A 57,671-nucleotide genomic window follows, 5' to 3' on the forward strand; every position below is an offset into this window, starting at 1 on the left:
CACAGGAATTTGGACAATCACATTATTCATTCATCGTCTCTGTACATAGTTTATTTTTTGTTTCGTATATAGCAGAAGTTTTTTTCTTTCATAAAGGGTTGTCTGGGGCATGGCCGATTTTATTGCTGTTATTTGTCATTACACAAGCAGGGAGGATATGGGCATTAACCTCATTAGGTCCATATTGGAACACGAAGATTATTGTCTTGGCTGACGCAGAAATTATTAAAAAGGGTCCTTACCGTTTTTTGAAACACCCAAATTATATAATTGTTGCTGCAGAGTTTATTATTATTCCACTATTGTTTCAAGCTTATATAACAGCAGCAATTTTTACGATTTTAAATTTAATTATATTAGCGATTCGAATTCCTGCTGAAGAACAAGCATTAAATGAATTAGCTGATTATGAGGCAAGTTTTCCCCGAGCATTAAGCTTCTTAAAGATATTAAAAAAAGTATGACTTTTATCAATATGCTATTGAAAATGATTATCGTTGATGATAAAATTCTAATTGAATTTGAAAATTATTCTCATTAACAGAAAGGTGTTGTTACAAATGGTTGCAGTATTTATTGCGGGTACAGTAACAGCCTATGCATTTATTATGAAGCATGTTTTAAATCAAGTTGGGAAACCACATACAAGATAAATACGGATGAACTACATAACCAGGTGCAAACCTGGTTTTATTTTTTCTCGGAAAGTATACATAAAATATATAGTTCCATATTCTAATTATAGGCATTATCAAAAAAATGATTTAGAATAGAAGACAAAATGATTAAACAAGGAGATACGCATTCATGGCTCAAACGGTACTTCACCTAGATACTGTTGATTTAACAAAAAGAATTACTGCTTTATATGAATATTTTAATGAAAATCAGGATGCTCAAACAGCGGAAAGAGCGAAAGAACTTGCTTTAAAGCTTGATAAACAAGAGTATTCTATAGCATTTTGCGGACACTTTTCAGCTGGGAAATCCAGTATGATAAACAAAATTATTGGAGAAAATCTGCTGCCTTCAAGTCCAATCCCAACTAGCGCCAATTTAGTAAAAATTAAATCCGGCGAGGATTATGCAAAGGTGATCTTTAAAGAAGGTAATCCAAGACTGTATCCGGCACCATATGATTATAATAGGGTGAAATCGTATGCGAAGGATGGTGACCAAATTCATTCAATTGAAATAAGCTATTCTGATACAAGCTTACCGAGAAATGCGGTCATAATGGATACACCTGGGATTGATTCAACTGATGACGCACACAGAATTGCTACAGAGTCAGCTTTACACTTAGCGGACATCGTGTTTTATGTAATGGATTATAATCATGTTCAATCGGAATTAAACTTCTTATTTACAAAGGAGCTTGCAGAAGCAGGTAAGCAGGTTTATTTAATTATTAATATGATTGATAAACATCGAGAAGAAGAGCTAACCTTTGAGCAGTTTAAACAAAGCGTCAAGGATTCCTTTGCTTCTTGGGGTGTAGTACCAGAAAGAATATTCTTCACAACACTTAAAGATGAAACTCATAAAGAGAATGAATTCCAAGCTTTGCAGGAATTTATCAATGATAAAATTGCAAATCGTGAGACACTGCTGCCTATGTCAGTGTTTCATTCACTAAAAAAGCTTGCAAGTGAACATTCAATTTATTTAGAAGAAAAGAATTGGACTGAAATTGAAAAGCATGAAAAAAAATTAGAAGAACTTCCTGAAGAAGAAAGAGAATCCGTACATGAGAAAGTTCAGGAGCTGGAAGAAAAGCTTGAAGAGATACGATCACATTTAAGAAAAGCAGAAATTGATTTTAATAAGAAAGTTGACGAAATTTTAGATAATGCCTACTTAATGCCTTTCCAAACGCGTGAGCTTGCAGAAAGGTATATTGAATCATGTCAACCGAATTTTAAGGTAGGGCTCTTTTTCTCTCGCCAAAAAACAGAGCAGGAAAGGATGAATCGGTTAGAAAGTTTTTACAAGGATTTATCCGAAAAGGTTAATGCACAAATTGACTGGCATATTAAAGAGCTTTTAAATAAAGAATTAAAAGCTAATGAGCTTCATGATACTGATTTATTAGCAATGTCACAAAATTTTTATGTCGTTTTTCAGAAAGAACTTCTAGCAAGTATAGTGAAGGAAGGCGCGATGCTTTCAGGTGACTATGTACTTCAATATACAAATGATGTTGCTGATGCTATTAAAAAATTAGCCAAGAAGCATTTACTCGAATTTAAAGAGCTATTCATGAAAGCATTGTCACTAAAGAACGAAAAACATCAAAGCAAGATAGAAAGTGAGTGGCAGCAATATAAGCAATATTACGAAGAAATCCAAATGCTAATAGCGTTAAAAGAAAGCCTCCGTTCATCAAAGATAAAAATGGGAGAGCTATTGGAAGGTAAATTCCCGCAACAAGTTTATGAGGATAAGGTAAAGATATTATTATCAGTTCCGCCCGAGGAAGTAGAGATTGTCCAGGATTCAATAGAAGATGTAAAAGAAACAAAAGCAGAAGGTAAATTATTTAATGAAGCGGAAAATAATGTGGTTGAACTTGCTGTAAACAAAATAGAGGAAAAGACAGTGGACACTTTAGTTGAAAAATTACTTTTCACTGCGAAATCTGTTCAAAATGTCCCTGGATTTAAGAAAATGGCATCAGAGCTGATGCAAAAAGCAGAAAGACTTCAGGATAAGCAATTTACAGTAGCTCTATTTGGAGCATTTAGTGCAGGAAAATCTTCCTTTGCAAATGCGTTAATTGGCCATAAGCTTCTGCCGGTTTCACCAAATCCAACGACAGCAGCAATTAACAAAATCATGCCTGTAAATGAGCTAAATGGCCATGGAACAGTGCTAGTAAAGGTTAAAGCTTCTGATATTTTATTCGATGATGTCAACCGTTCATTGAAAGTCTTTAATCAAGTAGCAGCTGACTACGATGACGCAATTGTTAAAATCAAAAAGGTTATTTCAAGCACAACAGAGTTTGATCCGAATGAAAAGACACATTTCGCATTCTTAAATGCTTTCCTAAAAGGGTTTGACTCTTTCCGAGAAATACTTGGAACTATTGTTAAAACCGATTTAGAACAGTTTAGAGACTATGTCGCTATTGAAGAGAAATCCTGTTTTGTTGAAATGATTGAAGTATATTATGATTGTGAGCTTACACAAAAGGGAATTACACTCGTCGATACACCTGGAGCAGATTCCATTAATGCGCGTCACACAGGGGTAGCCTTTGATTATATTAAAAACTCAGATGCTATTCTGTTTGTTACGTATTATAACCATGCTTTCTCGAAAGCAGATCGTGAATTCCTTATTCAATTAGGACGTGTTAAGGACTCCTTTGAGCTTGATAAAATGTTCTTTGTTGTTAATGCGATTGATCTTGCGAATAGCGAAGAGGAAAAGGATTCAGTATTAGAATATGTTAGTGAACAGCTTGTCCAATATGGAATTCGCCGTCCAAATCTCTTCGGACTTTCAAGTCTGCAGGCAATAGTTGAAAAGCTTGAAAATCAAAAAGCAAAACAATCAAATATTGATCGATTTGAGGAAAGTTTTTATTCATTTATTTCAAATGAACTGATGGAAATCTCCATTACAGCTGCTGAAATGGCATGGAAGCGTGTATTAGATCAGCTTCGGACATTTATTAAGTCATCACATGAAAATAAGGAAATAAAGGTTCAAAGACGAACTCAGCTAGAACAAGAACTAAACACGATTCTTGATCTATTTAAAAATCAGGATTTAGCCATTTTTTCACAGAGGTTAGAACAAGAAGCAGATGAGCTTGTTTTCTATATAAAGCAAAGAGTATTTTTACGCTACAATGATTTTATTAAAGAAGCGTTTAATCCAGCTGTATTAAAAGATGACGGACGTAATTTAAAGAAAGCCCTTCAAGCAGCACTGGAAGATTTCCTGCAAAGCTTTGGCTTTGACTTCGCACAAGAATTAAGGGCGACTACCTTAAGATTAGAGACTTATATAGGAAAGCTATGTAATCAGGCTCAGGAAATGCTTTCTCAAAAGGCAGCGGAAATAAATAATGAATTGAGCTTCAGCTCCTATGAATCTAGAAATATGGCAGGAATAGATTTTGAAACAGCCTTTATCAATGAAGATCGAGCACAGTTTTCAAAAGCTCTTGCTTATTTCAAGAATCCTAAATCATTTTTTGAAAAGAATGAAAGAAAATATCTTAGTGATGAGTTAGAGCGCTTAATCCAAATGCCTACAGATAACTACTTGCAATCAGAAGGAAATAAACTAAAAAGTCATTATCATGCAGTATTAAATGAAGAATACTCACATTTGCTTATGATCTTAACGGAGCAAACGAATGAATACTATGATGGACTTCTAGCAGTTTTAAGAGATGACTTCCCGATCGAGGAGCTTGAGAGAACTGAAAAAGAAATCACTAATTTCTCTAATTAAGGAGTTCTAATGGAGAGTAAATCCTTTCATGCGTGTGCAACCTGCATTCATTTTCAGGCAGAAAAGATGGAAAGAGGAATCAAATATCACTGCAAGCGTCTAGGCTATGAAACAAAACCAAATTACCAATTTCAGTGCTGGACACCAAAAGAACATGTGAAAAAGCTGATGAAGAAAAGAATGGGGGAGTTAGAGGAATGAGCTTTGTTGTTGAAAAGGAATGGCTGAAAAGCCGTTTAGACATTGAAAATATTAGAATTGCTGATTGCCGCTTTAATCTTGGTTTATCAGAAGAAGGCTCGAATTTGTATGCAAAGGATCATATACCGGGAGCTGTTTATTTTCATCTTGGCAAAGATCTTTCTGGCCCTGTTTCAGCACATGGGGGCAGGCATCCCCTACCCGATATAGACGTATTTAAGCAAACCCTGCAAAATGCTGGAATTAGTAATGAAACAACTGTTATTGCATATGACGGTGGTGAGGGTTCGTATGAAGCACGACTTTGGTGGCTAATGAAATATGCCGGTCATGAAAATGTATATGTCTTAAATGGCGGTTACAAAGCGTGGTCTGAAGCTGGATATCCAATCGACAATTCCGTTCCTGAGTATGCAAAAACTGAATTTGAAATTACATTAAATAATGATATTTTTGCCTCCTATGATGAGGTGAAAAAGGCGGTTGAAGATAAATCTCAAGAAACCATTATTATTGATTCCCGAGAAAGAAAACGTTATTTAGGGGAAGTGGAGCCAATTGATAAAAAAGCGGGCCATATTCCAGGAGCAATCAATAAAGTTTGGTTAGAAGGCTATGAAAATGGTTCCTTCAAGTCAAATCATGAGCAATCAGAGAGGTTTTCCGATATTGCTCCGAACAAGCAAATTATTGTATACTGCGGATCTGGCGTAACAGCCACACCTAATTTCATGGCACTGAAAGCCGCTGGATATCCGAATGTAAAGCTATATGCGGGGAGCTTTAGTGATTGGATTTCTTATGACGACAATGAAATTGAAACAGGTGAATAAATTCACTGAGAAATAGCTCTCTTTTTGGAAGAGCTATTTCTTTTTTTCTGTCGTAATCTTGCATCATGCAAAAGTTAACAGACTCTATCAAGCTTTTCCCATGTTATAATAGATAGCATGAATAATGAATAGGAGAGAAGACATTGTTAAATGATAATAAGCCTTCATTACTGCTGGTAGATGGTATGGCCCTATTATTTAGAGCATTTTATGCTACAGCGGTTCATGGACAATTCATGGTCAACTCAAAAGGAATTCCAACTAACGGAGTCTATGGATTTGTAAAGCACTTTTTAACCGCCGTCTCCAATTTTAACCCTTCGCATGTGGCAGTATGCTGGGATATGGGAAGTAAAACGTTTAGAACAGAGATGTATGATGGCTATAAATCTAATCGTCCGGAAGCGCCTGTTGAACTTATTCCTCAATTTGATCTCGTAAAGGAAGTAGTAGAAGCCTTCGATGTTCCGAATATTGGATTACAGGGCTTTGAAGCGGATGACTGTATCGGGACTATTGCCAGTAATGTAAAGGAAGAGGCATTTGTCAATATTCTTACAGGTGATCAAGATATTCTTCAATTATTGGATGAACAAATTTCAGTTATCCTGCTGCAAAAAGGGTACGGGAACTATTTAGTCCATACGAAGGATACTTTCTTTGAACAAAAAGGAATACATCCAAGGCAAATGATTGATTTAAAAGCTTTCATGGGAGACACTAGTGATAATTATCCTGGAGTAAAAGGAATTGGTGAAAAAACAGCCTTGAAGCTTCTTCAGCAATTTGGCCATATTGAAGGAGTACTCGCTAACCTTGATCAGTTGTCAAAGGCACAAAGAACAAAAATAGAGCAAGATCTTGACATGCTTCATCTTAGCAGAGAGCTTGCTGAAATAAAATGCGATGTCCCGGTAGAATGCCGTTTAGACAATGCGATGTTCCGTTTTAATCGTGATAAAGTAAGTAATAAATTTGATGAAGTTGAATTTAGGGGTTTGCACCGTTTACTAGATTTAAAAGAGTATGCTTGATCTTTGGCTGTCCTAAAATGGACAGCCATTCATTTATTTTGTATTTTTCTTTTTTGCTGCGTTTTCTAGCTTACTTTTTGGTTCCTCAGTGAAATCAGCATCTTGGCCATAGCCTTGCGGATTGACTCCTGAAGCAGCCTTTCCCCTGTTTCGTTGACTTTTGGTCAATTTAATTGCACCTCCATTACTTCGATTCTTACCTAGTATTTCCGAAAAGAATAATTACACTCACCTTTCTTCACACTAGAACTAGAGGTGAGTTGAAATGAATAAAGGTGTATATATTGCGTTGTTTAGTATTGGCCTGGCACAAGGATTAAAAATTCCAATTCATTACTTTAGGAAAAAGGAGTTTCGGCCAGAGCTATTTTTTCAAACAGGCGGCATGCCTAGTTCTCATTCAGCGGGGGTTTCATCCTTAACTACTTTTATTGCTTTAAAAAGAGGAATACCTACGGTTGATTTTGCGCTTTCTCTCATATACGGGCTAATTGTCATGTATGATGCTCAAGGGATTAGGAGACAAACAGGAGAGTTAACATTAAAGGTGAATAGTATGAATGAATTGATTGAAAAAATTCATAAAGAGGAATCTCTTGAATTTGAACAAGAGAAAGCGCCAAAGAAGCTAAGGGAAATGCTCGGTCATCAGCCAGCAGAAGTTATTGGGGGCGCAATGCTTGGAGTTCTAACAGGTACAATTGGCTATTTATTTTCAAAAAAAAGATAGATAATTGTCGAAAATTAAGGTAAAATTTAGGGAGTTTGGGACAAAGGGGAAAGGGATGACATGTTCTTGAAGACAGTGGAAGATTATATAAAATTTTTACAAAGTAAAGGCTTTCAATTTCAAGAGGATGCTGTTGGATTTATTTACTTCGGAAAACAATATACAAATGCTTCAGATGAACTTACAAACACGGCAATTGAATTAACATTAAAAGCTCAGAAATCATTTGATGGCAGCTTTTATGTCTCCTTGCTGGAAATGCTAGTATCAAATAAGATAAAAACCCGCCTAGAAGCAATGCAGTTTGTAAAAGAGAAAGAGATCATTGCCATTTAAATAATTTGTATAAGGACGAACTAAATTTCTAATTCGTCCTTTTTATAATTTTCTTTCTAACTATTCTTACGAATGGCCGCCCTTGCTAATTCATCTGCTGTCTTGTTTTCTGAGCTAGGCACCCACTTCATGAAAAATAAATCCAGTTGCTTGCTTAGTTGTAAAGCTTGCTCTAATAATGGTGCATATACTTTATTTTTTGCAAATTCTTTTTCGATTGCACGATTAACTGCTTGAGAATCAGTTCGGAATGACACAACACGGTAGTCTTTTTCAATACAAACCTCAAGAGCTTTTATAAGCGCGCGGTATTCTGCCTCATGGTTTTCCATCATACCTAATGGAATTGAATATCTCTCCACATTTCCATTTGCTTTAATAAAAATTCCGGCACCGCTAGGGCCAGGATTGCCCGCACTTGCTCCATCAATATATACTTCAATCAATATCCTTCCTCCAAAACGAAATGAGATTTTTATTCCATCACACATCAGGGTAAGATAAAATTAGTGTACCAAGAAAGTGAAAGTTAAGGAAGGCTGAAAAAAGATGAAATATAAATTGGAATGGACATATAAATTAAAAGGGCATGATGGTGTTACCTTTCAATCAGATTGGTTAGAAGGAGAAATAGCTCTGGGAGTCGGGGAAGATATTGAGAAGAGCGGGAAAGGAAAAGAACTAATTTACCATGATGAAATGGGAACAACATGGACTACAAAAGAAATGCGAAAGCTCCTTGCTGAGATTGAAGAGGAACCATCAGATTTGACCGTTTATTTTGATGGGGGATTTAATAAAGCTGCATACCAGGCTGGTTTAGGTGCTGTTATTTACTATAAGCAAGGGAAGAAAAGATATCGTATACGTGCCAATGAACAGTTTGATGAAATTGATAATAATAATGAAGCGGAGTATGCAGCGATATATTTTGCATTAAATCTTCTGGAAGAGATGGGCGTTCATCATATGGTTTGTGAGTTTAAAGGAGACTCTCAAGGAGTTTTAATGCAGTTAAAAGGTGATTGGCCTTGTTATGAAGAGAATCTAAATCGCTGGCTCGATCGGATTGAAGAAAAAATTCAAAAGCTTTCTATTGAAGCAAGGTTTACACCTATTCCGAGAACAGAGAATAAAGAAGCGGATAAGCTTGCAACTCAAGCTCTAGAAGGAAAAATTATTAATAGTAAAATGCAAGTCCTCTAGGTATTGACGAAAGGTGGGTATAGAGGTGAATAGAAAGCAGCTGTATGATGAGGTAGAGGAATTGTTGAACACCTATTGTCAAGGGTGCTTATTGCATAAGCTTCATAAAGATGAGAAGGGACGCACATATGCCCACAAATTCTGCATAACAGATTGCACAGTCGGAGAAAAAATCAAGTTAATTGGTAGTAAGTTAACACAAAATAATGAATAAAGGCTGGCAAAATGCTTTGCCAGCCTGACTATTTATAAAATTATAGTTTTACAACGTTTGCAGCTTGAGGTCCGCGGTTTCCTTCAACGATTTCAAAAGAAACTTCTTGGCCTTCTTCTAAAGATTTGAAGCCGTCGCCTTGGATAGCAGTGAAGTGAACGAATACATCGTCTCCGCCTTCAACTTCGATAAAACCGAAACCTTTTTCATTGTTGAACCATTTTACTTTACCGTTTTGCATGTTAACATTTCCTCCTAAGCCTTTCAAGACACAGATAGTGTCCAAGATAAATATTACCATCCAACAAAATACAAAGCAGATATTTTTAGAAATAACGGAAATATATTCTGTTAAATGATGATTTTAATATACACGAATGTGCTGATTCAGTCAAGGAATTTAGGGATAATTTCACAAAAACTATCGAAAATTTTAAATTTTTCTAAAATCACTAAATATTCTTTATATCTAATTGGTTTTGAAATTTATTCTTGTATTTAATCCCATAAATCATCTTTTTATCATTTCATCATATTTATTATTATTACGTTATTTATTATAAGAGGGTGAGACAATGTACCGATTTTCGATAGATAAGGATGATTGGATATTAAGATTCTCTCCCCATATCCAAATGGAGTTAAGTATTAAACAAATTATTGTTAGTTCGATCATTCAATTAGGAAAAGAACTGCCTTCCTTTACGCACGGAGAGTCATTTATCATATTCAATGACCAAATTGGAATCATTGTGTTTAATGTAGAAAAAATTCCATCGTTAATTTTAACTGTTTCCAATATTGTTAGTAAAGACCGATGGTATGTACAAAAGAACTTAACGATAAGACCATATAAGTAACAAGTGTAAATCGGCGCACGCCGATTTTTTTATTTTCAGAAAAGTAATTGACAAAAGTTTAGTTACGGTTAAAATGTTGCATAAGGGAAACTTTTATAAATGGATGAAAAACAAATGAGGTAGTAAAAAAGTTTGCACTATTAGTAAGAAATGTGCATACACTCATAAAAGGAAAAAATATTAGAGGAGAGGTATTATGAAGAAATTATTCGTATCAATTTTGGCTGCTTTCACGGTATTCATTTTAGGAGCATGTTCAGATAATACAACTCAAAGTGAAAATACCAGTGATAAGCTCGTAGTCACGACAACAATCGGTCAAATAGCAGATGCTGTAAAAAATATCGGAGGGGATAAGGTAGAGGTGCTTAGCTTGATGGGAGCTGGTACAGATCCTCACCTATATAAAGCAACACAAGGAGATATTGCAAAATTGCAAAAAGCAGATGTAATTTTTTATAATGGCCTCCACCTTGAGGGGAAAATGCTCGATGTACTAGAAAAAATGAATAAGGAAAAGCCGACCTATGCGATTGGAGAATCGATTAAGAATAATGATTTGCGATCAAAAGCAGATGACAAAACGGCAATTGATCCACATATCTGGTTTGATATTGATATTTGGTCTACGGCTTTAAAGGAAGTTGAAACTGGCTTAATACAAGCAGACCCGAATAATAAAGATTACTACAAAAAAAATGCAAATGAATATTTTAATAAACTAAAAGAGTTAAATGATTATGCAACCGAAGAAATGAGTAAGATTCCTGTTGAGCAAAGAGTCCTTGTGACAGCTCATGATGCGTTTGGATATTTTGGGGCGGCATATGGGATGGAAGTTGAAGGTCTTCAAGGCTTAAGTACAGACTCGGAGTACGGACTTGGCGATGTTCAAAAAATAGTCGATTTATTGGTTACTAGAAATATTAAGGCCGTTTTTATTGAATCTAGTATTTCTGAACGCTCTATAAATGCTGTTATCGAAGGTGCAAAGAAAAAAGGGCATGACGTAAAAATTGGCGGAGAGCTTTTCTCTGACGCGATGGGTGAGGAAGGCACTGAGGAAGGTACCTATATTGGAATGTATAAACATAATGTAAATACGATTGTAAATTCATTGAAGTAGGTGAGAATAGTGAATCCGGTTAAAGTCGAAAACTTAACGGTTGCATATCAAAAGAAACCGGTTTTATCAGATGTTCGTTTTGAGGTGCCTGAAGGAAAGCTAATTGGAATAATTGGGCCTAATGGAGCAGGAAAATCCACTTTAATTAAAGCAATTTTAGGACTAATTCCGAAAGCAACCGGTGATGTGAAAATATACGGGAAGTCCTACAGTCCAAAAGACAAGATTGTAGGCTATGTTCCGCAACGTGGATCTGTTGACTGGGACTTTCCTACAAATGCACTTGATGTTGTTTTAATGGGCCGATATGGCCATATTGGCTGGTTTAAAAGGCCAAGTAAGAAAGATGTTGAATATGCAAGGGAATGTCTTCGAAAGGTTGGTATGGAGGCATTCGAGGACAGACAAATCAGTCAACTATCCGGCGGTCAGCAGCAAAGAGTTTTTCTAGCAAGAGCTCTTGCACAGGATGCTAAAGTATATTTCATGGATGAACCGTTTGTTGGGGTAGACGCAGCTACGGAAAGAGCCATTATAGAATTATTGAATGAGTTAAAAAGCCAAGGGAAAACGGTGCTGGTTGTTCACCATGATTTACAGACTGTGAGAGACTATTTTGATTATGTGATTCTATTAAATGTTAGGACCGTAGCTGCAGGACCAACAGATGAAACCTTTACGATAGATAACCTTCATAAAACTTATGGCGGGAAGCTTGCTTTTTTGGAGAAAGACAAATTGGCAGTGGAAAAGAAATGAGGGAAATCATATGATTGATAGTTTTAAACTTATGATGATGGATGCAAATACACAATGGGTTATACTTGGAACAATGCTTTTAGGCATAGCAAGCGGCGTTTTAGGGAGCATTGCCTTATTGAGAAAACAAAGCCTAATAGGAGATGCAGTTGCACATGCTGCATTACCTGGCATTTGTATTGCTTTTTTAATCATTGGAGAAAAATCGCTTATTGCACTATTAATAGGAGCGACGATAACAGGCCTTCTTGCAGCATATTGTATCCAATTTATTACGTCCAGTTCAATATTAAAAGAGGATGCCGCCATTTGTTTAGTTCTATCCGTGTTTTTTGGGTTTGGCATCGTCCTGTTAACGAAAATAGCGCAATCTCCAACCGGAAATAAAAGCGGGCTAAATGATTTTATTTTTGGGAAGGCAGCATCACTTGTTGGAAGTGACGTGAAGCTAATGGCGGGTACTGCAGTTGTCTTAATTTTAGCAACGGCACTGCTCTTTAAAGAATTAAAGGTACTCACATTTGATCCTGAATTTGCGAAAGGATTAGGGCTCCCATCCGGCTTTCTTAATTTACTGTTTCTGACACTGCTTGTGGCAGTAGTTGTTGTCGGTATTCAGGCTGTAGGAGTAATTTTGATGGCGGCTTTATTAATAACACCATCCATTGCAGCTCGTTATTGGACTGAATCACTTGGAAAAATGGTTATGATTTCAGGTGTTTTCGGAGCCGTCTCTGGAATGACAGGTACATTGATCAGTACTTTAAGAGAAGGATTAGCTACAGGACCATTTATTGTTGTCACTGCTACCGCATTGTTTTTAGTTTCAATGTTATTTGCTCCACAAAGAGGTTTGGTTACTAAATGGGTAAAAAGAACATTGCGAGATAAACAAATTAGGGAGCAGCAGATCCTACAGCAGCAAAAAGGAAGTGGGGTCTCATGACTTATGAAGGGTGGATTTTGCTAGTGGCTTCCTTGGCTGGGATTTCCTGTGGGATAACCGGTTGTTTTCTAATTTTGCGTAAACTGGCTATGCTTGCAGATGCAATTAGCCATACTGTTTTGCTTGGGATTGTTCTTGCATTTATTATTAGCCAGAGTATGAACGGGCTTTATATGTTAATTGGAGCTGCGATAGTTGGTTTATTAACCGCATTCCTTGTGCAGACCTTTCATAGTTCAGGCATTCAGGAAGATGCTTCTATAGGTGTCGTATTCACATTTCTATTCGCAGTCGGGGTCATATTAATAACTCTTTTTGCAGGAGATGTCCATTTAGATGTTGATCATGCGTTAATGGGTGAGATTACATTTGTCCCATGGGATCTAGTCAAATGGGGGCCATTGCCAGAACTGCCGAAAGCATTTTTAATGTTATCAATTGTCCTTGTTATTGATGTTGTTTTGATCCTATTATTTTATAAGGAATTTAAAATTACATCGTTCGACTCAAGCATGGCAGCAGCAATAGGCATCCCGGTCATGATTATCCATTATCTTCTAATGGGTATGGTTTCGATCACAACGGTTGCCTCTTTTGATAGTGTAGGTGCTATATTAGTTGTAGCTATGCTCATTGCACCTGGAGCATCTGCCTATTTATTAACGGATCGATTAAGTATTATGCTTATCTTAAGTGCAATATTGGGGGTAACAGCTGCGGTAATTGGGTATTATGGCGCAAGCTGGCTGGACGTATCTATATCCGGGAGTATGGCAACGATGAACGGCATTATTTTTGCTCTCGTCTTTGTTTTTTCTCCAACCAAAGGACTTATTTCAAAAAAAATCCACTACAAAAGTCTAAATTCGAACTGATTCAAAGCTCTTCTATTCAAGAAGGGCTTTTTGTTTTAATCATACTTGTTGATTGCTCATCTTATTTATCCAAAATGAAAATGTAGGTAAATACTCCTGAAAAAATTCATAAAAATTCAGTTAAGAAGAAACAATATGGTAGGCGGAAAAAATGAGATTCATAAATATCGCTGCATAATCATTTTAGGAGGAATAGCTATGACGAATGTAAAATTAGCAGTAATTTATTACAGCTCCGGAGGGACGAACTACCAGCTGGCAAGATGGGCAGATGAAGGTGCAAAGGAAGTTGGCGCTGAAGTTAAAGTATTAAAGGTACCTGAAACAGCTCCATTAGCTGCAATTGAATCAACTCCAGCATGGAAAGCACATTATGAAGCTACAAAGGATGTTCCTGAAGTAACGCTTGCTGATCTAGAATGGGCTGATGCCATTATTTTCAGTGCTCCTACACGCTTCGGAAGCAAGCCATCGCAATTACAGGCATTTTTAGATACTACGGGCGGTCTCTGGTTCCATGGAAAGCTGACAAATAAGGTAGTAAGTGCCATGAGCTCTGCACAAAATCCAAATGGGGGTCAAGAAGCGACTATTTTATCTCTTTATACATCCATGTTTCACTGGGGTGCAATAATTGCTGCTCCTGGCTTTACAGATCAAAGTGCATATGCCGCAGGAGGAAACCCATATGGGACAAGTGTAACAGTTAACCAAGAAGGGAAAATAGTAGAAGATGTTGAAGCTGCCGTAAAACATCAGGCAAAACGGACAGTGACTGTAGCAGAATGGGTTAAAAAAGGGAATCAATAAAAAATGATCGAGCTAATCAGTCATGAATCTGATTAGCTCTTTTAATTTTCGCAAATTTAGCTTTTACTGGTTATTTACTAATCTATTAAGTATCATTAAGGTATAGCTTAATTGTATTTTTAAAAACTGGAAGTGTGATTTAATGACGAAACTCATTATTGCAGAAAAACCTGATCAAGGATCAACATTAGCTTCTGTCTTTAAAATAAAGAAACATCAAGGCTATATCGAAATTTTGCCTAACGATGTCTTTCCTAAAGGAGCATATGTTACTTGGGCTGTCGGTCATCTTTGCCAGCTTTCTGCACCTGAGAAATATCAATCAGCGTGGAAGAAATGGTCACTGTCAACTCTGCCGATCATACCAGAACAATTCCAATATGAAGTAACTAAAGATAAAGCAAAACAGTTTCAAATAATAAAAAGTCTTCTATCCAACCCATCCCTGACAGAAGTGATTCATGCAGGGGATGCAGGGAGAGAGGGAGAGTTAATTATCCGCAACATTCTTCGCTTGACTAAATCAAAATTGCCTATGAAGCGCCTTTGGATTTCTTCATTAACACCAAAAGCTATTAAAGACGGATTTCTCTCCTTGCTAGATGAAACAGATACTAGGAACCTGTATTATGAAGCTTACACAAGGGCATGTGCCGATTGGCTTGTCGGGATGAACGCATCAAGGCTGTACAGTCTTTTACTTCAGCAGCAAGGCTTCTCTGATGTATTTTCCGTTGGCAGAGTCCAAACCCCGACTCTTGCTTTAATTGTAAAAAGAGAAAAAGAAATAGAAAATTTTGTTTCAGAGCCATTTTGGGAGGTTCAAGCAAAATTTAATATAAATGGAAAGACCTATTCAGGTAAATGGATTAAAGAAGGAGAAACGCGAATAAAAACAATAGATCTGGCAGAAAAAATTTCAGCTTTTTGTCAAGGAAAGCAAGCAGAGGTGCATAAAGTTCAAGCAGAAAAAAAGGAATTTCTTCCTCCGCTTTTATATAATTTATCAAGCTTGCAGGCAGATGCCAACAGCCGTTTCAAGTTTCCGCCCAAAAAAACATTGGATGTCCTGCAAAAGCTCTATCAAAGAGGGATTGTCTCATACCCTCGTTCTGATTCCAGGCATGTAACAAAAGGTGAAGCAGAGCTTTTCCCGGATATTCTAAAAAAGCTTGAGAATTTTAGTGATTATCACGAGATGTTTCCGTTGCCTGTTACTTCCCTTATTGATAATAAAAGATATGTCAATGACAAGAAAGTAACCGATCACTATGCTATTATTCCAACTGAGCAGGTTCCAAGAATGGATAAGCTTACACCTGATGAAAAAATACTGTATGACTTAATTGTTAGAAGCCTAATAGCAGCCCACTATGATAAAGCTGTAACTGAATATACGACTGTCAAAACTATTGTTGATGGAAGAGCCGAGTTTCAGTCCAAGGGAAAAGTCCAGCTTGAAGAAGGGTGGAGAAAAGTAATTCCATCATTTGAAAAAGATAATGAACCGGAGCTTCCACCACTGCAGCAAGGGGAACAGGGAGCTGTAAAAAAGGTAGAAGTGAAGGAAAGTAAAACCCAGCCTCCGAAACGATATACGGAAGGGCAGCTTATTACTCTAATGAAAACAGCTGGCAAGCATATAGAGGATAAAGAACTTGAAAAAATATTAATGAAAACTGAAGGCCTTGGTACGGAGGCTACACGAGCGGGCATCATTACAATGCTGAAGGATCGAAATTATATAGACATCAATAAAAATGTAGTATATGCAACACCAAAAGCAAATATATTAATTGAAGCCATCGGCTCAGAAATTCTCGCTTCTCCGGAAATGACAGCAAAATGGGAGCAGCGCCTAAAGGATATATCAAATGGAGAAGCCTCACCGCGACAATTTATGGATCAAACAAGTAAAATGGTCAAGCATTTAATTGATGCAACAGTAGAACACGCTAAAGGATGGGAATTTAAAGAGGAAGACAGGGATGGATTTACCCCTGGGAAATCTACACAAAAAAGAACAGTCACAATTGGGAAATGCAAATTATGTGATGGCAAAGTAATCGATAAGGGGAAATTTTATGGCTGTTCAAACTATAGTAAACAAAAATGTCCTTTTACGATTTCGAAGAAAATAATGGGCAAGGCCATTACCCAGAAATTGTTAAAGCAACTATTAAATGACGGTGTAACAGAATTAGTGGATGGTTTTAAAAGCAAGGACAAATTATTTACAGCAAAACTCCAATGGGAGCCTACAGAACAGCGAGTAAAATTCTTGTTTTCTAATCAATAGTAAATAATAAGTCTGTGAATGCCTTGTCTCTCTATGATGAATGTAGTAAACTTCAAAGAGGCCTTATGACATTAATATATAGTAACTAGAAGTATGGGTTTTAATATAGGTACTTTTAATGGTAATTTTCATATAATGTAATATTGTATTTAAAGGAAATAGATGTAAGGCAAGTTCATATTGGAGGGTATTAAATGCCAACACCTAGTATGGAAGATTATATTGAACAAATATATATATTAATTAACCAGAAAGGCTATGCTCGTGTCTCAGATATTGCAGAAGCCCTTTCGGTACACCCCTCCTCTGTAACGAAAATGGTTCAAAAGCTTGATAAAGACGAATATCTAGTTTATGAAAAATACAGAGGTCTCATTTTAACCCCCAAAGGAAATAAAATAGGAAAAAGACTTGTCTACAGGCATGATTTGCTTGAACAGCTGCTTCGTACAATTGGGGTTAAGGAAGAAAATATATATCACGATGTTGAAGGTATCGAACATCACTTAAGCTGGGATGCCATTGACAGAATTGGAGATCTCGTTCAATATTTCGAAGAGGATTCCAAAAGAGTTGAAGAATTAAAAGAGGTCCAAATTAAGAATGAAGAACAAGAATTGCAACAAGAGCAGCAGCTCAAAAAGGAAAAAGAATTAAAAGAGCAAAATCTCGTACAGGACGAACAAACAGAAATTCGAGAAGAATTAGAACAAGAACAATGAAAGGACCTGATTTTTACATAGGTCCTTTAATACATATTTGGCCATTCATTAAAGGATGTGGCAGTTTCGGGAACTAAGACGACAGACTGCCCATCAAGACTTTCTTCAATATTTACTCCAGTAATCATTCCTTCTTCAGCCTCTAGTAATGCTTTCTGATAGGAAATAATTCTGCCGGCAGATGTTTTAAAACTGATAATTTCCCCCAAATAGTTTCGATGGACAGCAACAAGCTGTTCTTCAAACATAATTATCACTCCTTTTAAACTATTTTCATTTTTTCTCAGTTTTCACTTTTTTAAACAAAGGATTCCAATTTGTAATAGAGAAATAATAATGAAGAGTCAGATTTCATTTTTTTAGGTGAAGGTGAGGGAAGGAAATGTTTGATTGGAGCAAGGAAGCTGAAAAACAATGGGACGAAAAATCCAGCAGCTGGAGTTCGAAAAGTAAAGAAATGTGGGAAAATGGGAGCAGAAAAGACATTGTGCCTTTTTTTGCCCAGTTCGTTCCTGAGGGCAGTTCTGTTTGTGATCTTGGATGTGGAGATGGCTTTGGGTCACTAAAGCTTTCAGATGCGGGCTATAAAGTAACAGGAATTGATGTTTCAGAGGAAATGATTGCAAGAGCAAAGTCAGTCAATAATAGCGACCAATTTATTAAGGGGGATATACTTAATCTTCCCTTTCCTGATGATAGCTTTGACGCTGTTATAGCCATCAACTCATTAGAATGGACAGAGGCTCCGTTGAAGGTATTAAATGAAATGCAAAGAGTCGTTAAGCGTGGAGGATTTGCATGCATTGGCATTCTCGGGCCAACAGCTGCTCCGCGGGTAAATAGCTATCTAAGACTATATGGTGAAAAGGTAATCTGCAATACAATGATGCCATGGGAATTTGAAAAACTCGCTGTAGAAAATCAATGGAAGAAAATTGACGATTTTGGTGTGTATAAACGAGGGACAGATGGGCTGCCTAAAGGGGCATTGTCATTAGAATTAAGACAATCTCTTTCATTTATATGGGTGTTTATGATGAAAAATAATAAAAAGGGGGATTTCAATTGAGCCGTTATTCAATAGGAGATTTTGTACAATCAACACAGCAGCAGGATAAAGGAGAAGGTTTATTTGAACTGGAAACCCAGAGAATATTAGAAATTAACCTGGCTAATCAAATATGGGCAAAAGCTGGGGCTATGATTTCTTATCGTGGAAAAATTAAATTCGAGCGTGAGGGCATTTTAGAACATGGAATTGGAAAAATGTTCAAAAAAGCACTAACAGGTGAAGGTACATCATTAATGAAAGCAACCGGTAATGGAAAACTATATTTAGCCGATCAAGGGAAGAAAATCTCTATTCTAAATCTTCAAGGTGATTCAATTTTTGTTAATGGCAATGATTTACTTGCATTTGAACCATCCATTAGCTGGGACATTAAATTAATGAGAAGAATAGCCGGTATGTTATCTGGCGGATTATTCAATGTCCGACTAGAAGGTACCGGGATGGTTGCAATAACATCACATTATGAGCCATTAACTTTGATAGTGACTCCTGATAGTCCAGTGTTTACTGACCCGAATGCGACTGTCGCCTGGTCAGGAACATTACAGCCGGAATTTGTGACGGATATATCCTTTAAAACCTTTCTTGGCAGAGGAAGCGGCGAATCCATTCAAATGAAGTTCTCTGGAAATGGTTTTGTTGTAGTCCAGCCATTTGAAGAGGTATATTTTTCACAGCAATCATAAATTAAAAAGCTCCGGCTGTGACCGGGGCTTTTTAACTCTAGTTCCACTCATACGGAGTTTCTTGGTATACATAATAATTCAGCCAGTTTGAAAATAATAGATGGGCATGGGAACGCCATCTGTTTAGAGGCTGCTTGGATGGGTCATCATTAGGAAAATAATGTTCTGGAACATGAATATCCAGTCCTTTTTGTACATCCCTTCGATATTCCTCAGCTAATGTATCTGCCTCGTATTCAAAATGCCCGGTGACCATAATTTGCTTCCCATCGTTCGCACTTAAAATGAAAGGACCCGCCTCTTCTGATGAAGACAGTAGCTTTAATGTAGGGTTTTTCTTAATCTCTTCAATAAAAACATCCGTATATCGAGAATGAGGAGCTAGAAAGGCATCATCAAATCCTCTAAGCAGCTTTTCAGAACGGTCGTTGATTTCATGTGTGTATACTCCTGAGCATTTACATGAAAGCTCGTATTTTTGAATGCCGAAATGATGAAATAATGCTGCTTGGGCCCCCCAGCAAATATGAAGAGTAGATGTTACGTTCCTTTTTGTCCAATCCATAATTTCAGACAACTCTTCCCAGTAATCGACCTTCTCAAATGGCAGCAATTCAATCGGGGCTCCCGTTATTATCATGCCATCAAATTTGCGATGCTTTACTTCTGAAAAGGTTGTATAAAATTGCTCAAGATGTCTTGGACTTGTGTTTTTGGATTCATGAGTAGCTGTACGAAGAAAAGAAATATTCACTTGCAGTGGCGTATTTCCTAATAGTCGTAAAATTTGAGTTTCTGTTTTTTCCTTTTCAGGCATTAAATTTAAGATGAGAATATTTAAAGGTCGAATATCCTGCGTTAATGCACGATCATCATCCATTATAAATATATTTTCTTCTTCTAATATTTCTCTTGCAGGAAGGAGCTTTGGAATCTTAATAGGCAAGTGATCATCCCCTTGTTAGAAAATTCAATTAAAATCTATTATAATAATGAAAAACCTATGTAGCAATCATTATTAAGAGTGAAAAAATAATTCTTCATTATTCACACTCTACTAAAAAATAAAAAAATGTTACAATGATGGGGTAGTAAACGTTTACATTATTGGAGTGCTTAGGGGGATAAAAAATGAATGTGAAACCAGTTGTAAAATCCGACATTGAAATCGCTCAACAATCACCAATGAAACCAATAACAGAAATTGCAGAAAAAATCGGTCTTCATGAAGACGATCTTGAACTTTTTGGTAAATATAAAGCTAAATTATCAACAGAGGCGCTTAAGAAGCTTGAAACAAATAAAAGCGGAAAGATTATCCTCGTTACTTCTATTAACCCAACTCCTGCCGGGGAAGGAAAGTCGACTGTGACAGTTGGACTTGGAGATGCTCTCACTAAGGTTGGGAAGAAAGCGATCATAGCAATGCGTGAGCCTTCATTAGGGCCAACAATGGGGGTAAAAGGCGGAGCTACTGGGGGAGGATACTCTCAAGTATTGCCAATGGAAGATATTAATCTCCACTTTACGGGTGACCTTCATGCTATTACGACGGCTAATAATGCACTAGCCGCATTTATTGATAATCATCTTCAGCAAGGAAATGAGCTGGGCATTGATCCTCGAAGAATCGTGTGGAAACGTGCTCTCGATATGAATGACCGTGCACTTAGAAAAGTAGTAATCGGCTTAGGTGGTCCGGTACAAGGTGTTCCGCGTGAAGATGGTTTTGATATTACTGTAGCATCAGAAATTATGGCTGTTTTATGCCTTTCTACAGATTTACAAAATCTGAAGGAAAGACTAGGCCGTATGGTTATTGCCTATAATTACGGCAAACAGCCGGTAACCGTTGCTGATCTAGGTGTTCAAGGTGCATTAACGATGCTTCTTAAGGAAGCGGTTAAACCTAACCTTGTCCAAACGATCGAGCATACACCTGCCTTTATTCATGGTGGACCGTTTGCAAATATTGCACATGGCTGCAATAGTGTAATTGCTACGAAGGCAGCTGCTAAATTAGGTGATTACGTCGTAACAGAAGGCGGATTTGGTGCGGATTTAGGAGCTGAGAAATTCCTTCATATTAAATCCCGCAGCGCCGGAATAAAGCCGGAAGCTGTTGTTATTGTTGCAACCATTAGAGCATTGAAAATGCACGGCGGTGTACCAAAAACAGATTTGGCACAAGAAAATGTACAAGCATTAACTAAAGGCTTTGCAAACTTAAAGAAGCATATTGAAACGATTGAAAGCTTTGGATTGCCATTTGTAGTAGCAGTAAATAAATTTATTACTGACACTGAAAGTGAAGTACAGACATTAATGGACCTTTGCTCACAAGCTAATATTCCAGTTTCATTAACTGAAGTATGGGAAAAAGGCGGTGCTGGCGGAGTTGATCTTGCTAGCAAGGTGCTAGAAGTAATCGAAAAGCAAGAGTCTAACTTCCATCCATTATATGACTTATCCGACACACTAGAAAATAAAATTCTTACTATTGCCCAAAAAGTATATGGTGCTGGCAAAGTTGAATTTTCATCAAAAGCGAAAAAACAATTACAGGATTTCGAAAGCTTTGGCTGGGGAAGTCTGCCAATTTGTATGGCAAAAACTCAATATTCTTTATCAGATGATCCATCAAAACTTGGCCGTCCAACAGGATTCTCGGTTACGATCAGAGAATTAAAACCATCTATTGGTGCAGGCTTCATTGTGGCACTTACCGGAGACGTTATGACAATGCCAGGTTTGCCAAAGCAGCCTGCAGCTCTTAAAATGGACGTTGATGAAAACGGTAACGCAATCGGCTTATTCTAATAGGTGAATCAATGTTTGATCCAACAGCGTTTGAAAATATGAAGGTTGTGATCGAGGGAGCACTCTACGATCTTGATTTATCAGGAGACATCTTTATCCTTGACCGTAATGATATCATTAATTCAGCCAAACTTTCCCGAAAGTATGAGATTACATTTACTAATGATAGGAAAAATCATGATCTGTGTAATTGCTCAATTATTATGGAGGCAGGGCTTGAAAATCTCGCAGCTGAGCTCCTGCAAGCAGTACAGTCAGAGCGGCTGTCTGGCTGCAAAGTCTTAATAAAATTTTCACTAAAGCACCCAGATGAACAGAGTATTTATCAAAAAATTGAAAAGAGACTTGAAGATATTTGGGGACAGGATCGGGCAATAGATCAAGCAGTTAGTAAGAATCCGCTCATAACCGAAAAAATGATAAGAAATGACATAACAATTAGCTTTAATCGATTGGTATATGAAGATCAGATGACAGATTTGATTGAAATGATTGATTATATGTTAGATAGCTTAGAAAAGTTAAGAAGAATAATATAAGTGTCTCTATATTATTTGCTCTGCCATTTAAAGGGCAGGGCTTTTTTGAGTCTATATTAAAGCTGAATGATTAGTGGGTATATGAATAGAGAAAGATTTCAAGTAAACTATGAGCAGAAGGCAAATAATAATTAAAATGAAATTTTTCTTTGACATGGATATGACCAAAGCTTATCCACAAATCTTCGCTTAATAGAATTCTCAGAAATAAAAGGAGAAAATATGAAAATTATTGATGCACATATACATTTTTCAAATATTAGATCATTTCATCAAACTGCCAATGAGCTCTCATTTGTCGATTATTCATATAACGGGTTCGAAAAAGAATATAATGAAGCCAATGTTGTTTTAAGCATTGCCATGGGTGTGACTGAAACTTCAAATATGGGGTTTCCGGATCAGTATTCAGAAACACCCATGGGACTTGATTTGGCTAATTCGATTCCAAGTCAAATAGTTTATTGCCCAGGGATAAACCCATATGACTTAGGAGAGAATGCTCTAGTTAGATTAGAGGATGAAATTCAAAAGCCTAATGTCGTAGGCATGAAAATTTATTTAGGATATTACCCGTTTTATGCATATGATGAAGTATATGAGCCAGTATATCGGCTAGCAGAAAAGTATAGCTTACCTGTAGTTTTCCATACGGGGGATACTTATTCCGAGAGAGGATTGCTAAAGTATGCCCATCCATTAACGATTGATGAAGTAGCAGTCAAGCATCGTAATGTTAAGTTCATGATGGCTCATTTTGGTGATCCTTGGACATTAACAGGGGCTGAACTTATCTATAAAAACTCAAATGTCTATGCAGATTTATCTGGTTTAATTGTAGGAACAGAAAAAGAATTGAAACGCCACAGTGAAGGAAGATTTTTAAATCATTTGAGACATGCGTTAGTTTTTGCGGATTCCTATGATAAATTGCTGTTTGGAACAGATTGGCCATTAGTACCAGTTCTTCCGTATATTGATTTCATTAAAAACTTGATACCGGAAGAATTTCATCAGGATGTTTTCTTTCATACAGCCACAAAGGTTTTTCCGAAAATAAAACCATTTTTGCCTTGATAAAAGGATGAAGGTAGGCATTCTGACTGTCCTTCATTTATACATAAATAGAGAATAAAGAAATAATTAAAAGGGGGAATTATTTTGACGAAAATAGCATGGGTAACAGATAGCACTGCTTTCTTGGAAGAGCAGCTTATTAATCATCCTGATGTATACACGATCCCAATCACTATATTATTGGACGAGGAGGAATATTTAGAGGTAGATTTAACGCCAGCCCAACTATATGGACGATTAAAAACACTTAAAACTCCTCCAAAAACATCTCAGCCTTCCATTGGAGCTTTTAAAGATTTATACGAAAAACTAGGGGAGACCTATGATGTCATTTTCTCAGTTCATATATCGGGTAAGCTGAGTGGAACGGCTTCTTCAAGTGAACAGGCTGCCCAGTTAGTTGATACAAAAGTAATCACAATTGACTCAAAAATACTGACCTACCCGTTAACCAGGATTGTTAAAAAGGGGATTGAATTAGCTCAGTCTGGCAATGGGATTGAAGAGATTAAGGCTAAGCTGGAAGAACTTCGAGGAACGAATGAAACGTATGTATTAATTGGGAGTCTAGAACAGCTCCACCGAAGCGGAAGAATGTCTGGCCTGCAATTTTTTCTCGGAAGCATGCTGAATGTCATTCCTATAATAGCAATTGAGGATGGTGCACTTAACGCAAAGGAAAAGGTTAGAAGTGAAAGAAAAGCGAAGGATAAAATTATTAAGCTTCTTAAACAAGCTCATGAAAAGAATGCTATTAAGGAAGCCTATTTATTGTATGGGTTTCACGAAACCGAAGCACTTCAATGGAAGGAAGAACTGAAAATCGAATTTCCGGAAATAGATTTTCAATCCTATCCTCTTGGAGCAGCCATTGGTGTCCATGCAGGAGAAAATACACTAGGCATAAGCTGGTTTAATGGGCTAGATTAATGGTTGAAATGTGAAAAAGCTGTCCGATTATGGACAGCTTTTTGCAGTTTAATATTTATTTACCTAAATTTTGTAAGAAAGTTAGATTGATCAACCCTTTAATATCATTGCTTGGAATATACCCAGCCTCTTTACTAATATCGGCCATTTCTTGAATAACTTGTTCATTCACATCTGTTGTCACTTGCAGCCTTTTAAATGCCGCTGCAGTTTCTTCTTTGCTAATTTCTTTACCTGTTAAACCTTTAATATGTTTGATCACTAAGTCCTGTGCTTCTTCAGGATGTTCCTGAATGTAAGCTACCGCTTTTTTATGCGCTGTTAAGTATGCTTGGACGAGCTTTTTATTGTTCAAAAATTCATCAGTTGCAGCAACAACTGTATTAGTAGATTCCTTGCCCCAAGCAAATTGATCCCAATCAAGCAAAAGCTTGCCATTAGCTTGTGTTTCTAAGAAATAGCCCCATGGTTCTTGAGTAGCTGCTGCATCAACAGATTTTTGAACGAAAAGAGTTGCCGTATCTGCTGGAGCAGCTGCAAATAGTTCAACTGTCCCGCCGTTCGTTGTAGCATTCAAGTTAACATCCTTCAGTGCTTTTCTTAACATCACATCTTGCGTGCTGCCGATAACGGGAATGGCTACTCTTTTGCCATCTAAATCCTCAAGCTTTTCAATCCCGCTGCCTTCATTTGCGACTAATACTGCACCTCCATTGACTGCACCTGAAATGATATGGAATTTTGGATTCTTAACATAAAAATTTAGCAAAGGACCTGGACCAACTGTTCCAACATCAATGGATTTAGTCGCCATTGCTTCCATAAATAATCCGCCATTGCTGAAAGTCTTCGTTTCTATTTTTACATCTTTTCCAAATGCTTCTGTGAAGTAATTCTTTTCAAGAGCAACGATCGTTGCAATATGTGTTAAGTTTGGAAAGTAGCCAATTTTAACATTTTGGCTTCCTGCTTTTTGCTCCGTTTTTTCACCCTGACCACAAGCACCTAACAATCCAATGATCAATAATGCTGCCAAAACTAATTTTACATTTTTAAACATCTAATATTCTCCTTTATTCATATAATAAAATTATTTATTCGTTCCCCATTTTGTTTCGATTGAGCGTTCTAACCGGACAAAAACGACATTATCCATAATTGTTCCGATAATAGCAATTACGATCATGACAGAAATAACGAGGTCCATCTGTCCTAGAGATCTTCCGGTTTCCAGCAGCTTGCCTAGTCCACCGCCTGCACCAAGCAGTTCTCCTGCCATTAAAGCTCTCCACGAAAAAGCCCAGGCGATTCGGAGTCCTGACAAAAGCTGAGGAATTGACGCAGGCATAATGACTGTTCGAACAAAATGGAAACCAGTTGACCCAAAGGTCCAGGCAACACGCTGATAAAGCTTTGGAACATTTTTAAATCCACTAGTTGCACTGACTGTCATTGTCCATGTTGCTCCGATTGTCACAATAAACAGAATAGCAAAATTATTAAGCCCGAACCAAATTATCGCAAGCGGAAACCAAACGATACTTGGAATAGATTGCAGTGCAGTGACTAAGAAACCGAGTGTATCTTCAACGAATTTGAACTTCCATATTAAGTAACCCATAATTGTTCCTAAAATGATGGCGATGGAAAAACCAATTAATATTCTGCCCAAGCTTACCCCAATGGCAGCAGTAATTTGCACATTTATAATCCCGGTAACAAATGTTTTTAAGATTTGTGATAACGGGGGAAACATAAATTCAGGAAGCCCTGAAAATCTAGATGTGACTTCCCAAATCACCGCTATGATCATGATGAAGCCGATCCGCCTTAAAGCTGTAGTCATCACCCATTTCCTCCTTCAGTACTTTCTCAATCTCTTCCTGTAGTATTGATAGAATTTTTTGCTCGGCATGCAGTGTAACACTATCAGGCATGAAACCATCTTTTGATGTTTGGACACTAATAATGTCTTTTATTTTTCCTGGACGAGTGGCAAAAACAATTACTTTTTCTGATAACAATACAGCTTCTCTAATATTGTGCGTGATAAATAGAATTGTCACTTTTGTTTTTCGCCAGATCTCAAGCAACTCTTTATGTAGGACCATTCTTGTTTGCTCATCAAGTGCAGAAAATGGCTCATCCATTAGTAAAATGTCTGGTTCCATGACTAGTGCACGGGCAATGGCAACCCTTTGCTTCATTCCTCCTGAAAGCTGATGGGGATATGAATTTGTATACCGGCTCAAATGAACCATTTTTAGTACTTCAAGAGCTTTTGCTTGTGCTTGTTTTTTCGGGATCTTTTTTAACAGGAGCCCATATGTTACATTTTCAAGTACTGTTAGCCATGGAAATAAGCCTGCCTCTTGGAAGACTACAACTCTATCTGGACCAGGCTGAGTTACCTTTTTCCCGTCAATTTTGATTTCACCTTTATCTGCCTTTTCCAGACCGGCGATTAAATACAGCATTGTCGACTTTCCGCAGCCAGACGGCCCTACGATCGAAACAAAGCTGCCTTTATCAATGTTTAAAGAAATATCATCTAAAACTTGAATTCTATTATTTCTTTCATTAATGAAGCTTTTTTCAATTCCATCAATTGATAAATACATATGTTCACCCCAAATCGTGGTTTATATTATAAACTATTCATATAAAAATACTTGGTTTTAATATAGAAAGTAAACAGGATGTGTACTACATCCTGTTATTCGTAATGAAATAGGTCACTTGATAAATATCGTTCCCCCGTATCCGGTGCTATACAAACAACGGCTTCTGAAGGGCTTAATCTTTCTGCAACCTTTAACGCTGAAAAAACTGAGGCTCCACCCGAAGGCCCGAGCAGAATTCCTTCTAATGAAGCAAGCTTTCTCACTGTTTCATATGCCTCTTCATCATTAATTTGAAAAATTTCGTCATAAACAGATGTATTTAAAATTGAAGGGATAAATCCAGGGCTTGTGCCAACGAGTTTATGCTTGCCGGGCTTTCCCCCTGAGAGCACTGGTGATCCTGCCGGTTCTACAACATGTACAGTTATAGATGGGTCATATTTCTTTAATTCCTCACCAGTTCCTGTGATTGTTCCTCCAGTTCCAGAAGTTCCTACAAAGGCAGCCAATTTTTTGCGGTTTTCCTCCATAGCCTGAATAATTTCAACAGCTGTTGTCTTACGATGGATATTAGGATTAGCTTCATTTTCAAATTGCATAGGAACAAAGCTATTAGGAATAGAGGAGGCTATTTCAAGAGCCTTCTTAATAGCACCAGGCATTTTCTCATCACTTGGAGTAAGAACGACTTCAGCACCGTAGGTCCTTAGGATATTTATTCTTTCTGCAGTTGAGGAATCAGGCATTACAATGATTGAGCGATATCCACGGGCAGCTGCGTTCATGGCAAGTCCGATTCCTGTATTCCCAGAAGTAGGTTCAATGATTGTTGCGCCTTTTTTAAGCTGACCTGAGTTTTCTGCTTCAACAATCATATTATAAGCAGCCCGATCCTTTACGCTCCTGCTTGGATTAAAGTATTCAAGCTTTACATACACTTCAGCTCCGTCTTTCGATGGAAGTCTGTTTAATCTGACTAGTGGGGTATCTCCGATTAATTCTGCAATATTATTAACGACCTTCACAGTCTCACCTACATTCTCTTTTTGAACTATACGTTTTTATTATATTAACAGATTAATATCATATTATCCATACCATTTTACTTGGTTTTTAACAAAATAGTTATTTTTTTATATTTTAACCGTTAAATATTAAAAAAATCGCATATGGATGTTATAAAGAGGTACGTGATTTTTTTTAAAACCTTTGCCTTCATGTTAAAATGGTTCTAGTGATAAAAGAAGGTGGAGAGCTATATGCATGATGTTATACAAAAGGCGGAAGACTTTGTACGAAATCTTCTTGGAAATGATTGTACAGGTCATGATTGGTATCATATTGAAAGAGTTCGCAGAAATGCTTTATATATTTGTGAAAAGGAAAACAAAGGGGACAGCTATATAATTGAATTAGCTGCATTGCTTCATGACGTTCCAGATGAAAAATTAAATGCTTCAAAGGAAGAAGGAGAGAGAAAATTATTTGATTTTCTTGATACTATAGAGCTAGAACAGCATGTACGTGATGAAGTCATTGATATTATCGGCTCAATTTCCTTTAAAGGCGGTAAGAAATCAGTCTTAAATAGTATAGAAGCAATGATTGTTCAAGATGCAGATCGGCTGGATGCTATCGGTGCGATTGGAATTGCGAGAGCCTTTGCTTTTGGAGGAAAGAAAGGACAGCCTATATATTCTCCAGAGGTTGGAGTAAGAGACAAGATGACGGAAGAAGAATACCGTAAAGGAAAATCATCATCCATTCATCATTTTTATGAAAAGCTATTGAAGCTGAAAGACTTGTTAAATACCGAAACAGCGAAGGAAATGGCAGAAAAGCGCCATGGATTAATGGAAAATTATTTAGAAGAATTTTTTAATGAATGGAATGGTCAAAAATGAAAATGATTTCAATTGAAAATGTTACGAAAACATATGGAGAGAAAGAGTTATTTAACGCCATATCCTTTACAATTGCGGAAAAAGATAGAGTAGGCTTAATTGGTGTGAACGGGACTGGGAAATCCTCTTTGCTAAAAATCGTGGCTGGATTGGACATTCCGGATTCAGGTGAAATGATCACTCCAAAAGATTATTCCATTTCTTATTCTGCTCAGGAGCCTGCTTTAGACCCTAATCTCACTATACTGAGTCAAGTATTTGCTGGAGATGCACCGGTCCTAGTCTTGCTTAGGGAATATGAGCAAACTTTAATAGATTTAAGGTCAGACCCTCATAATCAGGCTATTCAAGATAAGCTATTCGAACAGCAAAAGAAGATGGATGCATTAAACGCTTGGGAAGCCTCTACGAATGCGAAATCGATTCTAACTAAGCTTGGGATTGATGATTTTGATAAAAAAATAGCCCAGCTTTCAGGAGGCCAGAAGAAAAGGGTGGCACTTGCCCAAAGCTTAATTCAATCTCCTGATTTGCTCATCCTTGACGAGCCGACAAATCATCTTGACTATGAATCTGTAAAATGGCTGGAAGATTATTTGGGACGCTATCAGGGTGCACTCCTTCTTGTTACGCATGACCGTTATTTCCTAGATCGGGTGACAAATAGAATGTTTGAGCTAGAAGGCGGAAAGTTATACAGCTATAAAGGAAACTATGCTGCATTTTTAGAAGCCAAAGCAATTCGTGAAGAAAATGAAGAAGCGACGATCGAGAAGAAAAAGAACTTATTTCGAAGAGAGCTTGAATGGATAAGAAGAGGAGCAAAGGCAAGAACAACGAAACAGAAAGCCCGGATTCAACGTTTTGAAACGCTTGATAATCAGCTTGCATCTGTCAAAAGCTCGGAAAAACTGGATATGTCATTAAGCGGAAGCAGATTAGGAAAACAGGCTTTTGAGTTAAAGTCTGCTTCTAAGAGATTTGGCAATGATGTCATATTAAATTCTTTTGATTTGCTCGTTAAACCTGGTGATAGAATTGGTATCATTGGGAATAATGGAACAGGGAAATCGACATTACTCAATATATTAGCTGGAAAAATCCCGCTTGATTCTGGTGAAAGAATCATTGGACAAACTGTAAAAATCGCTTATTACACACAGGAAAGTGAAGATATGGATGAGAATAAGCGAATGATAGAATATTTAAAGGAAACGGCGCAGGTTGTTGAAACGTCAGATGGAAAAACGATTTCCGCAGCACAAATGCTTGAGAGATTTTTATTTCCTTCCTATTCACATGGAACTCCTATTCGAAAGCTGTCCGGTGGAGAAAAACGGAGACTTTATCTGCTGAAAATATTAATGTCAGAGCCAAATGTTCTTCTATTGGATGAGCCGACGAATAATCTGGATACCCAAACCTTAACTGTATTGGAAGACTATCTAGAAGATTTTCCAGGTGTTGTGATTACAGTATCCCATGACCGCTACTTCTTAGATAAGGTTGCCGATCAGCTGCTCGTTGTGAAGGGCCATGGAGAAATTAACACTTTTTATGGAAACTATACTGAATTCCTTGAAAAAGAAATAGAGAAACCAGCACCTCAAGCGAAACCTGCTCCCTCGGTTGAAAAAGAACGGGAAAAGCCTAAAAAGAAAAAATTGAGCTATAACGAACAAAGAGAATGGGATGGAATTGAAGATCATATTGCTTCAGTTGAAGCCCGCTTAGAGGAGATTGCTGCTGAAATGGCCGACACCGGCAGTGATTTTGAAAAAGCCCGTGCGCTAATGGAAGAAGAGGCCAAGTTAAATGGAGAGCTTGAACATTTAATCGAAAGATGGAGCTACTTATCCGAACTTGCCGAGAAATAAGCCTGTGCTTTTAGCCAGGCTTGTTTTTTCTTTAATTAGTTAGGCTGTTTTCTAAAGGATTGTTGCTTTTAACAACATTGGAGACGCAGAGTGGAATGGAGCGAAGGGTGCTTGACTCCTGTGGGTGATAGAGGAAAAGTCAAGACCCCACAGACGGAACGTCGAGGAGGCTTGACTTCCTCCCCACGGAAAGCAAGTGCCCGTAGCGGAAAGGAACGGTCCAGTTTTCATTATCAAACAACAAACTTTGCAAAACACCGATAGTTAAAAAGCACGAAATGTGATGCGCTGATTGTAATATGTTAAAATGGCAATAGAAAACAAGGTGAATTCAGTAAAAAAGGTGGAATGGCTGTGAATATAAAGGCGATTGAACCAACACCAAGTCCTAATACGATGAAGGTTATCCTAAATGAAGAGCTCCCAATGGGGAAAAGCAATAATTATAAAATAGAAAATAGTGAAGGGGCACCTAAGGTAATTCAAGATATTCTTGCGATTGAAGGGATAAAAGGTGTCTATCATGTTGCTGACTTTTTAGCGGTTGAAAGAAATGCAAAATTTGATTGGAAGGATATTTTGCCAAAAGTAAGACTCGCATTTGGTGAAGAGGCTGAAGCTGAAAATGATCATGGTACAAAAGTGAACGACCACTTCGGTGAAATAAAAGTATCTATTCAAAAATTTAAAGATATTCCGATGCAGGTCAAGCTGACAGACGGAACAGAAGAGCGGCGCTTCGGACTGCCGGAGATCTTTATGAATGCACTATCCGATGCACAGTCAAAAGATGATAATGTTGTATTGGCCAGGAAATGGGTGGAGTCAGGTGTTCGCTATGGTGATTTTGATCAGGTAGGGAAGGAAGTTGTTGAGGAATTATTGGCAGCTTACCCTGACACCCGATTAAAGCTCCTTGTGGAACAGGCGAAAAATCCTGAACTGAGCACTCAAAAGCAAGCACGCCAACGTTTAAAGGTGACTCTTGCTGATCTTGACAATCCTGATTGGCGCGTTCGCTATCAAATGCTAGAACAAATGGATGATCCAACCTTAAATGATTTACCAGTCTTAGAGATTGCACTTCAGGATGAAAAGGCATCTATTAGAAGATTAGCCACAGTTTATTTAGGAATGATAGAGGATAAGAAAGTACTTCCGCTTCTTTATAAAGCACTGAAGGACAAAACGGTTACGGTAAGAAGAACAGCTGGTGACTGTTTGTCAGATTTGGGATTTCAAGAAGCTATGCAGGAAATGATGAATGCATTAAAGGATAGCAGCAAGCTTGTTCGCTGGCGTGCAGCCATGTTTCTGTATGAAGAAGGAGATGAAACTGCTCTTCCTGCTCTCAAAGCGGCTGAAGATGATCCAGAATTTGAAGTAAGTATGCAAATTAAACTGGCGATTGAAAGAATCGAGCTTGGAGAAGAAGCAAAAGGATCAGTTTGGAAGCAAATGACGGAAGCAAGAAAGAAATAATTTTACCCTCTTTTGAAATGAGCATAAACTATAGTATGCTAACTGCATACAACAAGAAGAATAGGAGAAGTGATAAAGATGTCTATGGCATATGAAGAATATATGAAACAAATGGTTAAACCAATGAGACAAGAACTTGTTCAAGCTGGATTTAAAGAATTATTAACACCTGAAGAGGTAGAGCAATTTATCGAGAATGTTGAAGGAACTACACTTGTAGTAGTAAATTCTGTTTGTGGCTGTGCTGCTGGACTTGCCCGTCCTGCTGCAACTCAGGCAATTATGCGAAGTGAAAAGAAACCAGATCACTTAGTAACCGTATTTGCGGGTCAGGAAAAAGAAGCTACTGCCAAAATGCGGGAATACTTTGAAGGCTTAGAGCCATCGTCGCCATCTATGGCTATTTTAAAAGGCAAAGAGGTAGTTCATTTTATTCACCGTCATGACATTGAAGATCATTCAATGGAAGCAATCATGGAAAATCTTATCACTGCTTTTGAAGAAAATTGTTAATAAGAGAGGGAATAGGATGTCAGATGACGTCCTTTCTTTTTTAAATGTCTAGCTCCAGCGCCTACCCCCGACGTACAGGACGTACTAGTGTCGACAATGCGACAGGACGTCGCGGTTTTGTCGACCTCGAGGTCACAAGCCGTTCCTCCCAGAAAGGTAAAGAACACCTTTCCGTGAGGACCGTCTTGTGCTTGTCGGGGGTGAGCACAAAGGAAAGCTTCTGCGAATAATCCTCGCAGGAACAATTGTCCTTTAAATGTTCCGAAGGCGCTTGCGCTTTTCTAAGATAAAGGTGAATTCAATGATCATTACTACAGCTGGCCGAACAAACGAAGAAATGATTGAGCGAGCGTTAAAAATATCGGAAGAATTAAGCATTGAATATATAGAAAGAAAAAAACGTTCTGTCTTAGCTATTCAGGAGCTTAAAAAAGATGATTGTATCGTCGTCGGCAAAGAAAGACTGGAGCTCTACCCGATAGGAGAAAAAGAGCCATTCTTCTTTCATCCCAATTCGGCGATGTTCAGAGTGAAAAGGTTAATAAATGGTGAACGCGATCCATTTATTGAAGCGGCTAATTTATCCAAGGGAAAAACCATTCTTGATTGCACTTTAGGGCTAGCCTCAGATAGCATTGTTGCCAGCTTTGTCACCGCGGCTGAAGGTCGTGTTACAGGGATAGAGGGAAACCAATATTTAGCTTACTTAGTGAAAAATGGTCTGCAATCTTGGGAGTCTGGTATTTCGGAAATGAATCAAGCTATGAGAAAAATTGAAGTCATTGGCGGCCGTTCGCTTCATTTCCTAGAGACACTTCCCGATAGTAGCTATGATATCGTCTATTTTGATCCGATGTTTGAAGAGCGGATCCTGGAATCCGATGGGATTAAAGCACTGAGCAGATTTGCCGTTTATGAAGATATATCGAACAAATTAATAGACGAGGCTTTAAGGGTTGCGAAAGAACGAGTTCTATTAAAAGATCATTTTCGAAGCTCGAGATTCGATAAATATAATTTTGAAGTATCCATAAGAAAAACTTCAAAATTTCATTTCGGGGTTCTTAAAAAGAAATAGAAAAAACGGGAAAGGAGGCTATCTCCATTCCCGTTTTTCTAATCGGCGACTGCTAAATAAACGAAATAAGCGAGCAATAGGAAGGTAACAATGGTAGTAACGATTGTCCAATCCACAGATAAATCCCCTTTCAGAGTTTTTACTTTAAAATATATGGACTTTTCCCTATACTATTCCCATAAAAGCTACAATCTAACCTAAGAAATGGTAACATTATCTTTTATATTTATTTTTCTAAAAAGTGAAACCATTTTTCCTTTTGACCGTAAAAGAAAGTATAATAGAATCATAGTCGAGATACAGTAGATAGAGAGGGAACAAAATGAAATTTTCAATGGCAGATAGAATGAAATCTTTTCAGGAAAGTATCTTTTCTGAATTAGCTTACTATAAGAAATTAAAACTGGCAAAAGGGGAAGAAATGGTTGACTTGAGTGTTGGCAGTCCAGATACAGCCCCCCCTGCCATTGTGACCGGAACAATTTCTGAATTGGCAAAAAAACCGCAATCATATGGATATTCCATGAAGGGGACAGATGAATTTCACGAGGCAGTAAGTGTATATTATAATCGAAATTTTGGAGTTAATCTGGAGCCTAAAACTGAAGTTTCTCTTTTAATGGGTTCTCAGGATGGTTTAGTTCACTTTCCGATGGTTCTGTGTAACCCGGGTGATTATGTACTAGTGCCAGATCCAGGCTATACTGCATATGAAACTGGAGTAAGCATGGCAGGAGCTAAAATGTATCCGATGCCTTTAAAAAAGGAAAAAGGATTTCTTCCTGATTTTACTGAAATACCGGAAGAAATTAGTGAAAAAGCAAAATTAATGATTTTGAATTTTCCAGGTAATCCAGTTCCTGCTATGGGAAATAAGGATTTTTTCGAGGCTGCTATTGAGTATGCAAAGAAATATGAAATTGTTATTCTCCATGATTTCGCCTATTCTGAACTTTATTACGATGAAAAACCAATCAGCTTTCTTTCAGTACAAGGAGCAAAGGAAGTTGGCATCGAGATGAATTCATTATCTAAAAGCTTTAATATGGCAGGCTGTCGAATTGCTTATGCAGCAGGTAATCATGAAATAATTTCTATGCTAGCAAATTTCAAATCAAATATTGATTATGGTGTATTCTTTCCGATCCAAGCCGCTGCCGCTAACGTATTAACTGATGAATCAGATTTCTTATCTGAGCTTCGAGAAATGTATAAGAAGAGAAGAGATATACTAGTAGATGGATTACGTGAAATTGGCTGGAACGTTAGTAGTCCAAAGGCTTCCATGTTTCTTTGGGCAGAGGTCCCTTTTGCATTTACTTCTAAAGAATTTGCAATTGAGTTAATTAATCGTGCCAATGTCGTCGTTACCCCGGGAAATGCGTTCGGTTCATGGGGTGAAGGCTATGTAAGAATAGCTTTAGTGCAGACAGAAGAAATGCTTAAGAAAGCAATTCACAACATAAAGAATTCAGGGGTACTAGAAAAAGTAACTATTAAGTAGATGGGAGGGTGAATAGCTATGCCTAAATGGCTTCGTAAATCGTTCGTTGTTATGGTGACCATCTTGACTTTTGGTATGGTAACACCATCGCAAGCTTTCCTATATGATCATTCTAATGCAGAAAAAACGCCGAAAAATGATGCATTGGCTGAAGATAAAAATGGAATAAATCGCTCACTGATTCCCGAAAATATTGGGTATATTAGCAGAGAGGGCATTATTAAGCAAATGCTTAGTGAAGCAGAAGCTCAAAGCTATACGAAGTTTGGGTCAAGAATTAAACCAGTGATTGAAAATGAGTTTTCTGAGGTAATCTTCCCGAATATTGAAAAGGCGATACAAAAAGTTGCTAATCAATATCCTGATGAAGAACTAGCCTTTTTATCTGTCAGTGAAAATCCTGGAAAAGGACACTCTGAGAAAATATTTAATATTAGAAATGAAAAGACGAATGAAGATATTATCCGTTTTCATGTTCGCAGGGATCAGCCGCCTCAGCAAGGCTACTGGTTTAATTTCCATTACCATACTCACCATGATCAATTTCAGGCACATCATAACCTAGGAAGTATTTATTGGGATAAAAACACTCCACCTAAATGGATGAGTTAAATAAATTGAAAACCAATGAAACTTTTTTTAAAAACCAACGTAAATAATATGTACCCTATTAATCGGAGGTAGAAATATGGCAGTCAGTTTATCAAAAGGACAAAAAGTAGATTTAACTAAAACAAATCCAGGACTTGCAAAAGTAGTTGTTGGATTAGGATGGGATGTAAATAAATATGATGGTGGAAATGATTTTGACTTAGATTCTTCTGTGTTCCTCCTAGGTGACAACGGAAAAGTGCAATCTGATAGTGATTTCATTTTCTATAATAATACGACTGGTGGAAATGGCTCTGTTGTACATACAGGTGATAACCGTACAGGCGCAGGTGATGGCGATGATGAGCAGGTGAAAATTCATTTAACGAATGTTCCTGCCAATGTTCAGCGTATTGCCTTTACTATTACTATTCATGATGGTGAAGCCCGCAATCAAAACTTTGGACAGGTTTCTAATTCTTATGTTCGAATTTTAAATGAAGACACAGGAGAAGAGCTGATTCGCTATGATTTAGGTGAGGACTTCTCAATTGAAACAGCAATTGTTGTAGGTGAACTATACAGACATAATGGCGAATGGAAGTTTAGTGCAATTGGAAGCGGCTATCAAGGCGGCCTTGCAGCACTTGCTAGAGATTTCGGTTTGCAGGTTGGATAATTGGCAGTGACAAATGTATTTGAAAAAGGATATGCCCGTATATTCCTTTTCCAAAAAGGAATATACCGCATATCCTTTTGTAAGATAAATTAATTACAATAAAAAACTAGATTTATTCAGGAGGAACACTCGAGAATGACACTATTAGAAGGTATACTACATACCTATTCTCAATTTTTCAATTGGGAAATGTGGGTTGAGGTTTTATCAGATCCAGTAAGCTGGGGATTAATTGGAACACTAATAATTTTAGAAGGACTGTTGTCAGCTGATAATGCCCTGGTGCTTGCTGTTATGGTAAAACATCTGCCAGAGAAGCAGCGACGTAAAGCATTATTCTACGGTTTACTTGGTGCTTATGTATTCCGTTTTATTGCAATCGGAATTGGTGTTTTCTTAATAAAACTTTGGTGGGTAAAAATATTAGGTGCCGGCTATTTAGCTTGGTTATCAATCAAGTACTTTATCGATAAAAAGAAAGAAGCAGATGCAGACGAAGAAGATATTCAAGGAATGAACCAGAAAGGATTATTAATTAGACTCTTTGGTACATTTTGGGGTACGGTTGTAGCGGTAGAGTTAATGGATATTGCCTTCTCTGTTGATAGTGTATTAGCGGCATTCGGGGTAAGCCAAGAGATTTGGATATTATTATTAGGCGGTATGCTCGGCGTATTAATGATGCGTGGAATAGCTGGACTATTTCTAAAGCTTATTGACCGCGTACCAGAGCTTGAAACAGCGGCATATGTATTAATTTTGATCATTTCTACAAAAATGCTATTAGGTGTAGCTAATATTGAAATTGATCATATTTACTTCTTTATTATTTTACTAGTTACATTTGCAGTAACTTTCATTATTCATTTTATGAATAAAAAGAAGGCTGTTGGAGAATAATAGATTACTATAAAGAAATTACAAAGGGAACTGACGATTGTCCGCTCCCTTTCATTTTACCTTTTTTGTAATTGTAATTTAATTGGGAATGGAGTAATGGGATGAGATTATTTTCCAACCTTAGCGACGCTAACTATAATGAAATTTTCTATAAAGAACCACAAGTATTTTCGAAGCATTCACGAAAAGACATCTTATCTTATGCACTTGGTGCTACGCTTTATATGCCGGCAACTCGGCCGAATATTCACCAGGATTTACTATCAAAAAAACATTCCGGATTGACTTCAATGGTCATTTGCCTAGAGGATGCAATCGGTGATGATGAAGTAGATAAAGCGGAATCTATGCTTGTTCAGGAATTAAGCAATTTAATAGAGGATATGGACAAAGGGCTTTTAGTTGAAGATGATCTTCCATTAATGTTTATTCGAATTCGGGACTATGACCAGCTTTTACGCTTAACTGAGCAAATAGGAATTGAGCTTAATCTGTTAACTGGCATTGTTATCCCAAAGTTTTCTCCTAAAAAAGGAAAACCGATTCTAGAGAAAATTAAAGAATTAAATGACCAAGGATATCGCTTATTTGCCCTGCCAATCTTAGAAACGAAGAAAGTCATTGAGAAAGAAACAAGAATTGATGAATTAATTGCGATAAAGAACCTTGTTGACCAATATGAAGAGATGATTTTAAACATTCGTATTGGCGCAACTGATTTTTGCGGATTATATGGGATACGAAGAAATTCAGACACAACAGTTTACGATATTGCGGTTATTCGTGATTGTATTTCAGATATCATCAATATTTTCTTGCGCTCTGATCATCCCTATGTTATTTCAGGGCCGGTTTGGGAGTATTTTTCCTCTAAGGAAAGAATGCTAAAGCCGCAGTTAAGACAGACGCCATTTCGCGAGCGGTTTGGCCAAGATGGCATCCATTTCAGATCAGAATTAATTGATAAACAAATGGATGGGCTCATCAGGGAAATTCTGATGGATATTACAAATGGTTTAACAGGAAAAACAATTATCCATCCAACCCATATAATGCCTGTGCAGGCATTAAACACGATCACATATGAAGAATATTTGGATGCAAGAAGCATTATTGATAAGGCAGATGGAAAAATTGGCGTGATGAAAAGTAAATTCTCCAATAAAATGAATGAAATTAAGCCTCATTATTATTGGGCGCAAAAAATTCTATTAAAATCTGAAGTTTATGGGGTGCTAAATGAAGAATTCACATACATTGACTTACTCACCAACGAAGTTTACGCTTCCAATCCTCAACCGGTTAAGCGTTGAAGCTGAAATTACAGAAAATCCTTATGATATATCAATAGACGAGCTATTTATGATGGCTGCTAGAATTAATAAAAAGAGGTCCTTTCTATTTGTCAGCAAGGTTTTAGGAAAGCATATTCCGATAGAACCGAAAAAAGGGATATTAATAGGTGCAATGCTGGCAAATCGATATTCTGAAACTGTTCTTGGTGATAATACTGATATAAAGGATAAGCTTTTGTCTTCCTTTAATAACGGATCAAATGATTTTCCGGATTTTCCCTTTATTAGAGAACAAGAAAATCCGGTTATTATCGGATTTGCAGAGACTGCGACAGCTCTTGGACATGCATTTTTTCAATTTTTCCAAAGGGCAGATTTTTTTCATACAACGAGGGAACAGCTTGTCGGCATGGAGCCAGTTATTACATTTGAGGAGGAGCATTCCCATGCCACCTCTCACCGCTGCTATGTAGATGAAAAACTATTAAAGAATACACGAGAAATTATCCTTGTTGACGACGAAATGACAACTGGAAAAACGGCTATTAATATTATTCGGTCCATACAACAAAGGTATCCAAGGGAACGGTATACAGTCGTATCGATTCTTGATTGGCGCTCAGATGAAGACCTGCATGGGTATAAATTATTAGAAAAAGAACTTAACATTACGATAAGATCAGTCAGTTTGCTTAAAGGGAAGATGAAAGCTGTGGGCTCTCCAGAAATAGAGACAGGACTAGATGAAGCTTCATCAGACACTTCAAGCATCCAATCAGTGAATGTAATCATGCTTGACGCGATTTTTCCAGGTAAAATGACTGCGCTTCAATATTCGTCTATCTCATTAAAAGGTAAAATCAAGACAGTTTCTTATGTAAAAGAAACGGGCAGATTTGGTTTGAATTCATCAACAAATAAGACTTGGAATGAAACGATGAAGGATATAGGCAATTATTTAAAGGAACATAGAATAGGTGAAAATACATTGTGTCTAGGAACTGGCGAGTTTATGTACATGCCAATGAAGATCGCCTCCATTATGGGTGAGGGAGTAAAGTATCAGTCAACAACAAGGAGTCCTATTTACGTTGAAAATCGTGTCTCCTATGGAGCTGCATATGGCCTATCGTTCCCTAACCCGGAAGATTGGCAAATCAATCAGTTTGTTTATAATATTCCGCCCGAAGAATATGATGATCTGTTTATCTTTTTTGAAAGAGCAGTGTCTGATGAAGAATTGCAGCCATTCCTTCATGAGTTAAAAAAGACAAGTATTAAAAAAATAAATGTCGTTTTCTTTAATGGAGGTGCACGTGATGAATAAGCAAATAGACAATGCAGTAAAATTTGGGTCATATGATGAAAAAGATGTTATTTTTCTATTAAAGAATTTAAGCGGATATTTATTAGAAGGTTCAGTTGATCATCGGGAAATGCAAATCCAGCAAGGACAGCATTACAGTGAAACTCTGCCGATTGAATACCAGCCGCCAGCTCCTTATATGGAATTATTCCGAGAAACGCTATTGGAGTATAAGCAAAAAGTAGCGTTATGTACGGGGATTGTAGCCGAACAAATTTACAAATTAAAAGGTGAAAATACAGTTCTCGTTTCATTAGCGCGTGCAGGTACACCAATTGGCATACTAATCAAGCGTTATATTAAGGAAAGGTATCATATTGAATTGCCACACTATAGCATTTCGATTATCCGTGACCGCGGATTAGATGAAAACGCGATTAAATATATTTTAAAGAAACATCCCGATAAACAAATCCAATTTATTGATGGCTGGACTGGAAAAGGAGCTATCTCCATAGAACTAACAAAAGCCTGTAATGATTTTTTCGAGAAGTACGGTGTACTGCTTGACGATACACTTGCAGTTGTTGCAGATCCTGGTCACTGTACAACTCTTTATGGCACAAGAGAAGATTTTTTGATACCCAGTGCATGCTTAAATTCAACTGTATCCGGCTTGGTTAGCCGTACCGTACTAAATAAAGACCTAATAGGACCGGATGATTTTCACGGAGCTAAATATTATAAAGAATTAACAGATTTCGATGTTTCTAATGATTATTTAAATGTTATTACGGATGAGTTTGCTTATATTTTTGATGAAGCAGCGAAAAAAGCACAAAATCTGCTTCTTGACCACGACAAAGTTACGTTTCAAGGTATGCAAGATGTACTAAAAATGAAAGAAGAATTCAATATTGAGCATACAAATTATATTAAGCCCGGTGTCGGGGAAACGACAAGGGTGTTATTAAGAAGAATCCCATGGAAAATTCTAATGAAGGACATAGAAAGTCCGTATGTTAGACATATATTATTGCTGGCAAAAGAAAGAAATGTTGAAGTAGTTCATTATCCGGATATGAGCTATACTTGCTGCGGATTAATCAAAAAGGTAGGAAAGATTTAATGGAAATGTTTGCGTCAGACTTGGACCGGACACTTATTTATTCAGATCGTGCTCTAGCAGATTTTAATGAAACGGGAAAAGATAACCTGATGAGTGCTGAGTTTAAAGATGGGCGGGAAGTTGCTCACATGACTAGAAAGGCAGCAGAAACTCTACGGCAACTTGCAGAAAACATGCTGTTTGTTCCTGTGACAACAAGAACGTTTGCTCAATTCAATCGTGTATCACTCATATCACAATCTATTCCCTTAACTTATGCAGTTACTTCAAATGGAGCAAATATTATTTATAAAGGGCGTCCACTTGATGAGTGGACACATTTAGTTCATGATCGGTTACACCGAGAGTGTATGGACATTGAAGAATTAACAGAGAAAATAAGTGGTGTAAATATTAATGGCGTTATCAAAAACGCAGAAAATCTATTTTTCTATTATATTCTTGAAGAAATGCTAAGTGAAGACACGATTCATTTTGTAAAGAACATAGCGATTGAGTCTGGCTGGAGAATATCTATTCAAGGGAGAAAGCTTTATTTTATGCCAAACCCAATCTGTAAAGGAGAAGCTGTAAAGTTTATTAAGCAACGAGAGAATATATCATCTGTTTACGGTGCGGGAGATTCTATACTAGATCATGATTTCCTAAAAGAATGTGATTTTTCAATCGTTCCATCTCATGGGGAATTAGCCAATGAGAACACAGAGGGTTTTTCGTATACGTATACAAAAAATAGGGGTGTAATGGCTGGGGAAGAAATATTACTTGAAATAGCAAAGAAATGTTTATTTATGCATATCTAATCTGGCTGATCTCCCAGCCATTTTCTTAAAATAAAATAAAGACCAGCACCGAAACTGTAACTGCCTAGAAATATAAAAGAACCCCACAGGAATGAGAAATGCAAAGACATCGTTAAAATGGATATAAATAATGACCAAAAGAACAGGTCAATAAAGATAAAATAATCCGAACCTAGAACTTCTTCAACAGCTTCTAAATCAGATTCTTGTAAATGGTATTTTGCCCTTCTGAAAAGAAACCTCATTATTATTCACCTTCTATTATTTGGCGTACTTAAATTTATGCAAGGACTAGATGAAAGGTGAAAGTTTAAAAAACGCAGAAAATGAATTGAAGATTTTTTATATTATCGATGGAATCGTTTTAGAAAACTTCTTTATGTATGGTATGATGGTAATAACTTTACATAAATTTATTTTTTCCTGTTTATAGAAAAATATATACATTGTGAACATGATTACCATCTTTCGCTAGCAGAGGGAAGGGAAATTAATATGAATCAATCTTATAATCAAATAAAATCATTTTTTGTACCGGTTTCCATCGATAACTGGTTGAGTACATTGAAGAAAACAGTTAGAGACAGGCCGCAATTTACGATAGATCAAGGAACCCTTCATTTAGGGCAAGTAGCAGCCCGTTTTCTAGGTGTTTCGCTTGATGAAGATGAGTACTTTAACCGTCTTTATGATTTAATCCATGCTGAGCAAGCTGGTTTAGTTCTTATTAGTGAAGATGCACTTGATAAATCGATTGACAATCATCAATTTCAGTCAATACAGAAAGTGCTAAACATTAATCATGAACAAAAATTATCCATTAACCGTTTTGTGGCTTTTCTTGATGGTGAGCAGCTATTGTTGAAATCACCAATTCCTTCTTTACACCGAAAGGCGAGGGAAGCGATGATTTCAGTGCTGCAGCTTTTTACGAAACTTGAGCCTGATGGCTTAAACAGTCAAGACTTAAGAAGGGTTCTTGTAGATGTTATAAAATGGACATTTAATCATGTCGCTCCAACTTGGGGAGCGATTGATCCAGAAGAAACGATGCCAAAATTCTTATGGTATGGGGAAGCCAATAAAAGCCACAAATATTTCCTTTATTATTTACTGGAATTGGGCTGTGACGTTATTTCTTTTTCTCCTTCCGGGAGTGATTGGCTAAAAGATTTAAATGCAGATCTAAATGGACCATTTGTTTATCAATATCCAGAACAAAAATCACCTGAGCCATTTCCAACTGAAAAGAGCAGGCGCTCTGCAACAGTAGCCTACCGTGCATCCAGAGAAATAGAATCACTCTTAAATCATGAAGGATCAGGCCTTTATAAGCCATGGCAGTTACGAGATTACACACCATTATCGGTAACATTGAAAACAACATACGACGAGCTTTTCATTCTTATAAAAGAAAAGGCATTGGTTCGCCCTAATTTTGAAGTGAAAAATGGAGAGGTGAAAATCCCGGCTGTTTTTGCAAAGATTCACGGTGTAAGCAAAAATCGGAAGGAATATTGGGATCGCTTACAATCTATTTCTGAGTATGATCACAGTCTATTAATTAGAAGATTTCCATTCACGAATAATGTAAACAATGACTTCCGGTTTCATTACCGAAATGCTCTTGATAAAGATGGGCTGCTTGATCCGAAGAAAATGGTAACGGCTCACTATTGGAAATATCAGCATCTGCCAACGGGATTGCAAAATGGAATTGCTACCGCTATTCGCAATATATGTGCACGACCTTTTATTAAGCCAATCCATCATGAAAACATCGAGGAATTAAAAACTTATCTATTTACTCAAGGTATGCAGATTCCAGCTAGTGTTCTGCAGCTGCTTCAAAAGTTTGACTATTCGCAGGACATACCGAAGCTTATTCTTTATAATAATGAGCTCAATGGTACAATGACGAGGTCAGACGCAGCTCTATTATTGCTTTTAAATCAGTTCGGTGTTGATATTGTATTATATAATCCACCCGGACATAATGATTTAGAAAACTTTATTGAAGAAGGCTTATATGATGTACATTGGCTTGAAGATGTTGTTTTTGAGCAGGAATTTAAGGAACCATCAATATTAAAAAAGGTAAAAGGAATATTTAAAAATTTAAGAGGAGATTAAAGACGATGAACCAAATGCAGCAGACAAATCTAGATATTACCTTAACGAAACCTCAAGAGGATAAGCTTACAGAAGCAACTGCATCTGAACTCAAATTAGCTCTTAGGAACGACCCAGAGGTACAAAATTTAGCTCGTTCTATCGATGAAAGAGATCAAATCCAAATTCTTGAATTCGGTAAGGAGCCGGCTACACAAATATCACGTTTTTCTGATCAAATCTTAAGCAATATGAGAACTACAAAAATAGAAGATTCTGGGGAATTATTAAAGCAGCTTGGTCGTATTATGGATAAGTTCGATAAGAAGGACTTTGAAAAAACGTCTGGCGGCTTGTTCGGAAAGCTCTTTAAAAAGGGAGAAAAGCTCATCGATAAACTGTTTGGAAAATACCAGACGATGGGGCAGGAAATAGACAAAGTATACGTAGAGATTTCTAAGTACCAAAGCGAAATGGTTGATTCCACTACGATGCTTGATGGAATGTATGAGCAAAACTATCAATATTATTTAACACTCGAGAAATATGCTGTTGCAGGACAGATGAAGATTGATGAGCTTAAAACAAATCAGCTTCCTCAGCTTGAAGCCCGCAGTGCTGCAGGAGATCAAATGGCTTCCATGCAGCTAGATACATTAAGGAATGCAATCGATTTATTAGAACAAAGAGTTTACGATTTGGAAATGGCGAAAATGGTGTCACTGCAAACAGCACCACAAATCCGTCTCCTGCAAAGAGGTAATACAAAACTCATTGGAAAAATAAATTCTGCCTTTGTCACAACGATTCCTATTTTTAAAAATGGCTTAATCCAGGCAGTTGCGGCAAAACGTCAAAAGCTTGTTGCTGATTCCATGAATGAGCTGGATAGAAGAACAAATGAAATGCTGCTGCGCAACGCACAAAACATTTCTTCACAAAGCGCAGATATTGCGAGACTTGCTGGCGGACCAAGCATTAAAATTGAGACGATCGAAGAATCATGGAATATTATTATTAAAGGAATGCAAGAAACAAAGGCAATCGAAGAGGAAAACAGACGTATGAGAGAAGAGGGAACTAGAAGATTAGAGCAGCTTCAGGATAACTTTAAAAAATTGAAGCAGCAAGGCAGTTAATTTACAAGTATCGAATTCTTTGCTTATATTAAGCTAGAGCATAGAAAATATATTCTAATTACAATAATAGATGAGGTGAAAGTCTTGGCAATTAATTTACAAAAAGGACAGCGTGTTGACTTAACAAAAGGAAACCCGGGATTATCAAGGATTTTAGTTGGATTAGGCTGGGATCCTGTACAAAACCGTGGTGGCGGTGGAATATTAGGCGCTTTATTTGGCGGAGGCGGTGGTGCTAATATTGACTGTGATGCTTCTGTCATTATGTTAGCTGAAAATGACAAAATCCGCAGTAATAGTGACGTCATCTACTTTGGGAATTTAAAGAGCAAGGATGGCAGCATTCAACACACTGGAGATAACTTAACAGGAGATGGAGATGGCGATGATGAACAAATTTTAATCGACCTAAGCCGTGTTCCTGCGCAAGTTCATAAGCTAGTGTTCGTTGTTAATATTTATGACTGTGTAAAACGAAAGCAACATTTCGGCATGATCCAAAATGCATTTATTCGAATCGTTAATTCGGCTAACAACCAGGAAATGATTCACTACAATTTATCAGATGACTACAGCGGCAAAACTTGTCTAGTGGTTGGTGAAATTTATCGTCATGGTGCAGATTGGAAATTTGCAGCTGTTGGCACTGGAACTTCTTCACCTGGTTTAGCAGATGTTGTCCGTTCTTATACGTAAAATGAATAACACTAGGGGCCCTGGTAATATTGCCAGGGCTATTATTTTATTATAGTTTGTTTCCATATTTTTGCTAGCTTACAATAATATAAAGCTATTTTTCCATATGGTATAATTTAATTATTCACGATCTTGCATCTTTGAGCTGCAAAAGGAGAGTCTGCGATGAAAAGAATAGTAGCCATGGCCGTTATTATGATTGGTTTCCTTGCATTAATCAACAGTTCTCAAGCAGCAATGGGTGGTATACAATTAAAGGATTACCCGCAAAAATCCCTTCTTCGACATTCTCTTGTTCTTCAATCAGCAAACCCAATAGACGATATTATCATCCTTCCCGCAGAACCATTTGATGAGGTGCAAGCTGCAGGAATTATTAATCGAATTGATCATTTGCCTCATTCTTTGCTTGAAAAGATTGATAGCAATGATATAAAAATCAAGCTATTTACCGGAAAACTAACAGATAACCCGTCAGCACACTATTTAACAGGGATTATTCCTAGGGGATATAAAAGTAAAACGACATGGGATAATGTTCCGGGAATTGGCGGTTCAAAAACAGTATTGGTCAAGATCGGTTACAGCGAAAAAGGAAAAGGACATGGTTCAGTAAATTTAGAGCTGCATGAGCTTGCTCATTCCATTGATAAATATGTTTATAATGGAATTCGTTACAATCAGCAATTTCTGTCTGATTGGAAGATAGAGTGTCCTAAATTATTTCCAAACCAGGATTATTTTCTAAATTACCCAGAAGAATATTTCGCTGAAACTTTTGCTATGTTTTACTTGAACAATGAAACAAATACGCTCTTAAAAAAGAATGCACCTGCTACTTTTAATTTTATAAAGAAATTAAATTAATATAATTAAACTCTATTAAATATAAAAGAGTTTAAGATAGAATAGTATCGATGAAAGAAAAGAAAAGGTTGGATGTATAATGAAACAATATTTGGAACTATGCAATCATGTGCTAGAAAATGGAGTAAAAAAAGAAGATAGAACCGGAACAGGTACAATCAGTACATTTGGCTATCAAATGCGCTTTAATCTTCAAGAAGGATTCCCTGTATTAACAACGAAGAAATTACATTTACGATCCATCATTTATGAATTACTCTGGTTTTTACAAGGAGATACGAATGTTAAATTTCTTCAAGATAACAGTGTGAGAATTTGGAATGAGTGGGCAGATGAAGATGGAAATTTAGGTCCTGTCTACGGTCATCAATGGAGATCATGGACAGGAGCTGATGGAAATACAGTTGATCAGATCAGTGAATTAATTCAGCAGCTAAAGTCAAATCCGGATTCACGAAGATTAATTGTTAATGCATGGAATGTCGGGGACATTGATAAGATGGCGCTGCCGCCATGTCATTGCTTATTCCAATTCTATGTAGCGGAAGGTAAATTATCTTGTCAGCTTTATCAGAGATCAGCAGATATTTTCCTTGGCGTTCCATTTAATATTGCCTCTTATGCTCTGCTAACGATGATGATTGCCCAAGTATGTGACTTGGAGCCGGGAGATTTCATTCATACACTTGGTGATGCTCATATCTACTTAAATCACTTAGATCAGGTAAATCTTCAGCTAACTCGTGAGCCAAAGGCATTGCCGAAGATGAAAATTAATCCTGAAGTGAAGGATATTTTTTCTTTTAAATATGAGGATTTTGAGCTTGTAGATTATGATGCCCATCCTCATATAAAAGGGGAGGTAAGTGTATGATATCCCTTATATGGGCAATGGGAGAAAACAAGGTAATTGGCATTAATAATTCACTGCCATGGCACTTGCCGGAGGATTTAAAGTTTTTTAAGAGAACGACTCTTGGACATCCAGTCGCTATGGGAAGGAAGACCCTTGACTCTCTCGGAAGACTGCTTCCGGGCAGAGAAAATATTGTTATTACGAGGAACCATGATTTTTCCTATGAAGGATGTACGGTGCTTCATTCTGTTGAGGAACTAATAATGTATGCAGAGCAAAAGAATGAAGAAATTTTTGTTATAGGCGGAGCCGAAATTTATCAGGCTTTCTTGCCATTTGCAGATCGACTGTATATAACTAGAATCCATGCAGCTTTCACAGGCGATACATTTTTTCCAGAGTTGAATATGGAAGAATGGGATTTAATCTCGAGGGAAAAAGGGATTCAGGACGAGAAAAATCCTTATGATTACGATTTCAACATTTATAAAAGAAAATTAGATCAAAAAGACTCCGTTTAAAATGGAGTCTTTTTTTGCATATGCTGCAATCTAATTTTGCTATTCATTGATATCGGAAAAATGTTAATTTTTAAATTATAAGCTTGAAATAAGCGATACAAGTGGTATAATGAGAAAATTAAATCTTAAGAAGTGAGGGTGACAATATGGAACAGAAAGTATTAAAGAAAAAATGGGTGCATCTGGAGGAAATTTTGATTGCATACCAGCACTTAAAAGATATCGTCGCCCATACACCATTACAAAGAAATGAGCGACTCTCTGAAAAATATGAATGTAATGTGTTTTTGAAAAGAGAAGATTTACAGCATATCAGGTCCTTTAAGTTAAGGGGAGCTTACTATGCAGTTAAAGCATTAAGCGAAGAGGAGACAAAGAATGGTGTTGTGTGTGCAAGTGCTGGCAATCATGCTCAAGGTGTAGCATACGCTTGCAGACATTTAGGTGTTCAAGGGAAAATTTTCATGCCGACAACAACACCACGCCAAAAAGTTAGCCAAGTTGAAATGTTTGGCAGAGGATTTGTTGAAATTGTCCTTGTTGGTGATACATTCGATGATTCCTATGCTGAGGCGAATAAATGTGCAGAAAACGAAAAGCGAACTTTTATCCATCCTTTTGATGATGAAAAAGTTATAGCAGGTCAAGGAACTGTTGCTGTTGAAATATTAAATGATTCTGAAGAGCCAATTGATTATGTATTTGCTAGTATTGGCGGGGGCGGACTTATGTCTGGTCTAAGTACTTACATAAAAAGTATTTCGCCTCATACAAAAATGATCGGTGTGGAACCTGAAGGTGCAGCGTCCATGAAAGAGTCCATTAAAAATAAGTGTGTGACAACTTTAACAAACATTGATAAATTTGTTGATGGCGCTGCCGTAAAAAGTGTTGGTGAAAAAACTTTTGAGATTTGTGAAGAGCTTGTTGATGACATACTGCTCGTGCCAGAAGGCAAAGTTTGTACAACGATTCTCGAGTTATATAACGAACATGCAATTGTTGCGGAGCCAGCAGGAGCATTAACAATTGCTTCTCTTGATTTTTATAAAGATGAAATTAAAGGGAAGAATATTGTTTGTGTGATTAGCGGTGGGAATAATGATTTTGGCCGGATGCAGGAAATGAAGGAAAGATCATTATTATATGAAGGGCTTCTATATTACTTTATTGTTAATTTCCCTCAGCGTGCAGGCGCTTTACGTGAGTTCCTTGATGAGGTGCTTGGGCCAAAGGATGATATTACTAGGTTTGAATATACGAAGAAGAATAATAAAGATAATGGACCCGCTTTAGTAGGCATTGAGCTGAAAGATAGAGAAGATTATCCAGCTTTAATTAAACGGTTAAATAAAAAGGGTTTTGCCTATACTGAAATTAATAATGACAGCAATCTCTTCCATTTGCTTGTTTAAAAGACCATCCAATATTATAATGAATGAGTAAAGAGAATTAACTGGGCTTTGTTCTTGACATGTTTGTGAACATTTCAACATTTTTTACCACAAACACTGCAAAAAGAACTATAATTAATTCTAGATTTATCAGTTTGTTTATTTAAGGAGGATGTTTATGTTATCAAACATCGGAGTTCCTGGATTAATACTAATTCTTGTTTTAGCATTAATTATTTTTGGACCAAAGAAATTGCCGGAAATTGGCCGTGCTTTTGGGCAAACTTTAAGGGAATTTAAGAAGTCTACTCGTGAATTAACAAGTGATGTTATGGAAGAACTTGAAGATGACGATAAAAAGAAGACTATTAAATAAGGCGGCAAGATTTTAAATCTTGCCCTTTTTTCATCTTTTAACATTCCAAACATAGTATTTTCAGGAGAATATAATGGAAGATAAAGAACTTAACTTAGTGGATCATTTAGATGAATTAAGAAAGAGGCTTATTATTTCTGTAGCAGCTTTTTTAATTTTTTTTATAGTAGGTTTTATTTACGTAAAGGAAATCTACTTATGGTTTGTCCGTGATCTTGATGTAAAACTGATTGTATTAGGCCCAAGTGATATTATCTGGGTTTACTTCATGATTGCCACTGTTATTGCAATTTCAGGGACAATCCCAGTATTGGCTATACAAATTTGGCTATTCGTTAAGCCTGCTCTATTGCCAAATGAACGAAGAATTACGCTATCATATATTCCTGCACTATTTATTTTATTTCTTATAGGTCTTTGCTTCGGATATTTTGTTATTTTTCCAACCGTGCTAAACTTCCTCGTTGAGTTGGGCGGAGAAATGCTCGAGGCAAATTTCACAGCAGAAAAATATTTCCGATTCATTATGAATATGACTCTTCCATTTGGTGTACTATTCGAATTGCCAGTTGTTGTAATGTTTTTAACATCTTTAGGCATTATTAATCCATATGCCTTATCAAAGATTAGAAAATATGCTTATTTTGTATTAATTGTTATTGCTGTAGTTATTTCGCCGCCTGACTTTATGTCAGATTTTCTCGTTGCCATCCCGCTATTGTTTCTATATGAAATTAGCATTAATTTATCCAAAATTGTGTACAAGCGTAAATTAAAGAAGGAGCAAGAATGGGAAGAGCAAAATAGCTACGATACGCTAGATGAAAATTAATTTCAAAAAAAATATTTTTCACATGCATATTTAGACACTATTCGATTGGGATTTCAGGTATAATACTGTCAAACGGGTAAAAAAGAGGATTGATATTTTGCTATTCAAAAGCCTGGAGTTCAAAAATGCTGTTGGACAGAAGGTAAAGATTACGGAGATTCCGGTATTAGAAAGAAATAGCCCATATTATTTCATGATTCAAGTCCGTTTGCAAACTTTTATGAAATCCTTATATATGGATTCCAAGAAAGTGATCCAAACATACTCATTTAGAGAGTACTTAAAAAAAGTTTTAAAATGGCCAGTGTATGAGAAGCTATTTAAGACAACAGAACTTAAGAATAATGCATGAACTAGTTTGAGTATCGGTAAACGTACCGATACTCTTTTTATTTTTGCGCAATAAATAAACCTAAGCTTTATAAGCTTAGGTTCATAGGTATTAACTTGGAAATGGAGTTGGAGTTGGTTTTGAATATCCTTCTTTATACTTTTCATCGATATATTCGCGGATTTCCTTTAAGGACTTTCCATCCTTATATTGAATAATGCTTTCTGCAGCGGTTTCAAGACAAACGCCACACCGTGTCCCATGGTCATCCCACATAACATTTCCAGATTCTTTATTTTCAAAAACAAAACAATCATAATTATCTTTATGATCTGCAGATTCACCGCACCCGCAATAACAAGGAATGAACTCTAATAGTTCCTGGTGCTGTGCTGCGGCAGCGTATATTAACTGCATTTGTTCGGGTTTATCCTTGAGGAACTCAGGAAGATCTTTACTTGATTGTGTTAATTCTCTTAAGTCTCCATTATCAGCATGATACATTTTCATTTCTTCTTTATTTTGGCTTGCAGAATCTTTCGTGCTTGAAGAACAGGCAGCCAATAACATCAGTAAACATGCAATCGTCATGAAATAAATAAGGGTATTTCTCTTCATTTAATCACCTAATAATATATTTTTTATATTTTTCCATTTCAACTATAACATAAAACGAATAATATGCTTCAAGTATGGTTCAACGTTCATTGATTTGTCATAATACTTCCAGAAGAATTGCGTATTTTGTAGTAAATAAATGATTTTAAAGGAATTTTGATACCACTTGTCGAAAAGATAATTCGTTGAGAATATAAGGATGCGGGGACTGATTTATGAAGGATCACATTAATAACCTCCCATTGACAAAAAAAGTTTTTTTATTCTCCTTTTTTATCAGTTTGATATTGGTTTTTCTAACGGCTGGTATTAGTGTAATTATACAAACTAAGCAAATGGAAGAGCAAATGAGGTACCGAGTCGGTGAGATGTCGTTATTATGGAGTACCTCTTTTGATTCAGCTGAAATTACGGAGTTAAATATTCATCGAAATCTTAACAATCCATCTTATAAAAACATTACTGATAAATTATCAATCGTAAATGAGAAAGCTCGTTATACGAGTGCACTTTTGTTTGCTACGGATGTTACAGCAGAAGGTGAAATATTTATTCTTGCTAGTTCTAAAAGCTATAAAAAAATAGGATTGATGCCATTATCTTACTATCATGCTAGCAAAGAATATTTGAAAGGATTTAACCAAGCCTTATCGGGAAAAAAAGTGACTACAACAAAGATGTATAGAGACAAATATGGACCTTGGATTACTTCATTTGTTCCTATATATGAAGAAGATGGTAAGGTAGCTGGAATTCTTAGCTTTGATATTAATGCCGAATTAATTACTCACTATCAAAAAAATATTTCTGTTTATTTGATAGGAATTTTTATTGTCATGACCATTATCGGTTATTTGATTTTGAGAAGGGGCATAAAAATGTTTTTAAGTCCAGTTAATGAAATTATTGCTGGATTGAATGAAGTTAGTAAGGGGAATTTTAATATCAAATTAAAGTTCGGTCATCAAAATGATTTAGGGATTTTAGCAGAACGTTTTAACAATATGACAAGTCAGCTTTCTCTGCTTTTTGATCGATTATCGGCAACTTCAGAGCAATTAGGAACCATTCACAAAAATGCTGTATCTATGCATCGTTTTGAAGAAGCGATTGATGAGATGGAACAAATTCTTCAAAAGACAAAAATTCAGCGTGAGCTTCAAAGAGCAGAAAAAATGAATGCAATAGGACAGCTTGCTGCCTCTGTAGCTCATGAAATAAGAAATCCAATGACAGTTGTAAAAGGATTTTTACAGATTTTTTTAGCAAAAGAGCAAATGAGCGAAGAAGAACGGATGTACATAAGACTTATGATAGAAGAAATGAGTCGTGCGGAAACCATCATTAATGATTACCTTTCATTAGCAAAGCCAGACATCGAACTGATGGAGAAATTAAATGCAGCAGAAATTGCCTCAAAGGTGCTTGATTTAATGAACTCCTATGCAATGATGTCAAAAAATATTTTGGTTATTCCTAATTTAAATGAAGACGTCTATATTAAAGGCAATGTTAGTGAGTTAAAGCAGGTATTAATTAATATTTTAAAAAATGGAATTGAAGCAATGAAAGACGGTGGAACTCTAAGAATAGACGTATATAAAGAAGCTAATTATGGAGTGTTCCAAATAAGTGATTCAGGAATTGGAATGACACCTGAAGAATTAGAACGCTTAGGCACAGCATTTTATTCCTTAAAAGAAAAAGGGACCGGAATTGGAATGATGGTTTGCTATCAGATTATTGAGAGGATGAAGGGAAGAATCGAAGTGCAAAGTGAAAATGGAGTAGGAACTACATTTAAAATCTTTGTTCCGTTATCAGAAACTGATACAGAATTGAATGAAGGTCTCATGTAAATTTTTTTGAGTACATAGAAATCCCTGCTATTTATTCAGTTTGTGAATATGTTGAATAGAGGGGGTATTCAGTAATGAGGATGAAAAATATTCTTCTCTTTAGTGATTTCGGCATTGATGATATTGTAGCAACTTTGTTTGCTTACTTATGCCCGGAGATTAATATTGTTGGAATCGTTGCAGATTATGGAAATGTATCGAGAAAAAGTGCAATTAGAAACGCAGCCTATTTAGAAGAAGTGACTGGTATTAAAAATATCCCGATTTTTGGGGGTGCTGAACTCCCTTTAACAGGAGAAATGCCTAAATATGTCCCAGAGGTACATGGTATTGAAGGGCTGGGCCCGATTGTACCCAATTTACAAGTAGATGAAAACCTATTTGAAAACTTCAACGAAGTGAATTCACTAATTGAAAAGTATAAAGATAATATTACGATTGTTAGTATTGGCAGACTTTCATCCTTAGCTGCAGCCTTTATATTGTCTCCGAGATTAATGGAGAAGGTGAAGGATTATTACATAATGGGCGGAGCCTTTAATGTGCCTGGGAATGTTACACCAGCTGCAGAGGCAAACTTTTATGGTGATCCATATGCTGCAAAAATCTTAATTAATAATGCACATAAAAGAATACATCTGTTTCCGCTAGATGTCACAATGTCTGCGACTATTACACCATCAATCATTAATTCTCTTCATCAATATTATGAAGCAACTAAGAATAAAATTGGTCTTTTAGTAAAGCCGATGGTTGATTATTATTACTCATCCTATAAAAAATCTAATCCAGGGATTAGCGGAAGTCCTCTTCATGATGTATTCACGTTATGGGCTTTATTGGACAGATCTGATATTCAATACCGAGAGGTCCCTATCCAAATAGTAGTTGATAATGGGATTGCATTTGGGAAAAGTATCGGAGATTTTAGAAAAAATCCTGATTTAAGGTCGAAGGATTATAAAGTTCATAAGGTTGCAGTACAATTTAATTATAAAACATTTGTTAAAGACTTCTTTGAAATTATGAGAACACCTGAATCTAATATTCTTGAAAAATAAGCTTAATCTTAATAATGTCACAAGTTAGCCAAACATTTTTCTTTCTTCTTTCGTTTCTGTCTGCTAGAATAGTTTCGAATATGCAGAGGAGCGGATAAAGAAATGAAGTCTAGGATATACGTGATCATGGTAACGGTACTAACAGTGTTTCTAATGTCGGCTTGTGGAAAAGGTGAAATAAAGGATGCAAAAAATTGGCCAATTGCTGATTTTACATTTACTGATCAAAATAAAGAGCCACTTGGTTTAGCTGATTTAAAAGGCAAGGTTTGGGTTGCAGATTTTATCTATACAAATTGTCCAGATATTTGCCTGCCAATGACATATAATATGACTAAGTTGCAAGCTTTGGCAAAGAAAGAAAAGATTGAGAACATAGAGTTTGTTTCTTTTAGTGTTGATCCTGAATTTGATAGTCCAGAGGTTTTAACTAAGTATGCTAATAATTTTGATTTAGACTTAAGAAAGTGGCACTTTTTAACAGGTTATAAACAAGAAGAAATTGAAAAATTTGCAATGTCTAATTTTAAAACAATTGTAAAGAAGCCACAAAATGACCCGAACGTTATTCACCAGTCATTCTTTTACTTAGTGAATCAGGACGGAAAGATTATGAAGGTTTATTCTGGATTAGAAGATATCCCATTCGATGAAATTATTAGTGATATTAAGACATTACAATAGACCTTTAATAGGTCTATTTTCTTTTAAATTCTGGATTTAGTTTAACATTTTTTCCAGATTGTTATTTTGTCATGAATAAAGTTGAACGTGCTATAATAAGCTATACGGTATTTAGTCCCCCCACCTCTAAAAGGTTACGTTATCAAAGGCGGGTGATATTATGAAATTTAAACTCCTCATTTTCATTCTAAGCATTTTCATATTAGCTTCATGCAATATTCAAACCTCCTCGAATTTTGCGAAATTAAATCAAGCCAAACAAACTGCTTTAACGGCAAAAAACGAGCTGCCGGAAGATTTTGTTCCTCATGACATTACGATTGTTTCAGCAGGAGATTCACTGACAGAAGGTGTAGGGGACAGTACAAATCGTGGGGGTTATATTCCTTATTTGAAAGATAAATTGGAACATAGCAAAGGAATAAGCGAGGCTCATTTTTATAATTTTGGTGTTAAGGGAAATCGCTCTGATCAGCTTCTAACTAGACTGGATTCCAAGAAAATAGAGTCTGCAATCGGAAAAGCGAATATGGTCATTGTGACAATTGGCGGAAATGATATGATGAAGGTTGTTCGCGAAAATTTTTCTGACTTGAATTTTCACGCTTTTGAAAAGCAAAGACTCTTGTATAAAGAAAATTTAAATGAGGTCATCGTAAAAATTCGAGATGAAAACCCAAATAGTATGATCGTACTTGTTGGTCTATATAATCCATTCTTAAAATGGTTTGCGAATATAAATGAAATTAACCAGATCGTAGATGAATGGAATGAAACGAGCAAGGAAATCCTAGGGAAATATCCGAATACGTATTTTGTTGAAATTGAAGATATTTTTCAGCATAATGCGGAGAATTTACTATACACTGATTACTTTCATCCGAATGATAAAGGCTATAAATTAATTGCTGAACGCGTATACGATACTTTAGAAAAGGAAGCATTAAATAAGCTTTCGAAGGGACTTTACACAGTTGGGAATGGAGAGAATTAAAATTGAAAGAACAGAAATGGAAAAAGCTCTTTTTTCTATTGCTGGGGATTAATATAGTTGTAGTAATAATATTAACTGCAGTAATAAATTCTTCTGGGAAGGATGAGAACTATTCTCCGACTCAGATAAATACAAATGGTCACGTACCATTTAAAATTCAAACAGATAAAGAGGATTTAAATCAAGTTATTAATCATTATCTTGATAAGGAAGGATTAACGGGACCAATTGATTACAAAGTAGTTTTAGGCGATGAAGTTGAACTTTATGGGACGATGCCGGTATTTAGTCAAGAAATACAGATGAAGCTAACGTTTGATCCCGTTGCTTTAGATAATGGGGATATTCTTCTTCAACAAAAATCAATTTCAGTAGGCCAGCTTCAGTTGCCTGTATCCTATGTCTTAAAATTTATAGGGGATAAATATAAGCTGCCTGATTGGGTTACCATTCAGCCAAACAAAGAGAGAATTTATGTTTCGCTGCAAAAAATGAAGTTAAAGAGCGACATTCATGTTAAGGTAGATGAATTTAATTTAGTTAATAACGATATCCGATTCACTTTACTCGTACCTGTCAAATAAATGAAATGAAAATCATTGGCATGATGCAAAATTAGTTGCATCATGCCTTTTTATTAGTTATTAATTATTAATGCTTCTAATTCTGGTTCGCCGGAAGCGGAGCCTACAATCAAAATGGAATACACTTTATTTGGTTTAATTTGTACTTGAGGTATAGGCAGTGCAACATTAGAGGATTCTGAAATTCTTGCTTCAAAGTCAACAGTCATTGGAGAGAGTGCCAGATAGTTTGTATGCTTACGGAAGGTGATATTAGGAAAAATAACATCCCTGTCTTTAACAGCAATATCTACTGCAGGTGCATCTGGAGAAAGGTGAATAAATCTAACCTTTGCTTCACCTCTTGGCACACGGGGATCATCTTCTAAAACTAGCCATTTTAAATTTTTCACTGATCCTGCTGGAATAAGTGTATAGTGTTTACCAGATGCAATATCTATTTTTCTGCTTAGAACTGTTGATACCATATTATTAGCAGGATAAATATCTACTTGGTGTCTGCCAGCTGGCAATG

62 protein-coding genes and 1 pseudogene (2 of these 63 only partly in view) are annotated in these 57,671 nt (G+C 36.6%); 51 read left to right on the forward strand and 12 right to left on the reverse strand.

Annotated elements, in window-relative coordinates:
* The 5 genes from H0173_RS12055 to H0173_RS12075 all read left to right on the forward strand — a co-directional run.
* Positions 1-464 carry the 3' portion of an isoprenylcysteine carboxyl methyltransferase family protein gene (locus H0173_RS12055; protein ID WP_221846765.1) on the forward strand. The gene continues 97 nt to the left of window position 1, outside the view, so only the last 464 of its 561 coding nucleotides appear in the window; its start codon lies off the left edge, out of view; the stop codon is at positions 462-464.
* 343 nt (positions 465-807) lie between these two features.
* Positions 808-4,473 carry a dynamin family protein gene (locus tag H0173_RS12060; RefSeq protein WP_221846766.1) on the forward strand — a complete coding sequence of 1,222 codons (3,666 nt, stop codon included), beginning with the start codon at positions 808-810 and terminating at the stop codon, positions 4,471-4,473.
* Between the two features lie 9 nt (positions 4,474-4,482).
* Positions 4,483-4,674 carry a hypothetical protein gene (locus H0173_RS12065; RefSeq protein ID WP_221846767.1) on the forward strand — a complete coding sequence of 64 codons (192 nt, stop codon included), beginning with the start codon at positions 4,483-4,485 and terminating at the stop codon, positions 4,672-4,674.
* Positions 4,671-5,507 carry a sulfurtransferase gene (locus tag H0173_RS12070; protein ID WP_221846768.1) on the forward strand — a complete coding sequence of 279 codons (837 nt, stop codon included), beginning with the start codon at positions 4,671-4,673 and terminating at the stop codon, positions 5,505-5,507. Before H0173_RS12065 ends, H0173_RS12070 begins: the two co-directional genes overlap by 4 nt.
* A gap of 143 nt (positions 5,508-5,650) precedes the next feature.
* Positions 5,651-6,541, forward strand: a complete 891-nt coding sequence (locus tag H0173_RS12075; RefSeq protein WP_221846769.1) for a 5'-3' exonuclease — start codon at positions 5,651-5,653, stop codon at positions 6,539-6,541.
* Between the two features lie 33 nt (positions 6,542-6,574).
* On the opposite strand, the gene sspL is transcribed toward H0173_RS12075, so the two are convergent.
* Positions 6,575-6,709 (reverse strand): small, acid-soluble spore protein L, encoded by a 135-nt coding sequence (sspL, locus tag H0173_RS12080; RefSeq protein WP_221846770.1) that lies wholly within the window; start codon positions 6,707-6,709, stop codon positions 6,575-6,577.
* Between the two features lie 97 nt (positions 6,710-6,806).
* Here sspL and H0173_RS12085 point away from each other — a divergent pair, with 97 nt between their 5' ends.
* The gene (locus H0173_RS12085) at positions 6,807-7,271 is read left to right on the forward strand and encodes a divergent PAP2 family protein (RefSeq protein ID WP_221846771.1); all 465 of its coding nucleotides are present in this window, start codon (positions 6,807-6,809) and stop codon (positions 7,269-7,271) included.
* 66 nt (positions 7,272-7,337) lie between these two features.
* On the forward strand, positions 7,338-7,607 hold the full coding sequence (locus H0173_RS12090) for a DUF6123 family protein (RefSeq protein ID WP_221846772.1): 270 nt from the start codon (positions 7,338-7,340) through the stop codon (positions 7,605-7,607).
* A 56-nt stretch (positions 7,608-7,663) separates the two neighbouring features.
* Here the strand turns inward: H0173_RS12090 and H0173_RS12095 are convergent, their stop codons facing one another.
* On the reverse strand, positions 7,664-8,053 hold the full coding sequence (locus tag H0173_RS12095) for a reverse transcriptase-like protein (RefSeq protein WP_221846773.1): 390 nt from the start codon (positions 8,051-8,053) through the stop codon (positions 7,664-7,666).
* Positions 8,054-8,156: 103 nt separating this feature from the next.
* On the opposite strand from H0173_RS12095, the gene H0173_RS12100 reads away from it, so the two are divergent.
* Both H0173_RS12100 and H0173_RS12105 read left to right on the forward strand, forming a co-directional pair.
* Positions 8,157-8,813 carry a reverse transcriptase-like protein gene (locus H0173_RS12100; protein WP_221846774.1) on the forward strand — a complete coding sequence of 219 codons (657 nt, stop codon included), beginning with the start codon at positions 8,157-8,159 and terminating at the stop codon, positions 8,811-8,813.
* Between the two features lie 25 nt (positions 8,814-8,838).
* Entirely contained in the window at positions 8,839-9,027 is a 189-nt protein-coding gene (locus tag H0173_RS12105; protein ID WP_221846775.1) for a zinc-finger domain-containing protein, read from the forward strand.
* Between the two features lie 40 nt (positions 9,028-9,067).
* Here the strand turns inward: H0173_RS12105 and cspD are convergent, their stop codons facing one another.
* Complete coding sequence (gene cspD, locus H0173_RS12110) at positions 9,068-9,268, reverse strand: cold-shock protein CspD (RefSeq protein WP_009791749.1); 201 nt, start codon at positions 9,266-9,268, stop codon at positions 9,068-9,070.
* A gap of 334 nt (positions 9,269-9,602) precedes the next feature.
* Here cspD and H0173_RS12115 point away from each other — a divergent pair, with 334 nt between their 5' ends.
* From H0173_RS12115 to mntR, 8 genes and pseudogenes are all read left to right on the forward strand, one after another.
* Positions 9,603-9,887 (forward strand): hypothetical protein, encoded by a 285-nt coding sequence (locus H0173_RS12115; RefSeq protein ID WP_221846776.1) that lies wholly within the window; start codon positions 9,603-9,605, stop codon positions 9,885-9,887.
* Positions 9,888-10,083: 196 nt separating this feature from the next.
* Positions 10,084-11,013 carry a metal ABC transporter solute-binding protein, Zn/Mn family gene (locus H0173_RS12120; RefSeq protein ID WP_221846777.1) on the forward strand — a complete coding sequence of 310 codons (930 nt, stop codon included), beginning with the start codon at positions 10,084-10,086 and terminating at the stop codon, positions 11,011-11,013.
* A gap of 9 nt (positions 11,014-11,022) precedes the next feature.
* Complete coding sequence (locus H0173_RS12125) at positions 11,023-11,772, forward strand: metal ABC transporter ATP-binding protein (RefSeq protein WP_221846778.1); 750 nt, start codon at positions 11,023-11,025, stop codon at positions 11,770-11,772.
* Positions 11,773-11,782: 10 nt separating this feature from the next.
* The gene (locus H0173_RS12130; RefSeq protein ID WP_260631151.1) at positions 11,783-12,718 is read left to right on the forward strand and encodes a metal ABC transporter permease; all 936 of its coding nucleotides are present in this window, start codon (positions 11,783-11,785) and stop codon (positions 12,716-12,718) included.
* Complete coding sequence (locus H0173_RS12135; RefSeq protein ID WP_221846779.1) at positions 12,715-13,593, forward strand: metal ABC transporter permease; 879 nt, start codon at positions 12,715-12,717, stop codon at positions 13,591-13,593. The genes H0173_RS12130 and H0173_RS12135 overlap by 4 nt, the downstream gene beginning before the upstream one ends.
* 198 nt (positions 13,594-13,791) lie before the next feature.
* Complete coding sequence (gene wrbA, locus H0173_RS12140; protein WP_221846780.1) at positions 13,792-14,403, forward strand: NAD(P)H:quinone oxidoreductase; 612 nt, start codon at positions 13,792-13,794, stop codon at positions 14,401-14,403.
* Between the two features lie 142 nt (positions 14,404-14,545).
* Positions 14,546-16,702 carry a DNA topoisomerase III gene (locus H0173_RS12145; protein WP_221846781.1) on the forward strand — a complete coding sequence of 719 codons (2,157 nt, stop codon included), beginning with the start codon at positions 14,546-14,548 and terminating at the stop codon, positions 16,700-16,702.
* A 194-nt stretch (positions 16,703-16,896) separates the two neighbouring features.
* A pseudogene (gene mntR / locus H0173_RS12150) lies at positions 16,897-17,310 on the forward strand (transcriptional regulator MntR); the annotation flags it as partial.
* 140 nt (positions 17,311-17,450) lie between these two features.
* On the opposite strand, the gene H0173_RS12155 reads toward mntR, so the two are convergent.
* Positions 17,451-17,672, reverse strand: a complete 222-nt coding sequence (locus tag H0173_RS12155; protein ID WP_221846783.1) for a DUF3892 domain-containing protein — start codon at positions 17,670-17,672, stop codon at positions 17,451-17,453.
* Between the two features lie 134 nt (positions 17,673-17,806).
* On the opposite strand from H0173_RS12155, the gene H0173_RS12160 reads away from it, so the two are divergent.
* Together H0173_RS12160 and H0173_RS12165 are read left to right on the forward strand one after the other, a co-directional pair.
* Complete coding sequence (locus tag H0173_RS12160) at positions 17,807-18,493, forward strand: class I SAM-dependent methyltransferase (protein ID WP_221846784.1); 687 nt, start codon at positions 17,807-17,809, stop codon at positions 18,491-18,493.
* The gene (locus tag H0173_RS12165) at positions 18,490-19,182 is read left to right on the forward strand and encodes an AIM24 family protein (RefSeq protein ID WP_221846785.1); all 693 of its coding nucleotides are present in this window, start codon (positions 18,490-18,492) and stop codon (positions 19,180-19,182) included. Before H0173_RS12160 ends, H0173_RS12165 begins: the two co-directional genes overlap by 4 nt.
* 37 nt (positions 19,183-19,219) lie before the next feature.
* Here the strand turns inward: H0173_RS12165 and metA are convergent, their stop codons facing one another.
* On the reverse strand, positions 19,220-20,128 hold the full coding sequence (gene metA, locus H0173_RS12170) for a homoserine O-acetyltransferase MetA (RefSeq protein ID WP_221846786.1): 909 nt from the start codon (positions 20,126-20,128) through the stop codon (positions 19,220-19,222).
* A gap of 185 nt (positions 20,129-20,313) precedes the next feature.
* Between metA and H0173_RS12175 the strand changes: the two genes are divergently transcribed.
* The 4 genes from H0173_RS12175 to H0173_RS12190 all read left to right on the forward strand — a co-directional run bounded on the left by H0173_RS12175 (position 20,314) and on the right by H0173_RS12190 (position 24,548).
* On the forward strand, positions 20,314-22,002 hold the full coding sequence (locus H0173_RS12175) for a formate--tetrahydrofolate ligase (protein ID WP_221846787.1): 1,689 nt from the start codon (positions 20,314-20,316) through the stop codon (positions 22,000-22,002).
* 11 nt (positions 22,003-22,013) lie between these two features.
* Positions 22,014-22,541: a hypothetical protein gene (locus H0173_RS12180; RefSeq protein WP_221846788.1), complete on the forward strand. Its 528-nt coding sequence runs from the start codon at positions 22,014-22,016 to the stop codon at positions 22,539-22,541.
* A 222-nt stretch (positions 22,542-22,763) separates the two neighbouring features.
* Positions 22,764-23,618: an amidohydrolase family protein gene (locus H0173_RS12185; protein ID WP_221846789.1), complete on the forward strand. Its 855-nt coding sequence runs from the start codon at positions 22,764-22,766 to the stop codon at positions 23,616-23,618.
* A gap of 84 nt (positions 23,619-23,702) precedes the next feature.
* A complete protein-coding gene (locus H0173_RS12190; RefSeq protein WP_221846790.1) occupies positions 23,703-24,548 on the forward strand; it encodes a DegV family protein in 846 nt (281 codons plus the stop codon).
* A gap of 55 nt (positions 24,549-24,603) precedes the next feature.
* Here H0173_RS12190 and H0173_RS12195 read toward each other — a convergent pair whose 3' ends face one another.
* The 4 genes from H0173_RS12195 to cysK all read right to left on the reverse strand — a co-directional run bounded on the left by H0173_RS12195 (position 24,604) and on the right by cysK (position 28,197).
* On the reverse strand, positions 24,604-25,608 hold the full coding sequence (locus H0173_RS12195) for an aliphatic sulfonate ABC transporter substrate-binding protein (protein ID WP_221846791.1): 1,005 nt from the start codon (positions 25,606-25,608) through the stop codon (positions 24,604-24,606).
* Positions 25,609-25,638: 30 nt separating this feature from the next.
* Positions 25,639-26,394 (reverse strand): ABC transporter permease, encoded by a 756-nt coding sequence (locus H0173_RS12200; protein ID WP_221846792.1) that lies wholly within the window; start codon positions 26,392-26,394, stop codon positions 25,639-25,641.
* On the reverse strand, positions 26,327-27,169 hold the full coding sequence (locus H0173_RS12205) for an ABC transporter ATP-binding protein (RefSeq protein ID WP_221846793.1): 843 nt from the start codon (positions 27,167-27,169) through the stop codon (positions 26,327-26,329). The genes H0173_RS12200 and H0173_RS12205 overlap by 68 nt, the downstream gene beginning before the upstream one ends.
* A 95-nt stretch (positions 27,170-27,264) precedes the next feature.
* Positions 27,265-28,197: a cysteine synthase A gene (gene cysK / locus H0173_RS12210; RefSeq protein WP_221846794.1), complete on the reverse strand. Its 933-nt coding sequence runs from the start codon at positions 28,195-28,197 to the stop codon at positions 27,265-27,267.
* A 234-nt stretch (positions 28,198-28,431) separates the two neighbouring features.
* Here cysK and H0173_RS12215 point away from each other — a divergent pair, with 234 nt between their 5' ends.
* From H0173_RS12215 to H0173_RS12275, 13 genes are all read left to right on the forward strand, one after another.
* On the forward strand, positions 28,432-29,076 hold the full coding sequence (locus H0173_RS12215; protein WP_221846795.1) for an HD domain-containing protein: 645 nt from the start codon (positions 28,432-28,434) through the stop codon (positions 29,074-29,076).
* Positions 29,073-30,953, forward strand: a complete 1,881-nt coding sequence (locus tag H0173_RS12220; RefSeq protein ID WP_221846796.1) for an ABC-F family ATP-binding cassette domain-containing protein — start codon at positions 29,073-29,075, stop codon at positions 30,951-30,953. The genes H0173_RS12215 and H0173_RS12220 overlap by 4 nt, the downstream gene beginning before the upstream one ends.
* 354 nt (positions 30,954-31,307) lie before the next feature.
* Positions 31,308-32,435, forward strand: coding sequence for a conserved virulence factor C family protein (locus H0173_RS12225; protein WP_221846797.1), 1,128 nt, complete (start codon positions 31,308-31,310; stop codon positions 32,433-32,435).
* 78 nt (positions 32,436-32,513) lie between these two features.
* A complete protein-coding gene (locus tag H0173_RS12230; RefSeq protein ID WP_221846798.1) occupies positions 32,514-32,948 on the forward strand; it encodes a BrxA/BrxB family bacilliredoxin in 435 nt (144 codons plus the stop codon).
* Between the two features lie 301 nt (positions 32,949-33,249).
* Positions 33,250-34,026 carry a class I SAM-dependent methyltransferase gene (locus tag H0173_RS12235; protein WP_221846799.1) on the forward strand — a complete coding sequence of 259 codons (777 nt, stop codon included), beginning with the start codon at positions 33,250-33,252 and terminating at the stop codon, positions 34,024-34,026.
* 322 nt (positions 34,027-34,348) lie between these two features.
* The gene (locus H0173_RS12240; RefSeq protein ID WP_221846800.1) at positions 34,349-35,530 is read left to right on the forward strand and encodes an LL-diaminopimelate aminotransferase; all 1,182 of its coding nucleotides are present in this window, start codon (positions 34,349-34,351) and stop codon (positions 35,528-35,530) included.
* A gap of 18 nt (positions 35,531-35,548) precedes the next feature.
* On the forward strand, positions 35,549-36,142 hold the full coding sequence (locus H0173_RS12245) for a YpjP family protein (protein WP_221846801.1): 594 nt from the start codon (positions 35,549-35,551) through the stop codon (positions 36,140-36,142).
* Positions 36,143-36,218: 76 nt separating this feature from the next.
* On the forward strand, positions 36,219-36,800 hold the full coding sequence (locus H0173_RS12250) for a TerD family protein (protein WP_221846802.1): 582 nt from the start codon (positions 36,219-36,221) through the stop codon (positions 36,798-36,800).
* A gap of 135 nt (positions 36,801-36,935) precedes the next feature.
* Positions 36,936-37,700 carry a TerC family protein gene (locus H0173_RS12255; RefSeq protein ID WP_221846803.1) on the forward strand — a complete coding sequence of 255 codons (765 nt, stop codon included), beginning with the start codon at positions 36,936-36,938 and terminating at the stop codon, positions 37,698-37,700.
* Between the two features lie 101 nt (positions 37,701-37,801).
* On the forward strand, positions 37,802-39,013 hold the full coding sequence (locus tag H0173_RS12260) for an HpcH/HpaI aldolase/citrate lyase family protein (RefSeq protein WP_221846804.1): 1,212 nt from the start codon (positions 37,802-37,804) through the stop codon (positions 39,011-39,013).
* A complete protein-coding gene (locus tag H0173_RS12265; protein WP_221846805.1) occupies positions 38,940-40,322 on the forward strand; it encodes a phosphoribosyltransferase family protein in 1,383 nt (460 codons plus the stop codon). Before H0173_RS12260 ends, H0173_RS12265 begins: the two co-directional genes overlap by 74 nt.
* Complete coding sequence (locus tag H0173_RS12270; protein WP_221846806.1) at positions 40,315-41,430, forward strand: cysteine protease StiP family protein; 1,116 nt, start codon at positions 40,315-40,317, stop codon at positions 41,428-41,430. The genes H0173_RS12265 and H0173_RS12270 overlap by 8 nt, the downstream gene beginning before the upstream one ends.
* Positions 41,430-42,233 (forward strand): HAD family hydrolase, encoded by an 804-nt coding sequence (locus tag H0173_RS12275; protein WP_221846807.1) that lies wholly within the window; start codon positions 41,430-41,432, stop codon positions 42,231-42,233. Before H0173_RS12270 ends, H0173_RS12275 begins: the two co-directional genes overlap by 1 nt.
* Here the strand turns inward: H0173_RS12275 and H0173_RS12280 are convergent.
* Entirely contained in the window at positions 42,230-42,478 is a 249-nt protein-coding gene (locus H0173_RS12280; protein WP_221846808.1) for a hypothetical protein, read from the reverse strand. The genes H0173_RS12275 and H0173_RS12280 overlap by 4 nt on opposite strands.
* A gap of 250 nt (positions 42,479-42,728) precedes the next feature.
* Between H0173_RS12280 and H0173_RS12285 the strand changes: the two genes are divergently transcribed.
* The 10 genes from H0173_RS12285 (at position 42,729) to H0173_RS12330 (ending at position 51,378) form a co-directional block, all read left to right on the forward strand.
* Positions 42,729-44,366, forward strand: coding sequence for a YceG family protein (locus H0173_RS12285; protein WP_221846809.1), 1,638 nt, complete (start codon positions 42,729-42,731; stop codon positions 44,364-44,366).
* A gap of 14 nt (positions 44,367-44,380) precedes the next feature.
* Positions 44,381-45,484 (forward strand): toxic anion resistance protein, encoded by a 1,104-nt coding sequence (locus tag H0173_RS12290; RefSeq protein WP_221846870.1) that lies wholly within the window; start codon positions 44,381-44,383, stop codon positions 45,482-45,484.
* 84 nt (positions 45,485-45,568) lie between these two features.
* On the forward strand, positions 45,569-46,180 hold the full coding sequence (locus H0173_RS12295) for a TerD family protein (protein WP_221846810.1): 612 nt from the start codon (positions 45,569-45,571) through the stop codon (positions 46,178-46,180).
* A gap of 165 nt (positions 46,181-46,345) precedes the next feature.
* Positions 46,346-47,047 carry an anthrax toxin lethal factor-related metalloendopeptidase gene (locus H0173_RS12300; RefSeq protein WP_221846811.1) on the forward strand — a complete coding sequence of 234 codons (702 nt, stop codon included), beginning with the start codon at positions 46,346-46,348 and terminating at the stop codon, positions 47,045-47,047.
* Between the two features lie 79 nt (positions 47,048-47,126).
* Positions 47,127-47,921, forward strand: a complete 795-nt coding sequence (locus H0173_RS12305; protein ID WP_221846812.1) for a thymidylate synthase — start codon at positions 47,127-47,129, stop codon at positions 47,919-47,921.
* Positions 47,918-48,424 carry a dihydrofolate reductase gene (locus H0173_RS12310; protein ID WP_221846813.1) on the forward strand — a complete coding sequence of 169 codons (507 nt, stop codon included), beginning with the start codon at positions 47,918-47,920 and terminating at the stop codon, positions 48,422-48,424. The genes H0173_RS12305 and H0173_RS12310 overlap by 4 nt, the downstream gene beginning before the upstream one ends.
* A 146-nt stretch (positions 48,425-48,570) precedes the next feature.
* The gene (gene ilvA / locus H0173_RS12315) at positions 48,571-49,839 is read left to right on the forward strand and encodes a threonine ammonia-lyase IlvA (RefSeq protein WP_221846814.1); all 1,269 of its coding nucleotides are present in this window, start codon (positions 48,571-48,573) and stop codon (positions 49,837-49,839) included.
* 157 nt (positions 49,840-49,996) lie between these two features.
* A complete protein-coding gene (gene tatA / locus H0173_RS12320; protein WP_221846815.1) occupies positions 49,997-50,194 on the forward strand; it encodes a twin-arginine translocase TatA/TatE family subunit in 198 nt (65 codons plus the stop codon).
* Positions 50,195-50,267: 73 nt separating this feature from the next.
* Positions 50,268-51,026, forward strand: coding sequence for a twin-arginine translocase subunit TatC (gene tatC, locus H0173_RS12325; RefSeq protein WP_221846816.1), 759 nt, complete (start codon positions 50,268-50,270; stop codon positions 51,024-51,026).
* Positions 51,027-51,123: 97 nt separating this feature from the next.
* Positions 51,124-51,378, forward strand: coding sequence for a DUF2535 family protein (locus tag H0173_RS12330; protein WP_221846817.1), 255 nt, complete (start codon positions 51,124-51,126; stop codon positions 51,376-51,378).
* 90 nt (positions 51,379-51,468) lie between these two features.
* On the opposite strand, the gene H0173_RS12335 is transcribed toward H0173_RS12330, so the two are convergent.
* Positions 51,469-51,975 carry a PCYCGC motif-containing (lipo)protein gene (locus H0173_RS12335; protein WP_221846818.1) on the reverse strand — a complete coding sequence of 169 codons (507 nt, stop codon included), beginning with the start codon at positions 51,973-51,975 and terminating at the stop codon, positions 51,469-51,471.
* Between the two features lie 215 nt (positions 51,976-52,190).
* Between H0173_RS12335 and H0173_RS12340 the strand changes: the two genes are divergently transcribed.
* The 5 genes from H0173_RS12340 to H0173_RS12360 all read left to right on the forward strand — a co-directional run bounded on the left by H0173_RS12340 (position 52,191) and on the right by H0173_RS12360 (position 57,157).
* Positions 52,191-53,834 (forward strand): ATP-binding protein, encoded by a 1,644-nt coding sequence (locus H0173_RS12340; RefSeq protein ID WP_221846819.1) that lies wholly within the window; start codon positions 52,191-52,193, stop codon positions 53,832-53,834.
* Between the two features lie 74 nt (positions 53,835-53,908).
* Entirely contained in the window at positions 53,909-54,895 is a 987-nt protein-coding gene (locus tag H0173_RS12345) for a nucleoside hydrolase (protein WP_221846820.1), read from the forward strand.
* A 102-nt stretch (positions 54,896-54,997) separates the two neighbouring features.
* Positions 54,998-55,579, forward strand: a complete 582-nt coding sequence (locus tag H0173_RS12350; RefSeq protein ID WP_221846821.1) for an SCO family protein — start codon at positions 54,998-55,000, stop codon at positions 55,577-55,579.
* A 160-nt stretch (positions 55,580-55,739) separates the two neighbouring features.
* The gene (locus H0173_RS12355; RefSeq protein WP_221846822.1) at positions 55,740-56,573 is read left to right on the forward strand and encodes an SGNH/GDSL hydrolase family protein; all 834 of its coding nucleotides are present in this window, start codon (positions 55,740-55,742) and stop codon (positions 56,571-56,573) included.
* Positions 56,574-56,575: 2 nt separating this feature from the next.
* Positions 56,576-57,157 carry a YpmS family protein gene (locus H0173_RS12360; RefSeq protein WP_221846823.1) on the forward strand — a complete coding sequence of 194 codons (582 nt, stop codon included), beginning with the start codon at positions 56,576-56,578 and terminating at the stop codon, positions 57,155-57,157.
* Positions 57,158-57,210: 53 nt separating this feature from the next.
* Here the strand turns inward: H0173_RS12360 and H0173_RS12365 are convergent, their stop codons facing one another.
* Positions 57,211-57,671, reverse strand: the 3' portion of a protein-coding gene (locus H0173_RS12365; RefSeq protein ID WP_221846824.1) for a DUF4397 domain-containing protein. Its footprint extends 289 nt past the window's final position; the window shows 461 of its 750 coding nt (coding positions 290-750); the start codon falls outside the window, past its right edge — the gene reads right to left on this strand; the stop codon is at positions 57,211-57,213.

Source organism: Bacillus sp. S/N-304-OC-R1 (genome assembly GCF_019749375.1).
Taxonomy (GTDB): Bacteria; Bacillota; Bacilli; order Bacillales; family Cytobacillaceae; genus Cytobacillus.

Excerpts from the sequence above, each read along its gene's own strand:
- H0173_RS12060 (WP_221846766.1), top strand. The coding sequence starts at position 808 with ATGGCTCAAACGGTACTTCACCTAGATACTGTTGATTTAACAAAAAGA.
- H0173_RS12065 (WP_221846767.1), top strand. The coding sequence starts at position 4,483 with ATGGAGAGTAAATCCTTTCATGCGTGTGCAACCTGCATTCATTTTCAG.
- H0173_RS12070 (WP_221846768.1), top strand. The coding sequence starts at position 4,671 with ATGAGCTTTGTTGTTGAAAAGGAATGGCTGAAAAGCCGTTTAGACATT.
- H0173_RS12085 (WP_221846771.1), top strand. The coding sequence starts at position 6,807 with ATGAATAAAGGTGTATATATTGCGTTGTTTAGTATTGGCCTGGCACAA.
- H0173_RS12100 (WP_221846774.1), top strand. The coding sequence starts at position 8,157 with ATGAAATATAAATTGGAATGGACATATAAATTAAAAGGGCATGATGGT.
- cspD (WP_009791749.1), bottom strand. The coding sequence starts at position 9,268 with ATGCAAAACGGTAAAGTAAAATGGTTCAACAATGAAAAAGGTTTCGGT.
- H0173_RS12115 (WP_221846776.1), top strand. The coding sequence starts at position 9,603 with ATGTACCGATTTTCGATAGATAAGGATGATTGGATATTAAGATTCTCT.
- H0173_RS12120 (WP_221846777.1), top strand. The coding sequence starts at position 10,084 with ATGAAGAAATTATTCGTATCAATTTTGGCTGCTTTCACGGTATTCATT.
- H0173_RS12130 (WP_260631151.1), top strand. The coding sequence starts at position 11,783 with ATGATTGATAGTTTTAAACTTATGATGATGGATGCAAATACACAATGG.
- H0173_RS12135 (WP_221846779.1), top strand. The coding sequence starts at position 12,715 with ATGACTTATGAAGGGTGGATTTTGCTAGTGGCTTCCTTGGCTGGGATT.
- wrbA (WP_221846780.1), top strand. The coding sequence starts at position 13,792 with ATGACGAATGTAAAATTAGCAGTAATTTATTACAGCTCCGGAGGGACG.
- H0173_RS12145 (WP_221846781.1), top strand. The coding sequence starts at position 14,546 with ATGACGAAACTCATTATTGCAGAAAAACCTGATCAAGGATCAACATTA.
- H0173_RS12155 (WP_221846783.1), bottom strand. The coding sequence starts at position 17,672 with ATGTTTGAAGAACAGCTTGTTGCTGTCCATCGAAACTATTTGGGGGAA.
- H0173_RS12160 (WP_221846784.1), top strand. The coding sequence starts at position 17,807 with ATGTTTGATTGGAGCAAGGAAGCTGAAAAACAATGGGACGAAAAATCC.
- H0173_RS12175 (WP_221846787.1), top strand. The coding sequence starts at position 20,314 with ATGAATGTGAAACCAGTTGTAAAATCCGACATTGAAATCGCTCAACAA.
- H0173_RS12180 (WP_221846788.1), top strand. The coding sequence starts at position 22,014 with ATGTTTGATCCAACAGCGTTTGAAAATATGAAGGTTGTGATCGAGGGA.
- H0173_RS12185 (WP_221846789.1), top strand. The coding sequence starts at position 22,764 with ATGAAAATTATTGATGCACATATACATTTTTCAAATATTAGATCATTT.
- H0173_RS12195 (WP_221846791.1), bottom strand. The coding sequence starts at position 25,608 with ATGTTTAAAAATGTAAAATTAGTTTTGGCAGCATTATTGATCATTGGA.
- H0173_RS12200 (WP_221846792.1), bottom strand. The coding sequence starts at position 26,394 with ATGACTACAGCTTTAAGGCGGATCGGCTTCATCATGATCATAGCGGTG.
- H0173_RS12205 (WP_221846793.1), bottom strand. The coding sequence starts at position 27,169 with ATGTATTTATCAATTGATGGAATTGAAAAAAGCTTCATTAATGAAAGA.
- H0173_RS12215 (WP_221846795.1), top strand. The coding sequence starts at position 28,432 with ATGCATGATGTTATACAAAAGGCGGAAGACTTTGTACGAAATCTTCTT.
- H0173_RS12220 (WP_221846796.1), top strand. The coding sequence starts at position 29,073 with ATGAAAATGATTTCAATTGAAAATGTTACGAAAACATATGGAGAGAAA.
- H0173_RS12230 (WP_221846798.1), top strand. The coding sequence starts at position 32,514 with ATGTCTATGGCATATGAAGAATATATGAAACAAATGGTTAAACCAATG.
- H0173_RS12235 (WP_221846799.1), top strand. The coding sequence starts at position 33,250 with ATGATCATTACTACAGCTGGCCGAACAAACGAAGAAATGATTGAGCGA.
- H0173_RS12240 (WP_221846800.1), top strand. The coding sequence starts at position 34,349 with ATGAAATTTTCAATGGCAGATAGAATGAAATCTTTTCAGGAAAGTATC.
- H0173_RS12245 (WP_221846801.1), top strand. The coding sequence starts at position 35,549 with ATGCCTAAATGGCTTCGTAAATCGTTCGTTGTTATGGTGACCATCTTG.
- H0173_RS12250 (WP_221846802.1), top strand. The coding sequence starts at position 36,219 with ATGGCAGTCAGTTTATCAAAAGGACAAAAAGTAGATTTAACTAAAACA.
- H0173_RS12255 (WP_221846803.1), top strand. The coding sequence starts at position 36,936 with ATGACACTATTAGAAGGTATACTACATACCTATTCTCAATTTTTCAAT.
- H0173_RS12260 (WP_221846804.1), top strand. The coding sequence starts at position 37,802 with ATGAGATTATTTTCCAACCTTAGCGACGCTAACTATAATGAAATTTTC.
- H0173_RS12265 (WP_221846805.1), top strand. The coding sequence starts at position 38,940 with ATGAAGAATTCACATACATTGACTTACTCACCAACGAAGTTTACGCTT.
- H0173_RS12270 (WP_221846806.1), top strand. The coding sequence starts at position 40,315 with ATGAATAAGCAAATAGACAATGCAGTAAAATTTGGGTCATATGATGAA.
- H0173_RS12275 (WP_221846807.1), top strand. The coding sequence starts at position 41,430 with ATGGAAATGTTTGCGTCAGACTTGGACCGGACACTTATTTATTCAGAT.
- H0173_RS12280 (WP_221846808.1), bottom strand. The coding sequence starts at position 42,478 with ATGAGGTTTCTTTTCAGAAGGGCAAAATACCATTTACAAGAATCTGAT.
- H0173_RS12285 (WP_221846809.1), top strand. The coding sequence starts at position 42,729 with ATGAATCAATCTTATAATCAAATAAAATCATTTTTTGTACCGGTTTCC.
- H0173_RS12290 (WP_221846870.1), top strand. The coding sequence starts at position 44,381 with ATGCAGCAGACAAATCTAGATATTACCTTAACGAAACCTCAAGAGGAT.
- H0173_RS12300 (WP_221846811.1), top strand. The coding sequence starts at position 46,346 with ATGAAAAGAATAGTAGCCATGGCCGTTATTATGATTGGTTTCCTTGCA.
- H0173_RS12305 (WP_221846812.1), top strand. The coding sequence starts at position 47,127 with ATGAAACAATATTTGGAACTATGCAATCATGTGCTAGAAAATGGAGTA.
- H0173_RS12310 (WP_221846813.1), top strand. The coding sequence starts at position 47,918 with ATGATATCCCTTATATGGGCAATGGGAGAAAACAAGGTAATTGGCATT.
- ilvA (WP_221846814.1), top strand. The coding sequence starts at position 48,571 with ATGGAACAGAAAGTATTAAAGAAAAAATGGGTGCATCTGGAGGAAATT.
- tatA (WP_221846815.1), top strand. The coding sequence starts at position 49,997 with ATGTTATCAAACATCGGAGTTCCTGGATTAATACTAATTCTTGTTTTA.
- tatC (WP_221846816.1), top strand. The coding sequence starts at position 50,268 with ATGGAAGATAAAGAACTTAACTTAGTGGATCATTTAGATGAATTAAGA.
- H0173_RS12335 (WP_221846818.1), bottom strand. The coding sequence starts at position 51,975 with ATGAAGAGAAATACCCTTATTTATTTCATGACGATTGCATGTTTACTG.
- H0173_RS12340 (WP_221846819.1), top strand. The coding sequence starts at position 52,191 with ATGAAGGATCACATTAATAACCTCCCATTGACAAAAAAAGTTTTTTTA.
- H0173_RS12345 (WP_221846820.1), top strand. The coding sequence starts at position 53,909 with ATGAGGATGAAAAATATTCTTCTCTTTAGTGATTTCGGCATTGATGAT.
- H0173_RS12350 (WP_221846821.1), top strand. The coding sequence starts at position 54,998 with ATGAAGTCTAGGATATACGTGATCATGGTAACGGTACTAACAGTGTTT.
- H0173_RS12355 (WP_221846822.1), top strand. The coding sequence starts at position 55,740 with ATGAAATTTAAACTCCTCATTTTCATTCTAAGCATTTTCATATTAGCT.